General features: G+C 33.3%; 50 protein-coding genes and 1 pseudogene. 6 read left to right on the forward strand and 45 right to left on the reverse strand.

Going from position 1 to position 57,671, the window contains the following annotated elements:
* Positions 1–381 precede the first annotated feature (381 nt).
* Positions 382–2,088 (forward strand): fibronectin-binding protein EfbA, encoded by a 1,707-nt coding sequence (efbA, locus tag RK02_RS02720; protein ID WP_016182709.1) that lies wholly within the window; start codon positions 382–384, stop codon positions 2,086–2,088.
* 69 nt (positions 2,089–2,157) lie between these two features.
* Here the strand turns inward: efbA and RK02_RS02725 are convergent, their stop codons facing one another.
* From RK02_RS02725 to RK02_RS02795, 15 genes are all read right to left on the reverse strand, one after another.
* Positions 2,158–2,868 carry a carbonic anhydrase family protein gene (locus RK02_RS02725; protein ID WP_016182710.1) on the reverse strand — a complete coding sequence of 237 codons (711 nt, stop codon included), beginning with the start codon at positions 2,866–2,868 and terminating at the stop codon, positions 2,158–2,160.
* 514 nt (positions 2,869–3,382) lie between these two features.
* The gene (gene pyrE, locus RK02_RS02730; RefSeq protein WP_016182711.1) at positions 3,383–4,015 is read right to left on the reverse strand and encodes an orotate phosphoribosyltransferase; all 633 of its coding nucleotides are present in this window, start codon (positions 4,013–4,015) and stop codon (positions 3,383–3,385) included.
* Complete coding sequence (gene pyrF / locus RK02_RS02735) at positions 4,012–4,734, reverse strand: orotidine-5'-phosphate decarboxylase (protein WP_016182712.1); 723 nt, start codon at positions 4,732–4,734, stop codon at positions 4,012–4,014. Before pyrF ends, pyrE begins: the two co-directional genes overlap by 4 nt.
* The gene (locus tag RK02_RS02740) at positions 4,721–5,659 is read right to left on the reverse strand and encodes a dihydroorotate dehydrogenase (RefSeq protein WP_016182713.1); all 939 of its coding nucleotides are present in this window, start codon (positions 5,657–5,659) and stop codon (positions 4,721–4,723) included. The genes pyrF and RK02_RS02740 overlap by 14 nt, the downstream gene beginning before the upstream one ends.
* Positions 5,659–6,450: a dihydroorotate dehydrogenase electron transfer subunit gene (locus RK02_RS02745; RefSeq protein WP_016182714.1), complete on the reverse strand. Its 792-nt coding sequence runs from the start codon at positions 6,448–6,450 to the stop codon at positions 5,659–5,661. Before RK02_RS02745 ends, RK02_RS02740 begins: the two co-directional genes overlap by 1 nt.
* A 34-nt stretch (positions 6,451–6,484) precedes the next feature.
* Entirely contained in the window at positions 6,485–9,667 is a 3,183-nt protein-coding gene (gene carB / locus RK02_RS02750; protein ID WP_016182715.1) for a carbamoyl-phosphate synthase large subunit, read from the reverse strand.
* On the reverse strand, positions 9,660–10,745 hold the full coding sequence (locus tag RK02_RS02755) for a carbamoyl phosphate synthase small subunit (RefSeq protein ID WP_016182716.1): 1,086 nt from the start codon (positions 10,743–10,745) through the stop codon (positions 9,660–9,662). The genes carB and RK02_RS02755 overlap by 8 nt, the downstream gene beginning before the upstream one ends.
* 1 nt (position 10,746) lies before the next feature.
* Entirely contained in the window at positions 10,747–12,030 is a 1,284-nt protein-coding gene (locus RK02_RS02760; RefSeq protein WP_016182717.1) for a dihydroorotase, read from the reverse strand.
* Positions 12,031–12,049: 19 nt separating this feature from the next.
* Entirely contained in the window at positions 12,050–12,976 is a 927-nt protein-coding gene (locus RK02_RS02765; RefSeq protein ID WP_016182718.1) for an aspartate carbamoyltransferase catalytic subunit, read from the reverse strand.
* 16 nt (positions 12,977–12,992) lie between these two features.
* Complete coding sequence (gene pyrR, locus RK02_RS02770) at positions 12,993–13,532, reverse strand: bifunctional pyr operon transcriptional regulator/uracil phosphoribosyltransferase PyrR (RefSeq protein ID WP_016182719.1); 540 nt, start codon at positions 13,530–13,532, stop codon at positions 12,993–12,995.
* A gap of 331 nt (positions 13,533–13,863) precedes the next feature.
* Positions 13,864–14,775 carry an RluA family pseudouridine synthase gene (locus RK02_RS02775; RefSeq protein WP_016182720.1) on the reverse strand — a complete coding sequence of 304 codons (912 nt, stop codon included), beginning with the start codon at positions 14,773–14,775 and terminating at the stop codon, positions 13,864–13,866.
* Positions 14,772–15,230: a signal peptidase II gene (gene lspA, locus RK02_RS02780; RefSeq protein WP_016182721.1), complete on the reverse strand. Its 459-nt coding sequence runs from the start codon at positions 15,228–15,230 to the stop codon at positions 14,772–14,774. Before lspA ends, RK02_RS02775 begins: the two co-directional genes overlap by 4 nt.
* Positions 15,227–15,931 carry a CBS domain-containing protein gene (locus RK02_RS02785; RefSeq protein ID WP_016182722.1) on the reverse strand — a complete coding sequence of 235 codons (705 nt, stop codon included), beginning with the start codon at positions 15,929–15,931 and terminating at the stop codon, positions 15,227–15,229. Before RK02_RS02785 ends, lspA begins: the two co-directional genes overlap by 4 nt.
* Positions 15,932–16,105: 174 nt before the next feature.
* Positions 16,106–17,776 (reverse strand): formate--tetrahydrofolate ligase, encoded by a 1,671-nt coding sequence (locus tag RK02_RS02790; RefSeq protein WP_016182723.1) that lies wholly within the window; start codon positions 17,774–17,776, stop codon positions 16,106–16,108.
* A gap of 164 nt (positions 17,777–17,940) precedes the next feature.
* Positions 17,941–18,342, reverse strand: a complete 402-nt coding sequence (locus tag RK02_RS02795; protein WP_016182724.1) for an EbsA family protein — start codon at positions 18,340–18,342, stop codon at positions 17,941–17,943.
* A 78-nt stretch (positions 18,343–18,420) separates the two neighbouring features.
* Between RK02_RS02795 and RK02_RS02800 the strand changes: the two genes are divergently transcribed.
* Positions 18,421–18,831: a ribonuclease HI family protein gene (locus RK02_RS02800; protein ID WP_016182725.1), complete on the forward strand. Its 411-nt coding sequence runs from the start codon at positions 18,421–18,423 to the stop codon at positions 18,829–18,831.
* Here the strand turns inward: RK02_RS02800 and cls are convergent.
* From cls to RK02_RS02830, 6 genes are all read right to left on the reverse strand, one after another.
* Positions 18,814–20,277 (reverse strand): cardiolipin synthase, encoded by a 1,464-nt coding sequence (cls, locus tag RK02_RS02805; protein ID WP_016182726.1) that lies wholly within the window; start codon positions 20,275–20,277, stop codon positions 18,814–18,816. The genes RK02_RS02800 and cls overlap by 18 nt on opposite strands.
* Positions 20,278–20,297: 20 nt before the next feature.
* Positions 20,298–21,422: a cation diffusion facilitator family transporter gene (locus tag RK02_RS02810; RefSeq protein ID WP_016182727.1), complete on the reverse strand. Its 1,125-nt coding sequence runs from the start codon at positions 21,420–21,422 to the stop codon at positions 20,298–20,300.
* Between the two features lie 68 nt (positions 21,423–21,490).
* The gene (locus tag RK02_RS02815) at positions 21,491–22,660 is read right to left on the reverse strand and encodes an MFS transporter (protein WP_016182728.1); all 1,170 of its coding nucleotides are present in this window, start codon (positions 22,658–22,660) and stop codon (positions 21,491–21,493) included.
* Between the two features lie 146 nt (positions 22,661–22,806).
* Positions 22,807–23,538, reverse strand: a complete 732-nt coding sequence (locus RK02_RS02820; RefSeq protein ID WP_018451812.1) for a GntR family transcriptional regulator — start codon at positions 23,536–23,538, stop codon at positions 22,807–22,809.
* 133 nt (positions 23,539–23,671) lie between these two features.
* Positions 23,672–24,076, reverse strand: a complete 405-nt coding sequence (locus tag RK02_RS02825) for a MarR family winged helix-turn-helix transcriptional regulator (protein ID WP_016182730.1) — start codon at positions 24,074–24,076, stop codon at positions 23,672–23,674.
* Between the two features lie 318 nt (positions 24,077–24,394).
* Positions 24,395–24,892, reverse strand: coding sequence for a MerR family transcriptional regulator (locus RK02_RS02830; RefSeq protein WP_016182731.1), 498 nt, complete (start codon positions 24,890–24,892; stop codon positions 24,395–24,397).
* A 140-nt stretch (positions 24,893–25,032) separates the two neighbouring features.
* Here RK02_RS02830 and RK02_RS02835 point away from each other — a divergent pair, with 140 nt between their 5' ends.
* Complete coding sequence (locus RK02_RS02835) at positions 25,033–26,499, forward strand: MDR family MFS transporter (RefSeq protein WP_016182732.1); 1,467 nt, start codon at positions 25,033–25,035, stop codon at positions 26,497–26,499.
* The gene (locus RK02_RS02840; protein WP_016182733.1) at positions 26,499–27,215 is read left to right on the forward strand and encodes a DUF4811 domain-containing protein; all 717 of its coding nucleotides are present in this window, start codon (positions 26,499–26,501) and stop codon (positions 27,213–27,215) included. The genes RK02_RS02835 and RK02_RS02840 overlap by 1 nt, the downstream gene beginning before the upstream one ends.
* Before the next feature lie 80 nt (positions 27,216–27,295).
* Here RK02_RS02840 and RK02_RS02845 read toward each other — a convergent pair whose 3' ends face one another.
* Positions 27,296–27,565, reverse strand: a complete 270-nt coding sequence (locus tag RK02_RS02845) for a hypothetical protein (protein WP_016182734.1) — start codon at positions 27,563–27,565, stop codon at positions 27,296–27,298.
* Positions 27,566–27,668: 103 nt separating this feature from the next.
* Positions 27,669–28,547, reverse strand: coding sequence for a fumarylacetoacetate hydrolase family protein (locus RK02_RS02850; protein WP_016182735.1), 879 nt, complete (start codon positions 28,545–28,547; stop codon positions 27,669–27,671).
* A gap of 139 nt (positions 28,548–28,686) precedes the next feature.
* Here RK02_RS02850 and RK02_RS02855 point away from each other — a divergent pair, with 139 nt between their 5' ends.
* Positions 28,687–29,463 carry a putative ABC transporter permease gene (locus RK02_RS02855; protein ID WP_016182736.1) on the forward strand — a complete coding sequence of 259 codons (777 nt, stop codon included), beginning with the start codon at positions 28,687–28,689 and terminating at the stop codon, positions 29,461–29,463.
* Here RK02_RS02855 and RK02_RS02860 read toward each other — a convergent pair.
* The 18 genes from RK02_RS02860 to RK02_RS12550 all read right to left on the reverse strand — a co-directional run bounded on the left by RK02_RS02860 (position 29,460) and on the right by RK02_RS12550 (position 51,895).
* Positions 29,460–30,074: a GNAT family N-acetyltransferase gene (locus RK02_RS02860; protein WP_016182737.1), complete on the reverse strand. Its 615-nt coding sequence runs from the start codon at positions 30,072–30,074 to the stop codon at positions 29,460–29,462. The two genes, RK02_RS02855 and RK02_RS02860, sit on opposite strands and share 4 nt — an antisense overlap.
* A 23-nt stretch (positions 30,075–30,097) precedes the next feature.
* The gene (locus tag RK02_RS02865) at positions 30,098–30,718 is read right to left on the reverse strand and encodes an NUDIX hydrolase N-terminal domain-containing protein (protein ID WP_016182738.1); all 621 of its coding nucleotides are present in this window, start codon (positions 30,716–30,718) and stop codon (positions 30,098–30,100) included.
* Positions 30,719–30,948: 230 nt separating this feature from the next.
* Positions 30,949–34,089, reverse strand: a complete 3,141-nt coding sequence (locus RK02_RS02870; protein WP_016182739.1) for a non-ribosomal peptide synthetase — start codon at positions 34,087–34,089, stop codon at positions 30,949–30,951.
* 253 nt (positions 34,090–34,342) lie between these two features.
* Positions 34,343–35,638: an ISL3 family transposase gene (locus RK02_RS02875; RefSeq protein WP_016182740.1), complete on the reverse strand. Its 1,296-nt coding sequence runs from the start codon at positions 35,636–35,638 to the stop codon at positions 34,343–34,345.
* 302 nt (positions 35,639–35,940) lie between these two features.
* Positions 35,941–37,083 (reverse strand): site-specific integrase, encoded by a 1,143-nt coding sequence (locus RK02_RS02880; protein WP_016182741.1) that lies wholly within the window; start codon positions 37,081–37,083, stop codon positions 35,941–35,943.
* A gap of 4 nt (positions 37,084–37,087) precedes the next feature.
* Positions 37,088–37,273 (reverse strand): DUF3173 domain-containing protein, encoded by a 186-nt coding sequence (locus RK02_RS02885; protein ID WP_016182742.1) that lies wholly within the window; start codon positions 37,271–37,273, stop codon positions 37,088–37,090.
* A 951-nt stretch (positions 37,274–38,224) separates the two neighbouring features.
* Entirely contained in the window at positions 38,225–38,911 is a 687-nt protein-coding gene (locus tag RK02_RS02890) for an RloB family protein (protein ID WP_016182743.1), read from the reverse strand.
* The gene (locus RK02_RS02895) at positions 38,912–40,168 is read right to left on the reverse strand and encodes an AAA family ATPase (RefSeq protein WP_016182744.1); all 1,257 of its coding nucleotides are present in this window, start codon (positions 40,166–40,168) and stop codon (positions 38,912–38,914) included.
* Between the two features lie 810 nt (positions 40,169–40,978).
* Complete coding sequence (locus RK02_RS02900; RefSeq protein WP_016182745.1) at positions 40,979–43,063, reverse strand: hypothetical protein; 2,085 nt, start codon at positions 43,061–43,063, stop codon at positions 40,979–40,981.
* A 27-nt stretch (positions 43,064–43,090) separates the two neighbouring features.
* Positions 43,091–44,338 (reverse strand): M20 family metallopeptidase, encoded by a 1,248-nt coding sequence (locus tag RK02_RS02905; RefSeq protein WP_016182746.1) that lies wholly within the window; start codon positions 44,336–44,338, stop codon positions 43,091–43,093.
* Complete coding sequence (locus RK02_RS02910; protein ID WP_016182747.1) at positions 44,331–45,575, reverse strand: ATP-grasp domain-containing protein; 1,245 nt, start codon at positions 45,573–45,575, stop codon at positions 44,331–44,333. The genes RK02_RS02905 and RK02_RS02910 overlap by 8 nt, the downstream gene beginning before the upstream one ends.
* 51 nt (positions 45,576–45,626) lie before the next feature.
* The gene (locus tag RK02_RS02915; protein WP_016182748.1) at positions 45,627–47,186 is read right to left on the reverse strand and encodes a phenylalanine aminomutase (D-beta-phenylalanine forming); all 1,560 of its coding nucleotides are present in this window, start codon (positions 47,184–47,186) and stop codon (positions 45,627–45,629) included.
* Positions 47,167–48,078 carry an NAD(P)-binding domain-containing protein gene (locus RK02_RS02920; RefSeq protein ID WP_016182749.1) on the reverse strand — a complete coding sequence of 304 codons (912 nt, stop codon included), beginning with the start codon at positions 48,076–48,078 and terminating at the stop codon, positions 47,167–47,169. Before RK02_RS02920 ends, RK02_RS02915 begins: the two co-directional genes overlap by 20 nt.
* A 229-nt stretch (positions 48,079–48,307) precedes the next feature.
* A complete protein-coding gene (locus tag RK02_RS02925; RefSeq protein WP_016182750.1) occupies positions 48,308–49,093 on the reverse strand; it encodes a Gfo/Idh/MocA family protein in 786 nt (261 codons plus the stop codon).
* Entirely contained in the window at positions 49,086–50,114 is a 1,029-nt protein-coding gene (locus tag RK02_RS02930; protein WP_016182751.1) for an SDR family oxidoreductase, read from the reverse strand. Before RK02_RS02930 ends, RK02_RS02925 begins: the two co-directional genes overlap by 8 nt.
* A complete protein-coding gene (locus RK02_RS12545) occupies positions 50,071–50,451 on the reverse strand; it encodes a UDP binding domain-containing protein (RefSeq protein ID WP_081617811.1) in 381 nt (126 codons plus the stop codon). Before RK02_RS12545 ends, RK02_RS02930 begins: the two co-directional genes overlap by 44 nt.
* Complete coding sequence (locus tag RK02_RS02935) at positions 50,421–51,368, reverse strand: nucleotide sugar dehydrogenase (protein ID WP_016182752.1); 948 nt, start codon at positions 51,366–51,368, stop codon at positions 50,421–50,423. Before RK02_RS02935 ends, RK02_RS12545 begins: the two co-directional genes overlap by 31 nt.
* Before the next feature lie 455 nt (positions 51,369–51,823).
* Positions 51,824–51,895 carry an SHP2/SHP3 family peptide pheromone gene (locus RK02_RS12550; protein ID WP_143139391.1) on the reverse strand — a complete coding sequence of 24 codons (72 nt, stop codon included), beginning with the start codon at positions 51,893–51,895 and terminating at the stop codon, positions 51,824–51,826.
* Between the two features lie 79 nt (positions 51,896–51,974).
* Here RK02_RS12550 and rgg3 point away from each other — a divergent pair, with 79 nt between their 5' ends.
* Positions 51,975–52,826 (forward strand): quorum-sensing system transcriptional regulator Rgg3, encoded by an 852-nt coding sequence (rgg3, locus tag RK02_RS02940; protein ID WP_016182753.1) that lies wholly within the window; start codon positions 51,975–51,977, stop codon positions 52,824–52,826.
* A 1,931-nt stretch (positions 52,827–54,757) separates the two neighbouring features.
* Here the strand turns inward: rgg3 and tnpA are convergent.
* The 4 genes and pseudogenes from tnpA to RK02_RS02965 all read right to left on the reverse strand — a co-directional run bounded on the left by tnpA (position 54,758) and on the right by RK02_RS02965 (position 57,484).
* Positions 54,758–55,252 (reverse strand): annotated as a pseudogene (gene tnpA, locus RK02_RS12040) (IS200/IS605 family transposase).
* A 224-nt stretch (positions 55,253–55,476) separates the two neighbouring features.
* Positions 55,477–56,574: an Abi family protein gene (locus tag RK02_RS02955; protein WP_016182757.1), complete on the reverse strand. Its 1,098-nt coding sequence runs from the start codon at positions 56,572–56,574 to the stop codon at positions 55,477–55,479.
* Between the two features lie 326 nt (positions 56,575–56,900).
* On the reverse strand, positions 56,901–57,125 hold the full coding sequence (locus RK02_RS02960) for a helix-turn-helix domain-containing protein (protein WP_016182758.1): 225 nt from the start codon (positions 57,123–57,125) through the stop codon (positions 56,901–56,903).
* Positions 57,122–57,484 carry a sigma factor-like helix-turn-helix DNA-binding protein gene (locus RK02_RS02965; protein WP_016182759.1) on the reverse strand — a complete coding sequence of 121 codons (363 nt, stop codon included), beginning with the start codon at positions 57,482–57,484 and terminating at the stop codon, positions 57,122–57,124. The genes RK02_RS02960 and RK02_RS02965 overlap by 4 nt, the downstream gene beginning before the upstream one ends.
* Between the last annotated feature and the right edge of the window lie 187 nt (positions 57,485–57,671).

Here is a 57,671-nt window from a genome sequence, read left to right on the forward strand (position 1 = left end):
GGAAATATTGTCTATACCAGCATAGATACAGCTTTTGGTTGCTCTCCAAAAAGTTGTATCCATGGGAAAACCATCAATACAACTCATCTACGCCAGTTACGCCATGAACTATTTACAGTTAAGCTAAACGATACTCGATGATTCATTTTGTGGTCCTCCTTGTTCTTGTTGTCAATTATAATACAAAACTATTTAGAATTCGTCAATAAAAAAATGAAAAAAATTTAATTTTTAAGTTTACATAATATAATTATGACATGTGAGAACTCGGTATTTTTGCTACATTGTGCAAGAAATCCGTAGTTTTCAAAATAAATTGTTGGTTGAATAAATTATTTTTCGTTATAATAGTTAGGAGTTAAAAAGAAAAGAGGAATGAACATGTCATTTGATGGCGTCTTTACACATTTAATTATTGAAGAATTAAATCAACATTTAATCGGTGGTAGAATTAATAAAATTCATCAGCCTTATGAAAATGAAATTATCCTTTCAATTCGTTCACAAGGCAAAAATCATAAATTATTATTATCTGCTCATCCAAGTTATGCCAGGATCCAATTAACAGCTGTTCAGTACGCTAATCCAGCCACTCCTCCAAACTTTATCATGATGCTACGTAAATATTTAGATGGTGCCATTTTAGAGTCAATGAATCAAATAGCTAATGATCGCATCGTTCACTTACATTTTACCAAGCGTGATGAATTAGGGGATTTACAGGATATTGTATTAATTTTAGAAATGATGGGCCGTCATAGTACGATTGTTTTAGTCAATAAAGCAACAAATAAAATTTTAGATGTTATCAAACACGTAGGCAGTAGCCAAAATTCTTATCGGACTTTATTGCCAGGGGTTGACTATATTGAACCACCTAAGCAAGATCGCCCCTCTCCTTTTGCTATTAGTGATCAGGAGTTATTTGCACTCCTTTCTCAAACAAAGCAAATTGATGCTAAATATTTACAACAACATTTCCAAGGATTTGGGCAAGACACAGCCACTGAACTCGCCTTTCGTTTAAATCAAAAGCCAAATGAGAAATTGAAGACTTGGCATCAGTTTTTTGCAGAATTAAACCAACAGCTTCAGCCGACCCTACTGCAAAAAGGAGGAAAAGAGTATTTTACCCCTATCGCATATACTTATTACTTGCAACAAGCAGAAAAAGAACAAGTATTTCCCAATTTAAATGCTTTACTAGAGGCGTATTATTTAGATAAAGCTGAGCGTGATCGCGCCAAGCAGCAAGGAAATGAGCTAATTAAAAAGGTAGAAAACGAACGTAAGCGTAATGTATTAAAGCTAGAAAAAAGGCAGCGAACCTTACAGGAATCTGAAAATGCAGAAAGCTATCGTCAAAAAGGTGAGCTTTTAACGACTTATCTTTCAATAGTGCCTAGGGGTGAAAATGAAGTAACCCTAGATAATTACTATGATGAGAATCGACCACTTACAATTCGTTTAAATCCGGCTTTGTCGCCTAGTCAAAATGCGCAAAAATACTTCCAGCGTTATCAAAAATTAAAAAATGCAGTAAAGCTTATTGATGAGCAAATTGACGAAGCTAAAGCTGAGATTGATTATCTCGATTCTGTTTTAGCACAATTAGAAATTGCTTCGGCTATGGATATGGAAGTCATCCGTGAAGAATTAGTGGCACAAGGTTATTTAAAAAATCGTCAAACAAAACAACAACGTAAAATCAACAAGCCTTCAAAGCCTGAAGTATATTTTAGTAGTCAGGGGACAGAAATCTTAGTAGGAAAAAATAACTTACAAAACGATCAACTAACCTTAAAAACGGCTAAAAAGACCGACTATTGGTTCCACACCAAAGATATTCCAGGTTCACATGTCATTTTGAAAACGGCTAATCCAACTGAAGAAGAGTTATTAGAGGCAGCGGAATTGGCCGCCTATTTTTCAAAATATCGTTTTTCTGCACAAGTCCCTGTTGATTATGTTCAAGTGAAATACATTAAAAAGCCGAATGGTGCAAAGCCAGGTTTTGTCATCTATACTAATCAAAAAACGCTTTTTGTTACACCAGATGTAACAATTCTTGAAAAATTATCAAAATAGCCATTTACTACAAAAAAACAGAGAATCCACTTCTCTGTTTTTTTTAATATCTAGTTAAAATACTATGCTTTATTCTGCTTGATGGTAATAAATCTTACGCCCATTCAGCGCTTGAATAGGGCGATTATTTTTTAACAAGAGTTCATTTTTAAAAAGATCGATAAAATTTTGATTCATCTGTCCAATTTCATCAAAAACAAACCATTGAATCGGCCCAATTGTTGGTGGCGTAGTTAAAGAACCAACATAATGAAAATAGCTTTGCTGAACAGGTAAAAAGATGTCTGGATTAAACCATTGTATATGGTGGTCGAAATCCCAAATTTCATCTCCGTGATCGTGACATATTTGGTTGGTTAATCGAGCAGTTTGAAACAAAACACCTAAGACTAAATTTACTTGTTTTTTACTTGTATGGACTAAGTGAAATTCTAACGGTGCTTGATAATCATCCAGAATATGTTCACTAGGCATATGAAAATGGATATCGGTGAGAAAATATTTTTCTCCTTGATAGACACAATGGGATAACTGGTCGAAAGGAACAAAATGAATCGTATTTTTAAATTCTTTTTCTGTAAATTTTTGCTTTTGATAATGAATGGTGAGCTGCTCTTTTTCTGGGAGAATCAGTGAAGCATTTTTTTGTAAATGAATCGGTGATTGCAAAGGATACTCTCCTCCTGGCTTAAATCGATCACATAATAAATGCCATCTTTCAGGACCAATCTCACTATCTTCTTCATAATTCCAGACAACATCTAAATTACGTTTAATCATCAGTTCCTCCTTATTTTAGAGGCTATGAGTTGAGCGCTTTGATACGAGTAAATAAGTTCCAAGTGGATGGAAAAATCCTCTATATTTTAAGATTTTTTCAGCAACTTGGCTTATTTACCGAGTATCAGCTCAAACTCATGCCCGTTTATTTTAGAGGCTATCAAGCGAGCGGGTTGCTATGAGTAAATAAGCCTAACTAGACACAAAAAGTGCGTAACTTTTAACGCTTTTTGGGGATAGTTACTTATTTACCAAATAGCAGCTCGATTGATGCCGTTTACTCCAGAGGCTATGAGTTGAGCGCTTTGATACGAGTAAATAAGTTCCAAGTGGATGGAAAAATCCTCGATATTTTAAGATTTTTTCAGCAACTTGGCTTATTTACCAAGTATCAGCTCAACAACATGCCGTTTTTGCCAAACCGCCTCAAGCTTGATAAAAGAATAGATTAGCTAGGCTGGTAAATTTATAACTACACAGACCAACTAATCTATTTCATCTTAACAGATAAAGGTTATTTTAGCCAATTTTCTGGATCTTGTTTCCAGCTATTTAATAAAGCTAAGTCTTCTTGTTGAACGTAAGCTTTTTCAACAGCTGTTTTAAGTAAAGTAGAATAATTGGTTAAGGTGACTAAGGGGATGTGTGCCGCTTGAAAATTTGCTTGACCTTTTGGCAGTTCATAAGTAAAGATTGCGGCTACTCCCAATATATCCGCCCCTTCTCTTTTAGCAGCTTGACAAGCCTCTAAAACACTGCCACCGGTTGAAATTAAATCCTCAATAACCACCATTTTTTGACCTTGTGTGATTGTTCCTTCGATTTGATTGCCTTTACCATGATCCTTGGCTTTACTACGAATATACACCATTGGTAAATCTAAAATCTCAGCTACCCAAGCAGCATGAGGAATACCGGCAGTAGCCGTACCAGCAATAACTTCTACTTCTGGATAATTTGCCTTAATTTTCTCAGCTAAACCTTGTGCAATTGCTTTACGAACCTTTGGATAACTCATCGTTAAGCGATTGTCACAATAAATAGGACTTTTAATTCCACTGGCCCAAGTAAAGGGTTCTTTAGGATTTAAAAATACCGCCTTGATTTTTAGCAATTCTTCAGCAATTAAGTGTTCAATTGTTTTCATAAGCTATGATCATTCCATTCTTCTTTTATTTTTAGATATGCCTGATAAGGATCAGCCGCTTGGGTAATAGGTCTGCCAACAACAATCATATTTGCGGATAATTCCCGAGCTTTAGCTGGTGTAACGACCCGTTTTTGATCACCCACTTGACTTTGGTTTGGACGTATTCCAGGGGTTAAGCAGATAAAGGCTTCATTGGTTGCTTGATGAATTAGTTTAGCCTCTAAAGCAGAACAAACAACTCCATCTAAGCCAGCAGCTAAGGCATTTTGTGCATAACTAACCACACTATCGATTAATTTTCCTGGAATCCGTTGTTCCTGTTGCATCTGTGCTTCACTAGTTGAAGTTAGCTGGGTTACAGCAATTAATTGTGGTACATGCGAGCAATCCTTTGCCCCGTTGATTAAGCCTTTTTTGGCAGCTCTCATCATTTCAATTCCACCAGCCGCATGGACATTGGTAATTTTAACACCAAGCTTGGCTAAACCAGTCATTGCTTTTTCGACCGTATTGGGAATATCATGCAATTTTAAATCTAAAAATATATCATGCCCTTGACTTTTTAACCAATGAACAATTTCTGGTCCCTCTTGGTAAAAAAGCTCCATTCCTACTTTGACAAAGAGTGCTTCATTCGCTGGAAAATGTGACAAAAATTGGGCAATACTGGCTTTATCAGCAAAATCAAGTGCGATGATTGGTCTAGCTTCGTGCATGACGACGGGCCTCCTTCACTTCTTTTCGTAGTTGTTCTAATGATTCAATACCGAGCTCATCCATTTTAGCTGGTAAAGCTGCAATTAATTTAGGACAGATGTAAGGATCAGTAAAATTAGCTGTCCCCACTGCGACTGCACTTGCTCCGGCTAAATACATTTCAATGACATCATCGACATGCATCACGCCCCCCATCCCGATAATCGGTAAATCAGAAATACTGGCCACTTGATGAATTAAACGAATGGCGACTGGTTTAATTGCTGGACCTGATAAACCTCCTGTTTGATTAGCCAAAATTGGCTGACGAGTCTTTAAATCAATGCGCATCCCTAAAAGCGTATTGATCATTGAAAAACCATCCGCACCGGCTTGTTCAACGGCTTTAGCAATCGGTACAATATCGGTTACGTTAGGCGATAGTTTGACGTAAACAGGCACACTGGCAACTTTTTTGACGGCTTCAACTAATTCAAAAACGACTTCCGGATTGGTTCCAAAGGCGATGCCCCCGTGTTTGACATTCGGACAAGAAATATTTAACTCAATAGCATGTACATTGCTAGCATCGCCAATTTTACGACATACAGTGACGTATTCTTCTTTGGTTGCTCCGGCTACGTTAGCGATAATTGGCAATGTAGGAAATTCTTTTTCTAGAGAAGGTAGGATATGTTCATATACTTCTTCAAGACCAGGATTTTGTAAACCAATGGCATTCAGCATCCCACTTGGCGTTTCTGCTACGCGTGGTGTTGGATTACCAAATCGAGCAAGTGGAGTGGTAGCTTTTATCATCACTGCTCCTAGTTGTTCAATATCGTAATATTTCGCATATTCTTTCCCAAAACCAAAGCAACCAGAAGCTGGCATAATCGGATTTTTTAAATCTAATCCTGGTAATTTTACCCGTAAACGCTCCATTAGAAAATCACCGTCCCTGCTTTAAAAATTGGCCCATCATCACAAACCTTGACACTCTTTTCTTGAGTCAAATCATCTTTAACATGACAGACACAAGCGTAGCAAGCGCCCATTCCACAAGCCATTCTTGATTCTAAGGATAGCTGTACGTTGTCAATTTTATCTACGAATAAGCTTTCCACTTTTTTTAACATGCCATTATTTCCGCAAGCGAACACGGCTTGAGGTAACTGGCTTACAGACATCAGGTGTTCATCTAATAAAGTGCCAACATTCCCTTTTATCCCTAATGAACCATCATCAGTTGATAGATAAGTAGGTGCTAATTCAGTAAATTCCTTAACATAATAACTAACCTCTTTAGTTGCAAACCCTAAAAAATGAATCGGCTTTGCGCCTTTTTGGATTAGTTGTTTAGATAGTTCATATAAAGGTGGGATGCCAATTCCCCCACCGATAATATAAACTGTATCATTTTCTTTTACTTCGCTTAGATCAAAGCCATTGCCTAAAGGTCCCATGACATCTAAAGTATCCCCTGCTTTTAGTTTTGCAAAATGCAAGGTACCTTGTCCTTCTGTCCGATAAATAATCGTACAGGTTTTTTCGGTATGATTAATTTGATTGATACTAATTGGTCGACGCAAAAGTAAATCTGCTTGAGGCACCCGGATGTGTAAAAATTGACCTGGTTTATCCATCCAATCCACTAGCTCACCTTTTAAGGTTAATTCAAAAATTCTAGGCGCAAGTTGTCGATTGGCTGTAATCGTCATGATTTCTTGTTTCATCGCTTTTTCCTTTCTGCTTATAAGCTGTAAATACTTAGATTGCTTGGGTAGTAAAGGCTTGAGATTCCATTACTTTTAAAATAGCATCAGCGGTATCTAATGAGGTAAATAAAGGGACCCCATGTTCCACAGCTTCACGACGAATATAAAAACCATCTTCAGCATTGTTTTGACGATTTTTATCAATCGTGTTAATGACTAATTGCAGACTACCTTCACGAATGTAATCAATCACATGTTTGTGTGCTTCTTCGGAAATTTTAGCAACTTTTTTGGTCTTTATGCCAGCTTGTTCAAAATATTCGGCGGTGCCACTTGTAGCTAAGATTGAAAAACCGATATCCACAAAACGTTTAGCCAAAGTGAGGGCTTCTTCTTTGCTATCATCAGCAATTGTAAACAGTACTGTACCAAATGATGGAATGTGCAAGCCACTTGCTTCAAAGGCTTTATATAATGCCTTGGCTAAGCTCTTATCAGATCCCATCACCTCGCCAGTTGATTTCATCTCAGGACCTAAGTAAGTATCGACTTTTAACAGCTTGGTAAATGAAAAGACCGGCGCTTTAATGTGCACATTATCAGATTGAGGATATAAACCATTTTGATAACCTAAATCACTTAGTTTTTCACCTAAAATAGCACGGGTAGCAACTTGAGCCATTGGCACGCCGGTAACCTTGCTTAAAAATGGTACAGTCCGGCTTGCACGTGGATTGACCTCTATCACATACACTTGATTCTCATGAATGACAAATTGGATATTCATCATTCCAATACAATTTAACCCTAGTGCAAGTCGTTTGGTGTAATCAACAATCGTTTCAATTTGCTGCTCAGTCAGTGTTTGTGGTGGATAAACGGCCATTGAGTCACCAGAATGGACACCAGCACGTTCAATATGCTCCATAATACCGGGAATTAACACCGTTTGACCATCACATATGGCATCTACTTCGCATTCTTTACCCACTAAATAACGATCGACTAGTACAGGATGTTCAGGTGAGGCTTTGACTGCATTTTCCATATAATCTTCTAAATCACGTTGATTTTGAACAATTTCCATTGCACGTCCACCTAATACATAACTTGGTCGAACCAAAACTGGAAAACCAATTCGTTTAGCAATTGCCACTGCTTCTGCTTTATTGGTTGCTGTATCACCTGGTGGCTGTGGAATCGCTAAATCCTTCAAGGCTTGTTCAAATAAGTCACGATTTTCAGCCCGATCCAAGTCCTCAATTTGCGTACCTAAAATCTTAACCCCGTGTTTTACAAGCTTGTCTGCTAAATTAATGGCTGTTTGACCACCAAACTGGACAATCACTCCAATTGGCTGTTCTAGGTCAATGACATTTAAGACATCTTCAATCGTTAATGGTTCAAAGTATAATTTATCAGAAATTGAAAAGTCAGTTGAAACTGTTTCCGGATTACTATTCATAATGACTGCTTCATAGCCGGCCTTTTGAATTGCTTTGACTGAATGGACGGTAGCATAGTCAAATTCTACCCCTTGACCAATTCTAATCGGACCTGAACCAAGTACTAATACACTTGGTCGTTGACTTTTAATCGATTCATTTTCAAATTCGTATGTGCTATAAAAATAAGGGGTACTTGAATCAAACTCAGCAGCACAAGTATCGACCATTTTATAGACCGGCTTGATGTTTTGTTTTAGCCGTTCTTTTCTTAATTCATCGGGATCCATTTGCCACAATTCAGCGATTTTTCGATCAGCAAAACCATTTTGCTTGGCCATCTTCAATAAATCATAATCATTTGGATGAGCTTTTAACGCTTGTTCAATTTCAATAATATGAAGTAATTTATCTAAGAAGAGTAAATCGATTTTAGTCATTTCGGCAATTTCTTCAATTGTAAAGCCACGGCGAAGTGCTTCGGCTAGATAAAACAGACGATCATCTTGTGCTTTCACCATTTTATTCATTAAAATATGGTCAGAAACTTCAGTAAATTCTGGAATTTCCACATGATACGTCCCAATTTCTAATGAACGCACTGCCTTTAATAAAGCTTCTTCAATATTTCGACCAATTGCCATTACTTCTCCGGTTGCCTTCATTTGCGTGCCAAGTAAACGTTCGCCACTTTCAAACTTATCAAAAGGCCAACGTGGAATTTTAGCTACCACATAGTCTAAGGCTGGCTCAAATTCAGCAAAGGTTGTCCCAGTTACTGGATTTTTCATTTCGTCTAAGGTTAAACCAACCGCAATTTTAGCAGCAAGTTTGGCAATTGGATAACCAGTAGCTTTACTTGCTAGGGCTGACGAACGAGAGACACGTGGGTTTACTTCGATGACATAGTAATTAAAGCTATGTGGGTCTAATGCTAGCTGTACGTTACAGCCACCTTCAATTTTTAAGGCCCGAATAATTGATAATGAAGCATCGCGTAGCATTTGATATTCATAATCAGATAACGTTTGACTTGGCGCAAAGACGATAGAATCACCTGTATGAATCCCCACTGGATCAAAGTTTTCCATGTTACAAACAACAATCGCATTATCCGCACTATCACGCATCACTTCATATTCAATTTCTTTAAAGCCAGCAATACTGCGTTCGATTAAACACTGAGTCACTGGCGATAAAGCCAAGCCGTTTTCAGCAATAATCCGTAATTCTTCTTCGTTGTGACACATTCCGCCCCCTGTTCCGCCTAGGGTAAAGGCAGGACGAACAATCACAGGGTAGCCAATGGTTTTCGCAAAATCTATTGCTCCTTGTACATTGTTGATAATGGTTGATTCAGGAATCGGTTGATTTAGAGTCTCCATTAATTGCTTAAATTGATCGCGATCTTCTGCTTGATCAATCGCAGATAGCTTGGTTCCTAATAATTCGATACCTAGCTCATCTAAGATACCTGATTGGGCTAACTCCATTGCCATATTTAAGCCAGTCTGTCCACCTAAAGTCGGTAAAATTGCGTCAGGCTGTTCTTTGCGTAAAATTCTAGAAATAAACTCAAAAGTGATTGGTTCGATATAAACTTTATCAGCAATTTCTTTATCAGTCATAATGGTAGCCGGATTAGAATTCACCAAAACTACTTCATAACCCTCTTCTTTTAATGCTAGACAGGCTTGTGTTCCTGCGTAGTCAAATTCGGCAGCCTGACCAATAATAATTGGCCCAGAACCGATGACTAAAATTTTATGAATATCTGTACGTTTAGGCATTTTTATGCTCCTTCCATGCTTCCATCATTTCAATAAATTCATCAAACAAATGCAAGGCATCGTGTGGTCCTGGTGCTGCATCAGGGTGAAACTGTACGCTAAAGGCCGGGAACTTACGATGTCTCACCCCTTCAATCGTACCATCATTAATTTCAACATGCGTAATCAATAACTTTTCAGGATCAATTGATTTTTCATCCACCGCATAGCCATGATTTTGTGAAGTAAAATCAATTCGCCCGGTCGCAATTTCTCTAACTGGATGATTTAGCCCACGATGACCAAATTTCATTTTAAAGGTGTCTGCACCATTGGCTAATGAAAACAATTGGTGGCCTAAGCAGATACCGAAAATCGGCACTTTTCCTTGAATTCCTTGAATCATTTCAATTGCTTCAGGTACATTTTTAGGATCACCTGGTCCATTGGTTAACATCACCCCATCTGGAGATAGTTCTAAAATTTCTTGAGCAGAAACATTGTAAGGTAATACAGTCAAATTACATTGTCTTTTAGACAGTTCACGCATAATACTGTGTTTTAGTCCAAAATCAATCACGACTACGTTTAGTCCAGTACCAGGACTTGGATAAGGTTTTGCTGTAGAAACTTGTGCAACTTGATTAGTTGGTAATACAGCGGCTTTTAATTGATCAAAGGCATGATGGAATTCATCACTAATATCTACAATACTTGCTTTCATTGTGCCATGCTGACGAATCTTACGGGTTAAAGCACGGGTATCAATCCCTGCAATCCCTGGAATCCCTTTGCGCTTTAAAAATTCATCTAGCGTCATTTTATTTCGCCAATTGCTCCCTAAGCGTGCATGCTCTTTTACAACAACGCCTTTACAGGTTGGAGCAATTGATTCATAGTCGTCTCTATTTACCCCGTAATTTCCCACCATTGGATAGGTGAAAGTAATAATTTGTCCATTAAAACTTTGATCGGTAATTGTTTCTTGGTATCCAGTCATGCTGGTGGTAAAAACCAATTCACCAACGACACTATTGGTGGCACCGAATCCTTCTCCTTCAAAATACGTGCCATCTTCTAAAATTAACCAACGTTTCATTTTATTTCCCATCCTTTTTCCAAACTAGTTTGCCATCAACAAAGGTATAGCTTGTGTCACCGTATAATTTCCAACCAACAAATGGGGTGTTCTTGCCTTGAGATAGGAATGCTTGATCATTTACTTGATAAGCTTGTTCAAGATTGAATACGGCTAAATCGGCTTTGGCACCGATTTGTAATTTTCCAGCAGGTAGATTAAAAATTTCAGCAGGCTTTGTTGCCATCCAGTTAATGACTTGCTCTAATGTAAAAATATTTGTTTTTACAAAATGGGTGTAGATTAATTGAAAGGCATATTCAGAACCAACTATACCAAAGGGTGCCTTTAAAAACGATTGACATTTTTCTTCATGACCATGAGGCGCGTGATCCGTTGAGATACAATCGATTGTTCCATCTAGTAAGCCTTCAATTAATGCTTTTTGGTCTTCACTTGCTCTCAGCGGCGGATTCATCTTCCAAAAGCCATGATCTTCAGGTATATCCATATCGGTTAATAATAAATGATGAGGACATACCTCACAGGTTACGTGCACACCAGCTTTTTTGGCCTCGCGAATAATGCGGACACTTTCTTTGGTTGAGACATGGCAAACATGATAATGCACGCCAGTTTCTTCAGCTAAAATTAAATCACGAGCAATTTGTGAGCTTTCTGTTGCACTTAAAATACCTGGTAAGCCTAATTCTGCTGCACGTTTACCAGCATGCATCACTCCACCAAATAATAAAGACTCATCTTCAGTATGCGCTACGATTGCCATCTTATTTTTGGCTGCTTCTTTCATTGCTAGATACATTGTTCCGGCAGTTTGTACACCAACCCCATCATTGGTAAAAGCAAAAGCACCTGCTTGCTTTAATGCCACTTGATCGGTTAGTTCCTCACTTTTTAATTTTTTGGTAATAGAAGCATATTGATGAACTTTGACTACGGCATCTTTTTTAATAATGTCTTGTACTAGTTCAAAATTTTCCACACTATCAGGTACAGGATTCAGATTGGGCATGGCACAAACACTCGTAAATCCACCTCTAGCTGCAGCCATACTACCAGTCTTAATGGTTTCCTTATAGGTAAAGCCTGGTTCTCTAAAGTGTACATGGACATCAACTAAACCAGGAGTGACTAATTGTCCTTGTAAATCAATTACTTGATCGAAGTTTTTTTCTTCAAAAGCTAAACCAATTGCATGAATGGTATCCTCTTCAATCCAAATATCTGCAGTTTGTAGTTGATTTTTAGCCACATTAATCTTGCCGTTTTTGAGTAAAGTTCTCATCTTATTGTCTCTCCTTTTTTTATGCTTTGCCATTTAATACTGCTTCTAAAATCGCCATTCGCATGTATACCCCATTAGTCATTTGTTGAACAATCCTAGAGGGTAAGCTCTCGACTAATTGATCGGCCAATTCAACATCACGATTGACTGGCGCAGGATGCATGATAATCGCTGATTTTTTCATTCTTTTGGCACGTTCGATGGTTAATCCATAGGCTTGATGATAAGCTTCTTTAGAGAAATGATTTTCTCCAACATGCCGTTCATGTTGCACTCTAAGCATCATCATGACATCCACCTCTTCAACTAATTCATCCAATGGTAGATAGTGTCCGTAAACTTCAAAGGCTTCATCATACCATTCTTTTGGTCCAGAAAAATAAACCTGGGCACCTAATCTTTTTAAGAGCTGCATATTCGATTTGGCCACTCTTGAATGTGTAATATCACCAACAATTGCTACCTTTAAGCCTTCAAAATAACCAAATTCCTCATAAATGGTCATTAAATCTAATAAACATTGACTAGGATGTTGTCCACTACCATCGCCTCCGTTGATAATACTGCACTGTATACTTTTACTCTCCACCAATTCATGATAATAATTTTCATCAGAATGGCGAATGACAACCGCATCCACTCCTAAAGCCGACATGGTAAGAATCGTATCATATAAGGTTTCACCCTTTTGAACGGAACTAGTCGAGGCATCAAATTCAATCACTTCTAATCCTAATTTTTTCTCTGCAACCTCAAAGCTTTTGTGGGTGCGAGTACTATTCTCAAAAAATAAATTTGCAACAAAATACTGAGGTTTATTTAAAATACATCTCGCGCCTTTTTTAAATTGACTGGCACGCTTGATTAAACCCATCACTTCTTCATCGGTTAAGGCTTCTACTGTTAATAAATGTTTTAAACTGATTTCTTGAGATTGGATAATCATGATTGTCGCGCTCCTTTTAGGCTTCTTGTTTATTAATTAGGATTCGATCTTGTTGATCTATCTCTTCCATTTCCACAATAATCTCTTCTTCAGAAGCCGTCGGAATATTTTTACCAACAAAATCTGCACGAATCGGTAATTCACGGTGTCCTCGATCAACTAATACAGCTAATGCAATCCTTCTAGGTCTGCCAAAATCCATTACCGCATCCAAAGCTGCGCGAATGGTTCGACCAGTATATAGCACATCATCTACTAAAATGACTTCTTTGCCTTCTAATGAAACCGGAATATTTGAATCATGAATTTCTGCTTGTTCAGCACGTTCTTTTTTATCGTCCCGATACAAGGTGATGTCTAATTCGCCCACAGGTACATCAATTTCTTCAATTTGTTTTAAGCGTTGAGCAATTCTTTGGGCGATGTAAATGCCGCGTGTTTTAATGCCAACTAACACCAAATCTTCAATCCCACGATTTCGCTCGATAATTTCATAAGTGATCCGAGTGATGGCTCTTTTCATTGTTACTGAATCGATTACTTCTTTTGCTGTCATTATTTATCCCTCCGATTGTAATAAAAAAACTCCTACCTGCGTAAGGTAGGAGTGAAGTTCACAAAAATATACAAAATACCCTTAAAGCCTAGACGAATCCTACTAATTATATCGTAAAAGTGTACAAAAACGCCTAAGATTTCTTTTTGGTCGCTTCCTTCTTAGCCTCACGGGACTAAACTTAAAGGAGAATTATTTATATGTTACACATACTATACTCTTTATAAGATTAAAATGCAACGAATTTTATTAAAAAGTTTTATTTTTATCTTTTATTAAGCGTATAAAAGATAAAATTACATGAATCATTCATTTAAAAAAATAAAAAAAGCTAAACTGTTTTACGTAAATCCGCCAAGGTCTGAGTAAAGATTGTTGGTAATGGTGTGGTAAATTCCATCCACTCGCCAGTGGTCGGATGCGTAAAGCCAAGCGTTTGGGCGTGTAAAAATTGGCCATTTCCCTTTAAGGTTTTACGTGGACCGTAGACTGGATCACCAGCTAAAGGATAGCCAATATATTGCATGTGTACTCTAATTTGATGGGTCCGACCAGTTTCTAATTTTAATTCAATTAAAGTAAAATCGTTAAAGCGCTCCAGTACCGTAAAATGAGTGACTGCATGCTTGCCCTCTTCAACAACCGCTTGTTTCTTACGATCTTGCTTACTTCTGCCAATTGGCGCTGTAATCGTGCCCTTATCATGGGGAATCACACCATGAACCAAAGCAACATATTTTCTTAATGACGTTTTTTCTTTGAGCTGTTCGGCTAATTTTTCATGAGCGAAATCATTTTTCGCAATCATCAGTAAGCCAGAGGTATCCTTATCAATTCGATGGACAATGCCTGGGCGAATCACATCATTGATTGTTGACAAGTCTTTTAAATGATACAATAATGCATTCACTAATGTTCCTTGAGGATGACCGGCTGATGGATGAACGACCATGCCTTGTGGTTTATTTACTACTGCTACATCGGCATCTTCATATAAAATTTCTAATGGGATATTTTCTGGAATTAATGTCAATTCCTTGGGTTCAGGTAATTGAATGGTAATTGACATGGGTTCCTTTACTTTGTAATTGGCTTTTAAGGCTTGCTTGGTTTGGTCATCAAACACCAAACCTTCTTTTAACCACTGCTGGATTTGCGAGCGGCTATAAGCTGGCAAACATTCATTCATCACCTTATCTAATCGTCCTGTCTGTTCTTGTATATTGAGTTGAATACTTGTCATTTTTTAAAACGCTCCTCAAATAAAATATAAATAAAAATAAAGATAACGCCAATAGTTAGCTCTACATCGGCTAAATTAAAAATAGGAAATTGTATAAAATCGGTTTTAAACATATCCACGACATAGCCTAATCGAATGCGATCGATAAAATTTCCCAAAGTCCCACCTAAAATTAAGGCTACCCCTAATGAAAAGATTCGACCGTTCCGATAGTATTTGACTAATAGATAGCTTAGTACAGCGATGGCGACAACTGAGATAATTGTAAAAAACCACATTTTCCCTTCAAAAATACTCCAGGCTGCTCCAGTATTACGGATATGGTATAAGGATAAAATATTTGGCAGTAAGGCCGTTTGCTGACCTAATTCAAGGTTAGCCACCACCCAATATTTAACCAATTGATCAGCAATTGCCAAAATAATGGCTAAAATAAAATAAAAAAACACACTCATTCACTCTTTTCTTCGATATTGATAAAATCCCGTGGGCGAATAATGCCAACAATAGATAGATTATTCGATACAACCTCAGTGATAAAAATAACTTCTAAGGTCGGCTGCTGATGGAATAGACTTTCAGCTTCATCACAAGAAACTGCTTGATCCAATAAAAGATAATTCGATTTTTTGCCATCAGCCATTAATAAGTCATTAGCGGTCAAATTTTGTAAATTCAGTAGTTGATTTTGGGTAGCATAGCGCGCAAACCAATAGCCTAGCATTCTTAAAGTGATCACACCAATTAATTGACCCTGATGCTGCAAGGGAAACTGAGAATATTTCTTCTTTTCGGCTATTTTCAGCAATTCTAATAAAGGAGTATTTTTTTCAAACATTACCACTTTTTTACTAAATAATTGGCCGATTGTTTTGGGTTTGATTAACGCTTGTTCAATTTCTTGAATTCGTATCACTGCCCAATCATTCGGCTCAGCAATCACAAATTCAGGTAGAACCTTATCGTGAACAATAGCATTTCTCAGCTGAGCAAATTGATAAAGATCTTCTTCGTATTTTTTTACACTTACATGCCCTTTTTTGCTTACCAAACGGACCATTTGGCTAAATCCCATACTAGATGGTGAATCCAGTTTGGCTCGAAGCCATTTTTCAATTCGATTAAAACTTGCTAAAAAAGTATCCGCATTAGTCATCTATTCACCACCTACAATCAATTTTAATAGGCCACTTTTGATAATCTTCAAATTCAGTTGGCTAAGTATAACTTCATTTATCTATGAATGTCTATACCTAACAAGTATAGCATATGCAATAAAAAATAGACAATCTATCCTTATAGCAAGAATGATTGTCTATTATGATAGATTTTAGAACAGACCAACCGCTTGACCATCACTGGTTACATCCATGTTTAAGCCAGCTGGCGTCTTAGGTAGACCAGGCATAGTCATAACATCGCCAGTTAACGCAACGATAAAACCAGCGCCTAATTTAGGAACAAATTCTCGAATGGTTACTTCGAAATCTTTTGGTGCACCTAGCTTGGTGGCGTCATCAGAAAATGAATACTGTGTTTTAGCCATACAAACTGGTAAATGTTGCCAGCCGTACTGTTCAAAGGTTTTAAGCTGTGCTTTAGCCTTAGCGCTAAAGTTAACCTTCTTACCGTGGTATATTTTTTCAACGATAGCCTGTGTCTTTTCTTCGATGGATTGACTATCTTGATATAAGCGTTGATAGTTACTTGGTTGTTGCTTGATTGCTTCAACTACTGCTTTAGCAAGGTCAAGACCACCTTTACCACCTTCACCCCAAACATTTGCACGTCTAACCGTCACGTTCAATTCCTGGCATAATTGCGTAAGCACATCAAATTCAGCTTCGGTATCACTCACAAATTGATTGATTGCAACAATAACTGGGATATTGTATTGTTGCATATTTTCGATATGTTGTTTTAAATTACTAAAGCCTCTTTTTAATGCTTCGGTATCTTCGTTAGCCAAGGCATCCTTAGCGAGTCCACCATGCATCTTCAAGGCGCGAATAGTAGCTACAATGACAATAGCATCGGGTGCCTTAGATAGATGAGGAACCTTTATATCCAAGAATTTTTCAGCGCCTAAATCTGCCCCGAATCCAGCTTCGGTTACCACATAATCTGCTAGTTTCAACGCACTCTGAGTAGCTAATACACTATTACAACCATGAGCAATATTAGCAAAAGGGCCACCATGTACGAAGGCAGGCGTGCCTTCGATGGTTTGTACAAGATTTGGCTTTAAGGCATCCTTTAACAGTAACGCCATCGCGCCTTGGACACCAAGTTGGCTAACAGTTACCGGCTTACGATCATAGGTATAACCAATCACGATATTGCCTAAACGTGCTTTAAGATTATCAATATCTGTTGCCAGACATAAAATAGCCATAATTTCACTGGCTACTGTAATATCAAAGCCATCTTCACGTGGTACACCTTGAACTGGTCCGCCTAACCCAACAATTACCTGTCTCAATGCACGATCATTTAAATCAACAACCCGTTTCCAGATTACACGTCGGCTATCGATATTTAAAGTATTTCCTTGATGAATGTGATTATCTATAAAGGCAGATAATGCATTATTGGCAGTCGTAATGGCATGCATATCCCCAGTGAAATGTAGGTTAATATCTTCCATCGGTAAAACCTGAGCATAACCGCCACCAGTTGCGCCTCCTTTCACGCCCATCACGGGACCTAGTGATGGTTCACGTAAGGCAATCATCGTTTGACAATCCAATTGATTTAACGCATCAGCCAAACCGATCGTCACGGTCGATTTGCCCTCGCCAGCTGGTGTCGGATTAATCGCCGTCACCAAGATTAATTTACCATCGTTTCGACTATTAAGCTTTTGAATGGTTTCGTACCCCACCTTCGCTTTGTATTTGCCATATAATTCTAAGTCATCTGCCGCTAGCCCTATTTTTTCAGCAATTTGAACAATCGGTTTTAATTCAACTGCTTGAGAGATTTCGATATCAGTTTTCAATTTATTGCTCCTTTTTACGAATGTTTTGTTTCTGTTTTCCATTTTTCGTTAAGTTATAATCGAATTATACTCTATTTTTCATCAAAATGCATCCTTTTTATTAAACAAAACTCCTCAGCATCAATAGATCAATACAAAATCTATCCATACTGAGGAGTCAGCTCTTAAATTTGGCTAATTAAATGCTTTTGGCCAGCCTTTTCCAATTCATTCAAAAAAATTGCTAATGCCTTTTTAGACATTCTAAATTGCATTGTCGCAAAAGTTGTCTTTAGGGTGATTTCTTGCTTTTTAATTTCAATTTTTTGAATCGAATGAAATTGAATAATACTCACCTTCCAAAATCTAGCATAGTGAATCACCAATTGCTGATTACTAATAATTAAGACTCTTTTAAAGCCAATAATAATAAAAATTAGTCCTAATGCCATCACTAAATTGCTTGTTAAATAAGGACGAGTGTTTTCTAAAGCAAGAATTAACCCATAAAAAACAATGCAAAAAGCAATGGACCAATAGATAATGAAAGAGGATAGCTCAGGCTGCCAATGGAGTTTTTTATTCATTTTTCCTTCCTTACAAATGTTTATTTTTTTGTTATACTATATTAACGATATTTAATTTGAAATAAAGGAGTGTCCGTCATGATTAAAGCCTATATTGATGCTGCAGTAAAAGGAAATACAGGCCCCGCTGGAATAGGTGTTGTTCTAATTGAAAATGGCAAGCAAGAACAAATCAAAACAAGCCTACCTTTAGATTTAAATAACCATCAAGCAGAATTTGAAGCTTTGATTTTTTTGCTTGACGAATTATTGAAAAGAAAACAAACAAACTCGATTATTCAAATTTATTCAGATAGTAAAATTGTAGTGCAAACAATCGAAAAAAACCATACAACAAATGGGTTGTTTACTAAATATTTAAATATCATTAATCATAAACTATCTTTTTTCACCTCTTGCTATCTTCAGTGGATACCTGAAGCAAAAAATAAAGGAGCCGATAATTTAGCAAAACAAGCGTTAAAGTCAACCTTAAAGAATCGGCGATAGCAATCTTGAAAAATTTTGTTTAAATCGCAACCAATAGGATTGTTTAGCAATCATTGCTTCAGTTAGTAAAGTAGCTGCTTGCATGTCAATTTCAAATTGTTCAGCTAAAAGTGTGGCTACTTCTTTATCATATACAAAAGCACTCACTTCAAAATTTAATGCATAAGAACGAATATCTTGATTCGTCGTACCAAAGCTAGCGATGGTATCATCCATAATCACGGTTTTTGCATGAATAAATCCTTTTTGATACAAATAAACTTTTACCCCACGTTTGGTTAAATAATTTGCATAGTATTGTGTTGCCCGATAGATAAAAGGATGATCAGGCATACAAGGAATCATAATACGAACATCAATGCCAGAACGTACGGCAATGAGCAACGCTTTGATCATTGTGTCATCAGGAATGAGGTAAGGACTTTGCAGCCAAATCCTTTTTTCAGCAGCTAAAATCATTTTTATAAAGCCGCCGTGTAAAATTTCTTCTGAGTTTTCTGGGCCATCAGCTACTATCTGCATCGTAACATTCCGTGCTGGATTGTATTCAGGTAAAACAAAATATTGTTCCTTATAATCCATTTTCTCCGCCTTTTTGATCGCTGAGGCATTCCAATCACGAATAAATATTTCTTGTAAGGTAAAACAAGCTGGCCCAAAAATCCGGCCATGCGTATCACGCCAGGGGCCAAATTTTTTGCTTAATCCAAGATACTGATCCCCGACATTAAAGCCCCCAGTCCAGCCAATGACACTATCAATAATCACAATTTTACGATGTAGGTGATAATTTAAGCGTGTTTTTTTGATTAGGTTGCGTGACGTAATAAAGGGAACGACTTGTCCCCCAGCTTGAAGTAACGGTTTAAAAAAGCGCATGGTCACATTGCCACCCCAAGGATCAAAAATCAGTCTGACTTCTACCCCTTCTTTAGCCTTTTGGGTTAAGACGTGTAAAAAACGCTGACCAATCTTATCATTAAAAATGGCGTAATATTCCACATGTATATGATGCTTGGCTTTGGCGATATCTGCAAATAAATGCTCAAATTTATCATAGCCATCAGTGAAAAATTGGATTGTGTTCCCTTTTGATACTGGCGATTCTTCAGTATTTCTAAAATAATTTTTCAACAACTTAGATTCAGGCGTTTTCACACTTTGATGATATTGTAGATTATATTCCTGAATCGAGCGGTTAATCTCGGTAATTCGATCTTGGTATTTTTCGGTATATTTATAGACAATTTCGCCATCAATGCCTCTACCACAGAACAAATAAAGTAAGAAGCCAATTCCTGGAATAAAGATTAAGGTCATCATCCAGGCAAAAATGCTAGCGATTGAGCGCGGACGTCTAAAAATGGTGATAAAAGCGACAATGGTATTGATTGTCAGCAAAAACACCAATATTTGGATGAGAATATCAAACTCTTTAGCTAACAAACACTTCAGCTCCTTTTCTTTTATAATAAATAATTATGATCAAAAATAATTTCTATTTCATCAATTGAATATTTTTCCATAATTTTTTGTTGTAAAACCTGCGCTAAGAATTCATCTGTATATGGAAAATTTTTAGGAATAACTACATCAAAAGCAATCTTTTCGGCTTCAAAGCGTAAATCATGCATTTTTAAACGATCATCAATAGTTTTCAACTCATTTTTGATGAAGCTTCTTAGCTGTTCGTGGGTTTGATCATATAAGGGCACAGGATCTAAATGACAAACCATTTCAAGGCCCATTTCTTCTTTAAAAGTCCGTTCTATTTCATCAATCACATCATGCGCTTGGTTAAGTGTCCAGGTCTCATCAATCTCAATATGCACTGAGGCAAAGCGATTTTTCGGTCCATAGGAATGCACCAATAAATCATGGTACCCGACGATATCCTTAAAACGACCGAAGATTTGTGCGATTTTCTTTAACTCTTCTTGTTTAGGGCGCATTCCAAGCAAAATATCCATAAATTCTTTTAACAATTGATAGCCACTAAATAGGATATATATGGCTAAGCCAAAACCGAAGTAGCCATCGACCCGCCAACCGGTTACTTGTTCAATTCCTGCCGATAACAATACAATAAAAGTTGTTAAGACATCATTTAAGCTATCTTGACCAGTAGCAATTAGCGTATTTGATTGAATTTTTTTACCAAAATATCGATACATTTTCGCTTGAAAAATTTTAATTAAAATAGATAATACCAAGATAATAAAAATAATTGGTGAGATTTGAATCGATTCTGGATGCAATATTCTTTGAAATGAGCTCTCCAAAAACTTGAAACCCACAAAGATAATCATTAATGAAACAATTAGTCCACTAACATATTCAAATCGTTCATGCCCATATGGATGCTCCTGATCAGCAGGCTTACTAGCTATTTTAAATCCTAATAAAGTTAGAATTGATGAAGCAGTATCGGCTAAGCTATTCATTGCATCAGCCATAATTGAGACAGAATGCGAAAGAAGACCGATAAATAATTTAGCGACAAAAAGGATTAAATTGCTGACTAAGCCTAAAAGGCCTGCTAAGCTACCAATTTGACTGCGTTCATCATGAAATTGATCATTTGAAAACATAAATCCACCTTCAATAATAAAAATTGTTCTGCGAATACCTATTTATTGACTTCAGTTAATCTCAAGGATTAGTCGGTAGGGTTATTCCGAATAAACAGTGAGAGTAATCCGGTGACTAATAAGATGCTTGCGGAAATAAAGTAGGGTAAGTGCTGACTCAAATCAAAAAAATAGCCCGCACAGACAGGACCGACAATATTACCAAAACTTGTAAAAGTTGAATTTAATCCATTTACCGCCCCTTGATTGCCACCAGCCTTTTTAGATAAATACGTTGTTACAGCCGGTCTAAACAAATCAAAGGCTAGAAAAACAACAAAGGTAGATAGGATAAACACAAGATTATTTTTAGTAAAAGCAATTACAAAGATAAATATTGCACTTGCAAAAAAGCTTGCTTGTATTAAGCCAATTTCGCCAATTTTTCTAACGATGAAATCAAAAAGAAAGACTTGAAAAATCAAGGCTAAGGTACCACTGATGGTGATAATGAAGGCAATTTCAGCTGAGCTAAAACCAAAATTAATCGCGGTCATAATGGTATAAATTGACTCGAATGCTTGTAGTCCAAATGAAGAAATAAAAATGATTAAAAAGATAAATGGCATGCCAGGTAGACGGAAAAAATTTCGTAGCGTTAAATCAGCAGCTTGCTCCACCTTTGTCGCTAATTCTTGATTGAAATGATTGGATTCCTTTAGTATCAAGATGGTAAAGAGGCTCCCAATCAAAGCTAAGCAGCCAGCTGTAAAAAATGGAATACGATGACCAAAAGTTGCTAAAAAACCACCTAGACCCGGCCCAATAATAAAGCCCCCACTAATTGCACCAGAAACATAGCCCATCGCTTTTGGCCGTTCTTGGACACTGGTTAAATCAGCTACATAAGCTGTAACGGCTGGCATAATCAAGGCGGCTGAAATCCCACCTAAAGCACGTGAGAGATAAAAAATATACTTATCATTCGCCCAGCCAAATATAAACTCAGATAGTGCAAACAAAAGCATGCCTATCCAAATCATATTCTTTCGCCCAAATTTATCCGAACAAAGCCCAGTAACTGGCGAGGCAACAAATTGAGCAATCGAAAAAACTGAAAGCATCATCCCCATAATTGTTCCGGAAAAATGCATCTCCTCCATCAACAGTGGCATGACGGGAATAACTAATCCAACACCAGTGAAAATCAAGAAAAGATTAGCGATAGCAATAGATAACATCAAATTCTTATTTTTCAACAAAACAACTCCTTTAAATTTATCTTAATCCTATCTTACTAAATTTTGTCTAAATTGAACAGTTTTTAGCCATAACAAAAAAACAATCATAGATATCATTGAAATATTCCATCCATAATGTCAATTCCATCTATAATTGTCACTTTTTATAAAATATGATTAGAAATAATATAGCCCTTATCGTATCGATAGCGAATCTGGGTAAATTCAAAAGGACGTCCATCCTTCAAGCTCACTACCTGCTCTACTTCCAAAATAGGATCTGCTTCAACACAATCTAAGTAGGCGCAATCATAATGATCAGCCTTATCTGCACGGATCTGTCTGAACGCTGAGCCAATTTTCAGCTTTAACTCATCTGTAATATAGGAATACAATGACTGCTCCATCAACTCTTGCGTCAAATTTTTTATGACTGTAGCAGGAATAATTGTATATTCTAAACGAAAAGGCTGATTATCTAGATAACGAATACGTATAATATCGTAAATTGTACTCCCAATTTTTAAATCTAATTTTTCACATTCCTTCTCATCTGCAGCTCGAGTATCAAAAGAAATTATTTTGCTTTGAATAGTAAACAAAGATGAAAATTTCTCAGTAAAACCGGTTGAGTCATTGATATCATATTGATAAAGTACATTATTCTTGATTTTTTCGCCCTTTACAAAGGTACCGTATCCTTTTTTGGCATAAACATATCCTTTAGAAATTAAAATTTGGATTGCCTTTTGAATCGTTAAACGACTAGTATCATAATATTTTGCGAGGTCTATCTGTTTGGGTAGTTGCTCACCTGTACGAAATTCTCCATTTTTTATCCGGTCAATTAAATCATCAGCAATTTTTTGATAAATTCCCGTTTTTTTCATTGCCATGCGACCTTTCTTTACAAATTTTTTCAGTTAGCAATTTGCTTAAATAATTTGAATAAAAACATGTATGCACGAACATTTAATTTGTTAAATAACCGAAATAAATTCGATTATTTAGTCTCAAAGCTGATTGCTCTTATGCTTGCAAATCATCTTTTGAAAAATTTAGTTCTCCAACTCGATTTACTAAAAAATAATTGACTTCTTCAATCGCTTGCTGTGTCACCTTTAAACCATGATTGGTTAACTGAATCAACATACTTCTTTTATCATGGTTATTATTTTTTCGCATAATAATAGTTGGGTTCTTTGCCTCGAGGCGACCAATCAATCGAGACATTGCACTTTGACTTAATGAAATCTGTTGAATCAAGTCGGACAGTCGCATTTGTCGTTCTGGGCTCTGACTTAAAACGAATAATACGTAAAATTCATTAATGCCAATATCATATTGTCTTTGCAAAATTTTACTTAATTCATCCATCATCATTTTTTGATGGTTTATCATCGAGACCCATTTAAATAAGTAATTGGTTTCCATAATAATCCCTCTTTATTAGTTTCTTTGAACACCAGCCAATCAAAATAATTCTGAGTGTTTATAAAACACCTAAGATACACATCATAAAATTATTTTTTGTAAAATACTGTATTCCGTTTAACGTGACCCAAAAAATTTAAAAATAAATCCCTAAAAATTCGTCACCTAACTTCTAAACTAATTATACTTAGTTTTATTTAAAATTTCTAGTAATAATGAAGAATATTTATATTTTATGATAAAAAAAGCTTGTACTAATAAGATAGAATTACTTTGGAATTAAGGATTTATCTGAGATTAATAAGTATTCAAATATGACTAAACATTATTTTTACAAGTATTTAATCGTTCAATTATCGTTTGAGTTAATGCTTGTTGATTTTTAAAATTACCAGTAAAATAAAGTAGGTCATCGCTTTTTTCATCAAACACTACATACAGCGTCTCCTCCGTATGCTGAGCTTTTCTGAAAATCATCACAATAAATTGCTCTTCAATAACCTGAATTTCAATTTTTCCTTGTTTAAATAATTGTCTAAATGACTTAGCCATTTGAATTTTAGCATCGGCTTTTTGAAGCGCTTGATTTAAGGTGCAGTCATTATCCAAATATTTCTTGATTAGTTGAACTTTAAACACGGTAAACAATCGGTACTTTCTGGCTGTTTGGCTATGCTTTTCATCTACACTTTCAATATATCCCTTACTTTCCCAGTAGCGTAATTGTCTAGGGGAAACATTGGTCATCTTACTTAGCTCACTAATCCCAATTAGTAAATTATCATTGGTAAATATGTTTCTTAAATAATCACTCAAGAATACCTCTCCTATCATTGGTAAAATCACTTTTATTGTAAATCATCTCAAATTTTTGTCAACTTAGTTGACAAAAATTCGGAAATAGATTAAATTAATCAATGTCTTTCAGAAAACTTTTAGAAAAGAGTGTGAATAAAATGAAGAAAAATCAAGCCGTAGATATCTATGGTAAACCCTATAACCGTACATTAATGGTTATTGTGTTGTTAATTGGTACTTTTTGTACTGTCTTAAATCAAACGTTGTTAGCTACAGCATTCCCAACTTTAATGAAGGATTTTGATATTAGTGCTTCAACTGTTCAATGGTTAACAACAGGTTTTCTTTTAGTTAATGGGATCATGATCCCGATTAGCGCGTGGTTAATCAATACTTTTAGTTCTAGACACTTATATCTAACCTCAATGTTTATTTTTCTAATTGGGACAATTACATGCTTTATCGCACCTAATTTTCCCACATTATTAGCTGGCCGATTAATCCAAGCAACAGGTGTAGGAATTTCAATGCCTTTATTACAAAATATTATGCTTTCTATTTTTCCACCTGAAAAAAGAGGTTCAGCCATGGGGATGGCTGGAATTGTTATTGGTTTAGCGCCAGCTTTAGGCCCAACACTTTCTGGTTGGATTATCGATCATTATAGCTGGCGTGATTTATTTGGGATGGTTATTCCCATTGTCGTACTCGTTTTAGTTTTAGCCCTATTCTTAATGAAAAGTGTGATTCAGTTAACCCATCCTAAAATCGATGCTTTATCTGCACTTTTATCAACGATTGGTTTTGGTAGCTTGTTATATGGCTTTTCAAGTGTCGGTGATAAAGGCTGGACAAGCAAAGAAGTAATTATTTTCCTATTAGTTGGTGTAATCTTTATCGCTATTTTCTCATGGCGACAATTACATGTGGAAAATCCATTTCTTGAATTACGTGTATTTAAATCAAAAATTTTTACAATTGCAGCGATTTTAGCTGGCGTAACGAATATGGCGATGATTGGTGCAGAAATGGTATTACCACTTTACATCCAAAATATTCGTGGAGAAAGTGCTTTTCATTCTGGATTGATGCTGTTACCTGGTGCTTTGATTATGGGGCTAATGATGCCAATTACGGGTTCTATCTTTGATAAATTTGGAGCAAGAAAATTGGCGATTTCAGGTATGCTTATTTTAACTTCAGCAACCTTACCATTTGCCTTTTTAACAAGCAAAACTTCTGTTTTAGTGATCATTGTACTTTATGCAATTCGTATGTTTGGGATCTCAATGGTAATGATGCCGGTAACGACATCTGGTATGAACGCACTGGATAATCGTCTAATTAGCCACGGAACTGCTGTCAACAATACATTTAGACAAGTAGCCAGTTCAATTGGTACGGCTATTTTAATCAGTGTACTAACCAATGTGACTAAAGGAAATCTACCAGAAAAAGCATTATTAAAATCACAGCCATTGCTATACAGAGATCGTGCAATTGATGCGACCTTATCTGGTTACCACGCAGCCTTTTTTGTAGCGGTTATCTTTGGTTTTATCGGTTGGTTAATCACTTTCTCACTAGCTAAAAAAGAAGTCTTTCATCACGGAGGTGAAAAATAATGATTCTTTTCATTTTGATTATTAGTGTTGTTGGTTTTGCCATTTGTAACGTTTTTGCTAAAAATATTTTTCAAAAAATATTCGCCATCATACTTGGCCTAATCTTTCTTGCCTCTTTGGCTTTAATCACATTAAATGTAACCAATCATTTTGGTATGAAAAAAGAAGCTACTGTTACAACTGAAGCATTGGTTTCAAGCGCTACAAGTAAAGACTTTGATGTTTTACTATATCAACCATTAGGTAACGGAAAGGAAAAAGTCTATTTATATCGTACAAACGAAGAACAGAAAAAACCAATCGCTACTAAAACTGAACAAACTTCCTATACAGTTAAACAAACACAAACTACTCATGCAAAAGTAACAATTAAAAAATACGTCTGGGTATACAAAAATAAATTTTATGAATTATTATTTGGTATTACAGACAACAATCATGAATATATTAAACAGCATTATACCTTTGAAATTCCTAAGAGCTGGCCGGTGCTTAGTGTGAATCAAGCCAAGGCATTTGCCAAATTAATGAAAGAAAATGCGGAAAAAATGAAAAATGATGCGCAAGTATATGTCAAAGAGCAAGTAATGAACGCAATGAAAGAAAATCCGATGCTAGATGACATGCAAAAACAAACCATCATTCAAAATGCACAAAAGCAATATCAAGCTAAAATCATGCAACAATATCTTCAAGAAGTAAAACAAAACAGTTAATCAGTGTTCACTAATAAATTAATCTTGATAAAAAAAACCAGTACTCCCTTAAATAGAAGTGCTGGTTTTTTTAGAGCAGCTTATCTACTCTGTTTTTTATCCATCTGTGCTCTAATAATGGATAAAAAGAGACTATCATGAGAGATCGTTAGCGGATATTCTTGATGATCAATTAATTCAAAGCTATCAATTAATTCCACATTACGCCAAAGTGGAGCATGTTTATCTTGTAACTTTGTTTGATCAAATGAAAAATCTGCCATCTCATAATAGCTAAGATTATCTGAGAAAGAATGTTCATTTAAAGGATATACTGCATATTCTGTCAATTTTGATGTAGTATAAATCATTGAAATCACTCCCTTTCAGAAATCTTTTTCCACTCTCATAATACCATATTTTAATAAGGGTTATTAGCCCCCTAAAAATAGTATGTAAAGTATATGTATACTTTTATTGATGCTTCACTTTTACTTGATTGGTTAAACTGCCGATTCCTTCAATCGTTACAGTCAGTATTTCATTATCAGTTAACCAATCAGGAGAATCTTGACCTAAGATGACTCCTTCTGGTGTACCCGTAAAAATGATATCTCCTGGTTTTAACGTCAGATATTGTGAAAGATGGCTAATCAAGTAATCCGGTTTAAAAATCAACTGGTTGACATTAGCCTTTTGAACAACAAGGTCATTTCTTTTTAAGCAAATTTCAGCATTTTGGAGATTAAAATCTTCTTTTCTAACTGCGTAAGGTCCAATGGGTGCAAATCCATCCAAGCCTTTGCCTAAATACCACTGTGTTCGGCGCTTTTGAAGATCTCTAGCAGAAAAATCATTGCCGATGGTATAGCCCCAGATATATTCATTCGCTTCAGCCTGACTCACTTCATAAGCCGTTTTACCAACAATGATTACTAATTCAGCCTCATAATCCAATTTTTGCACACTTTTTGGGAAGTAAACCGTTTGATTATGTGCATTTAAGCTATTTGTTGTTTTGGCAAAAAATTCTGGAAATTCTTCCTCCTTACGCTTCGTTTCTATAATGTGCGAACGATAATTTAAGCCTACGCAAATAATCTTTTCGGGATTATGAATGACTGGCGCATAGGTGACCTCATCACTAGCTAAATATTTTCCTCGATAATTGGTAACGGCCTCTTTTAAAATCAGCGTCATTTCAGGTTGTTTATCCTGTAAAATAATCCAATCTTTTAATGTTTTTACCTGATCAAATGCCTTTATCGCCAATTGATCGATAGGTATAATTCTCTCTTTTTCTTGACATGCTACAATAACCTTATCTTCTTGCATTATTTGGACAAACTTCATTTTACACCCTCCAATTTATGGATAATATTTGTTTTTATTTTATGTAAAGAATATAATACTTACATACCCCTCTATCAAGCTTTTTCTGCCATCTAATTTTTTCATCCTAGAACAAATCTTCATACAAGGAGGTCATTTTATGATCGAAGCATTCTCAATTACCGTCTCTCTCTTTTTTGCTTACTCTTTTATTGGCTGGTTATGGGAAACCGTTTTTTGTTCTATTAGCGAGCATCATTTTGTTTATCGTGGTTTTTTACTTGGACCAATTACCCCAATCTACGGTTTTGGTATTTTAGGAGTTCTTTATCTAGTTACACCATATAAAAACAATCTTTTATTGTTATTTTTTATTTCCGCGATTCTAGTTAGTATTTTAGAATATTTGACTAGCTACCTATTAGAAAAATTTTTTCATCTAACCTTATGGGACTATCATCATATCCCTCTTAATATCAATGGGCGTATTGCCATCCCAGTCTCCATTTTTTGGGGAATCTGCTGTGTAATTGTAGTAAAATTCATTCAACCCCTACTTTTCAATCATGCGTTCGCTTTGTATCAACGTTTTAGTATCTTTTTGCCAGTCCTTGCTATTGCGCTAACCTCTTGTGATTTGGGCTATACTTTAGCCAATTTAGCTAGTTTTACCAAAACCATTCATTTAATTAACGAAAAACTTACCGCTAAAAAGGTGCAGCTTGGACAAGAGCTAGCCGGCTTCAAATCTTCATCTGAAAATTGGTTACAGACTTTTTTCCATGAAAATCAACAAGAATTGCCTAAACTAACTATTCAGGATAAACGATTACTACAGGCATTTCCGAATATGAAATTTAAAAATCTTCATCCAAACAATACCACTCAAGAAATCAGTAATATTTTAAAGAAGATTGGCGATTACATAAAAAACTAAGAATCCTCTTTTTCTAGCAGGCGAAATCTTTGCTCCCATATAGGTAGTTTTTGTTTAAACATTTGTTTGGATAGACTATATAATATTTTGTCTTCTGTATATTGTTCTGTGAATTCTTGTTCAGATACTAGCCCTTCATTAGTAAAACCTAAGCTTTCAGGAATCTTTCGACTACTCGTATTCGTCACATGAACAATAATATAAAAGCATTGCATAGAAAATTGTTCAATAAACAAAGACATTAAGCCAATCAAACTGCGGGTAATGATTCCTTGCCCACGTTTTTCTTGATCTAACCAATATCCAATTTCACAGCTATGATTGGTATAGTTAAAATGATGAAAATCAATGCACCCAACCATGCTTTCTTCCAAATAGATTGCAAAATAAAAAGCTTCTTTGTTTTTTGCTTGCTGTAGGCAGTATTTTAAAAATAGCTGCAAATCTTCAATATTCCTTAGTGAATCCACCCAGGTAATTTTGCCAATTAAAGTGTTTCTATTCTTCTTAATCAAATCGTATAATTCTGTTAGCACAGTATCATCAAATAATTTTAGCTGTAGCCTTTGCTGACCAATAGTTAAATCTAGCTGCCAATTTCTATCATTCATTTTAAGAGAGTCCTTCAATTGACTTAATCAAAATATACTTCCCAATTGTTAGCAAAATGTGCATCAAAACACATCTTGATTTGCTCAGCATTGACCTTTTGTTCAGCTAACGGAGGTAATTGATCGATTGAAAAATAATCACTCGCAATCGTCTCACTATTTTTTTCAAAATGACCGTCAATTAGCTCACAATCAACAAAGACTTTACATACCCCATAAATATATTCAGGAGAATTGTGTTTACTACGATCTTGAATAGCGATGATTTTCGTCGCTTTAACATTTAGCCCGGCTTCTTCTTTGACTTCTTTTATCACATTTTCCTTAACAGAGAGATTATACTCTACCCAACCGCCTGGCAAAGCCCAAGTCCCATCATTTTCTTGAACGAGCAAGATTTTATCCTCTTTGAAAATAGCAGCACGCGTATCAAGCTTTGGCGTTTGATAACCCACATTCTGACAAAATAATTGCCAAATTTCTTCAACTGGTTGTTCCGTCATTTCAGCTACCATTAAGCTGGCGATTTCTCTTATTCTTTCATATCTTTCATGATCAAAAACATCTTTACCATAATACAAACCGGCTTGGGCAATACTTTGCAATTCAGCTGCCCAATGCAACCAAGGATTATTCTTTACCATTACGCCACCTCATTTATCAACTAATTTACCTTACATTTTATCACAAAACGCTGTCAAAAAAAGGCCAAATGAAGCATTTACACGTATGCCTATTCATTGGGGAGAATCTAGTATTATTTTTATAAAAATCAATCATCCGAATAGTCAAGTTGCGTTTTACTCATCTTTGACTATTCGGATGATTTTAATTATTTATACCAGCGGATTTACAAAATATTCCCATATTTTCGTTATTCAATTTCAGCTTTAAGTGACATTCCCCCTAGTGCAATTAAATATCCCTTATCACCACTTGTAAAACAGGTAAAGCGCACTTTATTTGTATGAAGCTTGGCTAGCTGTTTAGCAGCGCTCCTTAATTGCTCAATTAAACTAGGGACCTCCTCTTTGTGGATTTCTCCTAAATAATTAATATTCAGAAAAGTTTCTTCAAAGGTAGGAATGAATGGATTGTCAACAAATTTATCAGAAGAAGTCAGATAGTCGATATGAATCCCTGCTTTTTCGTAAATTGCTTTAAAATTCTGCTCACTCTTAGAAAATAACCTTTCGTCCTCTGGTTTATCAATATGATAAGTGGTATAGATACTGCAATGAATATCCGCAAAAAGCTCTTTATAATCAACATTAGCAAACCTTCTTAGATTTTTCAGTATTTGAAAGGCAAAGACTGGAGCACCTGTTTTTTGATGGACTAGTTTTGCCAGTTGAGCAAATAACTGATTAGCCCGATCCTCGCGATTTTTAGTTGTTAAGGTAAAGCGATATTCATCAAACAGACAAGTTGTATCATAGTTAAAAAACATTCGGAAACTGTCATTTGCTAATTGAATCTCACGATAGTAATTAGATTCAGCTAATTCTATTAATCGTTGTTCATTATTGGCGGCAATCACTGAATTGACAAAGCTTGCATAAGAAGGAACGTGAGGATTTTCCTCATTTTTTTGATAATAGGCAAGCAATTGATTTTTAAAAACATGGATAGAGGCTGCATCGGCAATATGATGACTCACCAATAAATATAACTGGGCGCTTTTAAATGACTCTCGAACAAGTAAAAATTGTAGCATTTGTTTATCCGGAGATTGCTGTAATAATTGAGCATGGATTGCTTGTAGCTTTTCGTTTAATCGACATTCAGCTTCTCTAGGCTGCAAAAACGCAAGATCAATAAACGCAAGATCCTTAAGTTTAATTGGGCTATAGGCAAGCTCGACAAAACGACGATCCATGATTAGACAACGAGTCAATTGTTGATGCTTAACAAATTTATTTAAAGCAACCATTAGTTTCACATAATTAGGCTGATCAAAATTAATCACTGTTTGCAAAATACTATTAAAATTTTTTCGCAAATAAAACTCCTGACGACTGAATAATGGGAAGACTTGCACAACTTTTGGCTGCACTATCTGCTCATTTTTCCTAATAAAAATTTTATCCGCTTGTTTGGCAAGAGGTAAACTAGCGTTGATCAATTCATATAATTTTTCCTCACCTTCACCAACTAAAATTTTCTTTCCGGCATCATTAATGATTTTCCCACCTAAATCTGTCCAATCAATTGTCCAATGCTCCGCTAGTTGATCATCTTCTGGTACGATCCCCATTTTAACATTAATTAGTGTCAACAATTGTTTAAAGCTTGAATGACCGATAAATTCTTCTTCTGATAATGTTAAACCAAATTTCTCTTCTATTTCTGTCAGCAGGACAACTCCATCAACGGAATCCCCACCTGAGAGGAAAAAATCGGCAGTTTCATCGGTTAAAGGAAATTGAAGTACCGATTCCCAGATTGTTTTCAACTGATTAAAATGACTTTCTTTTTTAGCGAACTGTTGATTGGTTAAATTTTTAGTTACTTGTTCATGAAATCGCTGTTGTAAGGCTGCTCGGTCAACTTTTCCGTTTTTGTTTAGTGGAAGCTCAGCCATACTGACAATCAATTTTGGTAGAAAATACTTTTCTAAGCTGTTCTCTACGTTTTGAATAATTTGGCTATCGGCAATTTTCTTTTCCTTATCTTTCCAACTAATATAGGCAACCAGAATCTGCTTATCATGATAGGGCTCATAGCTGACTACGGCTTCTCTAATTAAAGGATTATGCTGTAAAAGTTTTTTCTCAATTTCCTCCGCCTCTACACGCACACCGTTTATCTTAAATTGATGATCTTTACGACCAATCAGGTAATATTGATTCTCCGCGTAATAACCCAAATCACCGGTCTTGTAGGCTAGCTGACCATCGATTTGCAGGATTTTTTCCTTATTTTCCTTGGGATTGTTAAGATAACCATTAAACATGCCTTTACCTGCTAGCACAAGCTCGCCTTCAGTATTCGGTTTTTCAATAATGCAGCCTTTTTCATCGAGCAAGTAGACTTTTACGCCTTGAAGTGGTGCGCCTATCGCTACAGTCTTTTCCTTTTTGTAATTTGTAACAGCAAATTTAGTCGCATAAATCGAAAACTCTGTTGGTCCATACAGATTGAATAACTCAAAATGAGGTTTTTCCTTGACATATTTTTCAGCAATTTCAACCGGGAATTTTTCACCGGCGACAAAAACAAACTTTAAAGAATGCTGCTTTGCCTTTAGCTCTTCATAAATATGACGCAAGATAGCCGGAGAAATCGCTATATGAGTAATCCTAAATTGCTCAATATAACGTGGAATTTTATTAAATTTATCACGTTCATCTTGAATGACGATTGTCCCTTCTCCAAAAAGCCAACAAAACATCTGCGTAAAAGTCACATCAAATGAATAATTGCCAGAAAATAGAAACTTATCCCCTGCGGTCATTGGAAAAGCTTCGGCCAAATCAAAAATTCGACCTAAAAAAGCTTGATCCGACAATTGACAGCCCTTAGGCATCCCCGTGGTACCAGATGTCATTAAAATACAAAAAATATTTTCTGGTAGATAAGTCACTGGCTTATCCCTATCTTTTTCAAGTTGATAAGTAAATTGTTGTAATGTTTTAAAAGGAATAAAAAGTGAGTCACCGATATCATGATGCTGTAGCTCTTTTTCTGTAATCAAAGCTTGTGGCCCAATTGTTTTGATAATATGAATAACTTTATCCTCAGGTATCTCATAGGGTAATGGTAGTAGCGCTTTTCCCGCTTTTATCAGCGCTAGCATGGTTATTAAAACCTCTTTTTTGTCTTTTAAGCGTATGGCAACAGGTAAATTGTTTGTACCCAGCATTTTTCTTAAAAAGTATGCTCTACTTTTCACAAGATTAGCTAATTCAAGATAGGTTAACGTTTCATCAATTCCTTCAATGGCTGGTTGAGCTGGCATTGTTGTTGCATATTTTTCCAAGCGCTCAATAAGCAATTGCCGTAAATTATTCATAGTGTCACTTCCTTTCAAAATTTGCCATAATTTGTTATCTGCATTTTATTATCCAATTATTTCGTTCACTTTTTTTCACAATGAATATTGGTTACATAATAACAAAAGCGTTAACTAAATACAACTATTGCTAGAAAAAATAAAAAACGGATAATCACCTAATGAATAATGGCTCTTTGTCAAATTGGACTGATGAGTTTTACAAAAGGAATAGGCAGAGATAGACAGCTATTTGCTATCTCTGCTCTTTTTGTTATTTCGATTCAATTAAACTATTCATCAGAAATAGTCTTAATTTCATGTTCACAAATGATCGAAAACCATAACTAACCCGTTTTAAAGTTTTAATATGTGTATTCTTGGCTTCTATTTTGCCGTTAGAATAAGGATAAATCAGTGCATTTCTTATTCCTTCTTCATAGTTTATTAAGTTTTGTAACTTCTCTTTCAGTACTTCATCTAGTGTATCTGGTAACGTTTTTAATATCTCAAAAAATGTATCTGGATCTTTATTATCAAAAGCTTCTAATAAATCATGGACATACTGATAGCCTAATTTGAGTTTAGGAGAAAAAGCCAATAACCGGTCAACCATCATTTCTTCTGTTAAAAGTGGAAATTTAGGTTGGCGAAAACTGCGCCAGGATTTATATTCTGTAACATCTAAGTTTGCTCTTTTCTTTAGGATATAGCGCCAATTACTTTTTAATTTTGCAGCTTGGCTTCTTTTTTTCTCTTTGATTAATCCTTTCATTTCGCGTACGCGACAGTCATTGAGTGCTTGATTGATATGTTTGACAATATGAAAGCGATCAATGATTAATTGGGCATTAGGAAAGTGACTCGCAATCAATTGCATATAACTCGCGTTCATATCTGAAACTAAAAATTGTACGTCTTCCTTATTTTTGGCGTTTTGAAAATAGTTTTTCAAATAAGGTAATTTACGAGTGGGTAAAACATCCAACAATTTCCCTGTTTCACCATCTACACAAATAAAACTCATTTTATCTTCTAAAGAAGTATGTGAGCGGAATTCATCTACTAGTAAAACTTTCGGTAAGTACAACTGTTTTGCTTTAGGCAACTGAGGTTTAAATGAGCGCAAGACACGAATAACCGTAGAAATAGAAACCTGACATTGTTTAGCGATAAAAGTAAGCGACACTTTTTCTTTTAATAAATCCATCATTTTAAATCGCACCTGCTCAGAGATAGCATGATGGGGGCGAATAAAATAGCTTTGGGCAGTCCAATAGTGTCTACACTTTTTACATACATAGCGTTGCTTATTTAAATGCATGACCATTGGTAAGTGGTTGAAAGCTTCTAAGCGTACAGTGACTGTTTTCTTGCCGTTTTTGACTACAGCGAACTTTCCATCATCATCTATCACATTGGCACCACAACATTTACAAGGTGAAGGTTGAGGGGAAAGATTCGCTTTAATGACAAGAGTCATCTGATGGTTGATTTTCTCCTGAGTAATTTCAAGAATTGTTAAATTTGGGTCTATTAATCGTAACATTTTTTTGATAGAATGATTCATATAGCATACCGTCCTCTCTTGGGTTATTTGTGGTAATTTAATCATATCAGAGAACGGTATGTTTTTTTATACCTAAAATGAAAAATTGGACTGAAGAATCGATTTTGATTCATCAGTCCAATTTATTATAGAGCCATGAATAATCATTGGTTAGTTATCCGCTTTGTTTTTCTTATTATTTTTTAGTATCTTCATCGTCCATCTTCGATTCCGACAATCCGCAAAGAAGCTTGATATATCAATACTCAATAATTAAAAACTATCTCGTGACAACGGTATGACAGCTGAAAATTAGAAAAAAATTAAATATCAAACCTCGTAAATTCATCTGCGAGTGCTTGATTGGTTTCGGGATATAGGTGTCCATATTTATCTAAGGTAGTTTTAATTGATGCATGACCTAGACGTTTCGATATCGCATAAATATTTTTATTGTGTTCAATTAAAAAGGCAACATGCGAGTGTCTAAGTCCATGTAAGTGAATTGGTTTTACTCCTGCAAATTCTGCTAATTGCTTTATTCTCCTTAAAATAGTTCTTGGAGATGGGGGTAATCCATCATAAGAAAAAACCAATTCTATATTTTCACCAATAGTTTGTTGTTCATTTTTCCATGTTTTTAAGTCTATAACAGTTTGCTTATCTAATGAAATAGTTCGTATACTTGAAGTATTTTTTGTTTCAGCAAATTCATAATCTTGTCTTGTTCGGATATAGATTGATTTGTTTATACTACATGTACCTTTAGATAAGTCAAAATCATTCCATTGTAATGCTAATAGTTCTTCACTTCTTACACCTGTAACAAAGATAAAACGCATTAATCGTTTATAAAATTCTTCATAAAAATCAGCACTATAGACACTATTATACACTTTCTTAAATTCATCTACTGTCCAAAATTCTATTTGGGGACGTCGAGATTTTATCTTCCCTATAGTGTCTACGGGATTCTCTTCAATGATTTCAAGTGCAATAGCTCGTTTAAAAACTACCCTCAGTTTATTAAATATTTGTTTGATGTAATTTTGAGATAAGGGTTGTTCAATCCCTTTATTTACGATACGGATTTGTACTAAAAACTGTTGAAATTCTTGAATATGGATCGGTCGAATCTTCTCAAGCTGCATTTTTCCAAAAAAATCTAATGCTCGTTGCAAAGTATGATTCGTTTTTACATAAGTTTTTTCTACAGTTCCTAGCTTATACCATGGAAAAAAATATTTTTGATAAAAATCATAAAAGGTTATTCCTTGTAAATAAATTCCTTGAGAATCAGAAAAATTTTGTTTTAATTCTTCCAATACTTTTTTTGCTTCACCTTGTGTTTTGAATCCTCTTCTAGTAACCTGAATTCTTTTGCCAAATTTATCGTGGCCAATAGTTGCAGAAAAAAACCATGTCCCTCTTTTCTTATCTTTATAAATATTTGCAACTCTTCTCAATTTATTATTCCTCCCAAGAAATATTGAGAACTTCTTCTAAAACGGAAACAGGAATTCTTTTTATTTTTGAATTACGATAAAACGAATATCCTCTCGCCACTAAAAGTTCTTTACATTCCTTGAATATTTTTTGAGCGTAATATCGAGAGAAACCTAGATTAACTAAATCTTGACGAGTAGCTGTTTTCATTCTATCACCTTCTATTCTTTTTTTCATTATTCAATTTCATTTGAATAGGTCAGGTAAGTTTTTTTAGTTTACAGTTAACAGTTAGAAAAATGTGCTCATATATAAATAGTTTGTTTGTAATTGAGAATCAACAAAAATACCAATTGCATCGTATTGCTCTCTCTTTTCATCGAAGGAATTAAATTTTCTAATATCATATAGTTTCCTATCTAACTCGAACAAAATATTTGTATAAATTTTACATATCGGTGTTTTCAATCCGCCACCTCCACAAAATATCTAATCTACGCTAATTGCAAATGATTCCTTGTAGTATTAATGCTACAACTATCGATTTTTGAAAAATGTTGATATACAATTAAAATAATCATTATTAATAGACTTGAGTGCATTTGGTCATGCACATTAGTCCAATTTGAACTACCGCCTCTATTCAAGACAAGCCGGCATTTACTATGAAGTATCATTATCCCTATCTATATCTTCGCAGACAAGAACACCACTCTTCCCTATTATTTAATTATTTATCGCTCATTTTCTTTTATCCTTATTCATAAATTGAATAGTATTCATTTAAACCAAATTCAGTGATTCAGCAGAAATTTCTTGGCGTAATTAAATAAAACGCTCAATAGATAGTTAACGTCTCAAGTCTATCTATTCACTTTTCAAAGAACTATATACATCTTTGAAAGAATAATCTTACATCTCACTCTATAGAGTTTTTCTTCTTTCACTCAATAGATGAATTTAGAATAAGAATAGAATAGCTATATTTATATTTTTTAAAAAAATCTTAAGAATTAATTTTTGTAATGTAAAAAAAATTCTCGTTAACATTCAAGAGTAGAACGTTAACGAGAACTTTAACATACAATTCACTACCTAATTTAACTAAATTTTTTTGGTCCATTCAAAGTTTTTAGCAAACAAATTACAGTTGAATTTTTACTACATATTTTTATTTCTCTTTTTAATTTTATCAATTTCATCTTCTAAATTTATCAATTCTTTTACCAACTTATGAACAGTTGTTCCTGGATTTTTTTTAGAACAAGGAATATTCGGATTATATTTTTTTTCTAATTTTTCAGCATTTTTTATTGCTGTTTTGGTTTTAGGATATAAAAGATCAAATACTCTAGGATCATTTTTTTCATACTTATCTATGCCATTTATTTTCAAATAACGTCTTAATTTTTCAGTGTACTGTTTCCTATCAATTGCTGACTGTAAAAATTCCATATGAAGTAAATACCACAACTCAAAAGAATCATTTGACCATCCCACACGATATCCTTTTGCCTCAGCTGAACTTATAGAGTTATCAAAATAATCTATAGGAATATCGTCCATATCAAAGATTATCCAGACATTTTCATAAATTCTGGGTTCTTTTCTAATAATATCTTCAATATCTGAAATTAATCTAAAATTACTTGAGCCTATTCCTTTTATTTCAAATTTTGGAATAGTTATCAATTCCTCATGACCTGCGTATTTTTCATTAATCATATTTGCGAATTTGCGAAAATAAATGACTTCGGTTTTTGTTCCTTCGCTTGCAATAAAATACGTTTTTGGCTCAGGTAAACGTTGACGTTCAGCTCTAGCTCTTTTTCCAATTTTTTTAGGCATCTAATTCAATACCTCCGTTCTTTTTAAACGAGGAATTGATTTATATCTACCAAGAATATAATCTTTACCATAACTTGCATCATTTCTAATTTTTTTGTTTTCTTCATCAACATAGTCTACTAGTGAATACAAAGCAGATTCACCACAGTCATTTTTATCGACAAACCAAATTTCATCACGTCGTAAATTTTCTTTGCTTAGCGTGAAAACTTCTTGTGTAGAAAATACAAGTTGGGCATTATGAGGATTTAATTTTGAATCATGAAACATGATTAAAATATATCTAATCAATAATGGATGGAGTTTTGCATCCATTTCATCAATAAATATAACTCCTCCCACAGTCATAATTCTTTTTAATTCTACATAAAGCATTAGCATTTTTCTTGTACCGCTAGATTCACTACTTAAAGAAGCCGTAACTAATTTTCCAGTTTTCGGATTTTTATGATAGGTCACTATTTTCTTACCCTCTGATTCATCAGGAAAACTAGTAGTCATCACATCAATTCCAGCAATTCCTACATCAATAGCTTGCAAAAAGTTCTCTAATAATTTTTTCTCCTTTTTATCCTCGATTAATTTAATTAATGGACTATCAGGTCGACCGTGCCCATTTTCGACTCTTCTATATTGGAAGTGCTCTCTCGCCGGATTACCATAGTCGGATACACTACTTTCCATAAACCATTGTACTACATCATTGATAGATTTTATCTTAAACTTTGACAAAACAGAAATAAATAATGTATGCTCATCTACTAATTTTAAAATATTATCTTTGCCAATTTCTTCTAACAACATTCCAGAAAAACCTTTGTCATCTCTTAAAATCAATTCATGATACTTTTCCTTTTTTTGTTTTGAATCACGTAAATATAAATATTCTTCTACAATCTTATCACGAAGAATTGAAAATCCATATTGGTAGATATTTTGATTTACTGAGAATAGTACACTGAATTCACTAGGGATACCTTCATCTTCAAACCAATTAGAAACAGAAGTGTATTGCGCTAGTCCATCTATGCTAGTAAAAGAATTTAACACCAAAAACCTCATATAGCGAAAGGCCTCAATCGCATTACTCTTTCCTGAAGCGTTAGCACCATAAATAGCAGCGATTTTTAATACCCTTTCATCCATCACATCCCTAACTACATCTGTTTCATGTTCTTTTATAGAAGCAGCAAGTAAATCTAGTGTTTGCTCCTCTTTAAAAGACTTAAAGTTTTTAAATATAAATTGATGCAACATTATCATCACCTCATGTACAGCATATCTTAATTCTATATCCAAATCAATAATTTGAGAAATTTTCTCAAATTTTAAATTGAAACTTAATATTCATTACTGACTCCTAAAAAAAAGGCCACCTAGTTATATCCCAATAAAGAGATACCTTTGGTGACGTCTACTCTATTAATATAATACGCCAATTAACATCATATTGCCATGTTTTTTGCATTTTTATCTAAAATCACACATAAATCACAATATAATTATATTCCGGATTCCGGTCAAATTATACGATTCAGCCGGAACCATAATAACTGTAGAGAGCTTTAAATAGATTGATTTTTCCACTACAAAAAAGTAAGACAGATTTTGAAAAGGAATCAAATTGCGACTGAAAGAGATAAGACAACTAATCAAGCACTTTTCGTAAATCAGTTTTACCACAAACAATGTAGACGAGACCAAGAACACTTAAGTTTAGTACCATAAGCGAACTAAAATTTTAATTCTTTGAGAGGAATCAAGTAAGGAGAAAAAGCTGTGGTCAATCAGTTCCCAGCTTACAACAACGAAATAGCTCATTATGGTTCATTTTTGATTTGTTATTTGAAGTGTTGAACGCTAGTCTCAGGAGACTCTAAAGGGACAATTGGTTGTTTCAGTTTCATAAAAAAACTCCTCTCTAATCTTATGTTTGAATACAGTATAAATAGGAGGATTAGAAAGATTCTATACACCTTACTATTGAACGCTTACCTTAGGAAACGCAGTACCTTGGAGATTTTTTCATCAAACATATTTTTTTCAATTAGCAAAAAAATGGTCTCCCTACATTATTTTAATATCTTTTTTTGCAATATAAAGCCTGTTATCAATCAGTAGTAACACTTTTATAAAATACAAATATTTATTCGTTTCTTTTGATACTGTGATATCAAAAGGAATTGTTATTTCACCGGATTTTTTTTTACTTATTTCTCCTGACTTAAGCAGAATATTGTTCTCTTCACCTCTCAATATATATATATAGTGTTTGATTGAATTATTAGTCACTCCTGTCCCTATAATTTCAACTTCTCCCGATACTTTTTCCCCATTTTTCAAGCATTCCTTAGAATTAATTGTAATAAAAATATTATTCGAAGCACACTCAGGTGCATCCTGAATAATTGCACATTTAGGACAGAACAATTGTCTTCGAACCAGTTTTTTACTATATGAATCCGTAATTTTTCTATTGATTAACTGTCGCGTACAGTAGGGACAGTTTAAGACTTCTCCAACTTCATTCTCTATCTTAAAATCAAGATTTTCAAAAATTTCTTCCTCAAAGTTTATCTTTTGTCGCAAAGCCTTCTTTTTAATTTCCTCAAAGTATTCTGCTTCCAAATAAGAAATCTCATCTAATTTTTTCCCCATTTTTTTATATATGTTTATATTTTTAGATATTTTGTTAATATTCCTCTTATTTTTTATTCTTGCTTGTTTGATTTCAAAAAGTAAAGTTTGGGCTCTATCAAATATTCTTTTAGAAAAAAATATTCCTGTAGACATTTCTAATAGAATATTATTTAATCTGTTAAAGCTGTTTTCCATTGGTATTTCTGTTACTTTCAAAAATACACTACATCTATTAAAATAACCATTGGTAAATATATCTAAATATAATTTTTCATATTCTTTTCTTAAAACTCCAAAAAGAGGTTGTTTTGTTGTGGTATATCCTGAAATCAGCATAGAAAGTTCATTTTGGACTCTATCACTGATATCAGAATCTAGTAAAATACTATAGAGACTATGCCCCTCTTGAAGTGAAATTGATATTTGTGATTCTTGTTTTGGATCCCAATGTTTTATTAAATTAAGCTTATCGTCCTTTTCAATCTTAAAATTGGGATCACCAATTAAAAACATTTCTGCTAAATCATCAATCCCTTTAATTTTACTAACTTCATCAATTTTTTTAATTATCTCATGCTGTGAGTATCCCTCTAGGTATAAACTATCATAATACATAAGTAACGTTTCATCAGCGTAACAGTAACTGCTGTAACCAGAATAAGTCAAGGCTTTTCCGTTTATAGCAGAGATTGATAAACTTTGAGGATTTGATATTGCTAAATCTGCTAACTTATTACTAAAACACCCAAATATAAAAATATCTCTCGAGTTTATTTCAGAGATTTTTATTATATCTAAATTGTGATCATGATATTGTGCATTATTAGAATTGCCCCCGATAATACCACCATTTATCCATGCCAATTCTGATCGAGTATGTCCAATATAGCAAAAGTTAGCATTCTCATCTTGTAAGGTTTTTATTAGTTCACCAATCTTCATTGTTTCAATGTAGTTTCTATCTACTGTGATACTTTCATCTACTAATCGATTAATTATGATACTTTTTAAATTTTTCATCTTGTAATAAGAAATTCTTTTTAAAGTATAGTCAAAATAATCAATATCCGACTCTAAAGGTAGTATTGACCAAAAAATTTTCCAATCTTCTCGCGAAATGTTATGTATAAATTTTGAAATCCGATTAATAATAGCAGTTGTAAAATTATTAGCTGATCCTACAAATAATATATTTCTAACTTTTTCAAAATTCAATTCCTGAAGTTTATTGAAATCATCTATAAAAATATATTCTTTTCCAGTATTGTGTGCATAAATTCTTTTAGACTCATCCAAAATATTTTCTAAATTAACAACAATTGAATTGGGTATATTCTGAAGATTTCCAATATTTACATAGTAATTTCTTTCTATAGATGAATAATTTAAATCATATTTTGTACATCTTGCTATAATATCATTGTTTCCTATAGTATTATTAATAAATAACTCTTGACCATCGTCTAGTCGAAGCATTGTCACCACCATTTTTTTTACTCTAAGCTCTTCCATAATAAACCTCCCCTCAGTCAAATATTATCATTTTGATAAGAAATCTGCTAGAATTAATATCTCCTGCTTCAATTCTTCCTTTGTAACAAATTCCTTACTAGAATGTGCATTATCAAGTTCACCGCATCCAAAAATCACTGTTGGAATACCACATTTAGTAAAATAATAAAATGCATCACAGCTAACCCTCCAACCATAAATATCACTTTGAGCTACCCCACACGTATTTATCGAAATGAGTAATTCTTTTAACAAAGAGTTGGATTCTTCAATAACATATGATTGATTTTTCAATTCAGGAAAATCAACTTTAATATTATTGTATTTCGAAAAATGATCAATAACTTTTTTTTCCAGACTTTCTAAAGTCAGTTCCTCTGTAAAACCAATATTAAATAGTATATCACATTTTTCTGGTGTACTTCCTGCCCACTCTCCTCCTGAAACCTTACCTATATTTATTTTAACAACATTATCTGTTTTTCGAAAGTTAGTATTATTTGAACAAAGCTGTTTTATTTGAGCCTCTAATTGCTCAATATCAGCGATAACATACTTAAGTTGATTATGGATATTTTTTATTTGTAAATTATTCCCCATATGTGAAGCTGTACCTTGCATCTGTAAATTAACGGTCAATACTCCCCTGTGACCTTTATATACATTTAATCTTGTTGGTTCAAATACAACAACAAAATCTGCCTGAAAATCGCTCAGTGTTTGCATCAATGTGCCGTTCCCTGTTGTCTCCTCCTCAATAACTAAATCTATAGAAATATTTTTCCTAATTGGAATGTTGGACTGTTGTAAAAATCTTATAGCTTCAACTAAGCAAATAATATTCGCTTTTGTATCACACGCCCCTCTCCCATATATATTATACTTATCACTGTAGGCCTTAAACTGATTTTGATCATAACTATTATCCGGAACTACATCAATATGACAATTAAATAATACTGTTGGTGCATTAATGTCTTTCTCTGTTTCCGCATGGATATTATAATTTTCAGTATTATTTTCTGCCAAGGAATGTCTAGTATATTTAGAGTCACTTCTCATCAAGTCAAAATTCAAATAATTTCTATTGATACTCAAACCAACTGTTGAAAGATAATCTTCTAGGAACTCGCTTGCCCTACCTTCATTCGGAGTGACTGTATCTATTGACAAGTATTTAATCAATTGTTCTTCTATTACTGAATAATTTCTCAAATACCAATTATCAAAATTCTTAATTAGGTTATAAAAATTACGATCTATACTACTATTCATCTTCTGCTCCTAAAAATTTGAATTTGATAGTATTTTCTATTCTATCAGTATTGGCAATCGCCTCTTCTCGCGTTTTCCCATAAGAAATAATATATCCAATATTACCACATCCATACTTTGGACGGACAACTTTACTTCCAGCTTCAATTGGAGTAATTCCCCACCATTTAAAATCATAAAAACCAACCTGATCAAATGTATTGTCAAAAGTCACTTCTGAAATAACTCCCTCTTCTAGGAATATTGATCTATTAATCACATAATTTTTATATTGTGGTGTCAATAATTTCATATCAATTTTCTCATTCAATAATTGTTGAATGTAAGCCTTTAAAATATTCGTCCCATTGCTCAGTGGAATCATTTCAGTTCCAAATCTTGGTCCACCTAATCTTGGCGTTATTTCTAACACATATAATTTTCCTAATTTAGATTGAATGATGTCAGCCTTCACTACACCCTCTGTTATTCCTAGTGCGATTGCCGCATCATTTACCAATTTTTGGATTTGTATTTCCGTACTTTTATCAATATCCGCTGGAATAATATCACCTACTTCAACAAAATACGGAGAATATTTGTGATATTCAAAAATTCTCTCAGAAATGCCAGTTAGATACAATATTGAATTAATCATCAATCCTTCAACACTAAATTCTTGACCATCAATAAATTCATTTACAAGAATACTTTTCTTCGATGATGTTATGGCATAAGACTTTGCATATTCAAAACTCTCAATTAATTTTTCTTCACTTTCAACTTTAATCACACCTTTTGATGAAGATAAATTCAAAGGTTTTAATACTATTGGATAATTTATATTTTCTTTTAATAACATTAATTCATCAAGTGTATCAATCTTAAAAAATTTTGGAGATAAAATATTATTTTGTAAAAACTTTTGAGAACGTAAATATTTATCGCTTGAAATTTCAGAAACTTCTATAGGGAGTCCTTTCAGATTAAAAAAATTTGCAATTACTGAGACAGACTCGGGGCAATCCCAACATAAACTTAATACCGCCTCAAATTTAAATCCTCCTTTCCAAATTTTTTTTGCTGCTTCTAGTGCATCTGCTGAATCTTTGGAATTTGCTTCAAAAACCACATTTGCTTGTGATAATCCAAAATCATGTGGAAATTCCGTAATAACGGCTATTTCATACTCGTTTGATAGTAATGGTATCACCTCTCCACTCATTCCATTACCACAAAATAATATTTTTCTTCTCATATTAATCCCTTTCCAATTGCTCTATTATGTCTAACTGATTGCTTTGTTACTCTATTTTTCCAAAAGATTATCATTAAAAAGAAGTTCTTTCAATTTTTCACAATAATCTGTAATAATAAAATCTTCATCACTAAAAGGTACAACTTCCCTAACTTTTTCGTATAATATTTTAGTACCATATGAAAGTTTTTCTTTTCCGCGTAAATCTACAGCATGACAAGCACATAATAACTCAAAAGAAACAATATAACTTAAATTATCAATAATTTCCTTAGCTCTTCTTGCAGCAACTAATCCAAATGATACTATATCTTGAAAATCTCCAGTAGAAGTTAATGTTTGTGTAGATAAAGGTACACACAATGAACGATTTTCAGCAGTAATTGATGTAGACATAAACTGACCTCCCATTAACCCCATCCTAATGCCAGGAGTTGTATGACATAAGAATGCTGGCAATCCATTGCTATTTGAAGCATCCATGAATCTATCTATTCTTCTATCTGATAAATTGGATATAGTTGTCATACATATTGAGAGATAATCCATTATTTGAGAGATATATTGTCCATGAAAATGTCCATTATGAAAAACTTCTTCATATTCGGGTATTATTAACGGATTATCACTACTTGAGTTCATCTCATTAGTTATTATACGTTTAATAAAATCTAATGACTCTTTAACTGGTCCTAAAATTTGTGGAGTACATCTTATCGAGTAGGCATCTTCAATTTGTCTATCCATCCCCTGAGAATCATTAGTAAATTTTTCTCGCAGCATATTTTCTGTTTCTTTTTCATCAACAATTAGTTTGCTTGAGTTTAATACATCAACTATTCTTTGGGCAACATATTGTTGACCAGTGTGTTTTTTATAACGATGTACTTCAGGAGCAAAAGGTTTTATTTTCGTTGCTAAACCTTCAAAACTTAAACCGCTTACAACAATATAATTATCAAACAAAGCTTTCGCCCTCATATAATTTTCAGCAGCTAAACCCACCATTGCTGATGTACCATTTATTAAAGCAAGTCCCTCTTTGTAACTCAATTCCATAATATCAATGCCAGCAGCTACCATTGCCTCCTTCCCACTAATAATTTTTCCTTGATAAATTGCTTTCCACCGTCCTGTAGCTACCAAAGCAATAAAGGCCAGTGGTCCTAAATCTCCACTTGCTCCCAACGATCCTTTCTCTGGGATACATGGATAGACTTGTTTATTGAGCATCTCTTGAAGTATTTCATAATTCTTTAATGTTATCGCTGATACTCCTTTAGACAAAGAAAGTAAACGAGCCAACATAATTGCGCGAACAACTTGGGTATCGAAGTACTCTCCAACATTCGATGCAACAGAGTGAAGTAAGTTTTGCTGTAGTCTAGAAGCATATTCAATCGGAACTAGATAGTTGACAAAACCTCCCATGCTCGTATTTACACCGTAAATTATTCTACCGTTAGTGACAAAATCTTCAAGGAGCTTTCTTGACCCATTAATTTTTGCCAACACTTCATTTGCTGTTTCAATAATACAATTTTCCTTTCTCACTACTGCAGCAAAATTCTCAATAGATATTTCTTCATCTTTAATTATAAATTTTTTCATTTTTTAACACCTCGTATAACATTGGTAATGTAACTTCATTTGAAACATTTGCTTTTGAAAATATTTGACAAATTGTATCAATTATATAAATATTAGAAGACGGTACTTTATCTTGAACCATATCATAAAAATAATTTAAGTCCTTAAGTGCATCTCTAATTTTGAAGTTCAGCACTTTATTATCTTTGTTGTCTATATATTGATTTATAAGTGATAGTGCTACGATATAATTTGTTCCTGTCAACATAATCTTTTCAAAAAGATGCCTATCTAAATTTAGCTCCTCACTATAGAAAACTCCAGTTTGAATAATTGCATTAAAAGCCATGCAAATATAGTTGTTCAAAAGTTTGTATTGAGTTGCTTTTCCTAGTGGCAAACAAAATATTTTCTCACTAAATATTTCAATAATATTATATAAACAATCACCTTTGAAAATTCCTCCAGCAAGAGTAACCAATTTCCCTTCCATAGAATCTTTGGGAGATCTAATAAGTGGGCAATCATGATAATTTATACCCAATTTTTGAAATATTTCTATTGCTTGGGCAGTAAAATCTATGCTTTGTGTTGTCAAATCAACAATTGCCGCTCCTTCCTTTATATTTGATGTAAAATAATCATTAAAAAGTATTTGCTTAGAGATTGATGAATTCGGCAAGCATATAAAGATAATATCTGCATCATATGCAATATCCTTCAAATCGCGTACAATTTGAATGTTGTTTTTAAAACATTTAAGTAACTCAATATCAATTTTATGTCTGTGCTCAAACAATTTAAATTGAGAAAACTCTAATTTTTCACATAAGTTTTTCGCTACTCCAATTCCCATACTTCCAACACCTATAAAGGAAATATTTTTATCAATTATAAAATTTTGTTGTGCCATTAGTGCCTCCCTTATTCTCTGCGTAATGCAATACTTTTTGAACTAACATACCATCGGAAAGTGTTGCATAAATACGATTATTCTTATTTTTCTCTGTTAAGATTTCTGAAATAAATCTATTAATTTTTTCATTGCCACATATACAAGAATCTTGGGGCTTGATAGATTTTTCCGTAACCTTCCTCCATTCCCCATTCTTGAAAATTTTTATCTCATAATAATCATAATCCTATCTAGGATTATCTAGATCTACACTAATCATATAGCAATGATTATCTGGCGATTTTAAAAATAAAATGATTTCTCGTTTTCTCTTGTGCCACATAAAGGAGCTTTGAAAAGTGCATATTATACTACTTTTGTCCAGTTCCATATTCATATTCAGTAATAATGTATCATCCTTAAGAGTTCCAATACCATTAAAATCACTAGATAATTTAATGGTATTCATTTGGTTGCTATTAAAATTCTTGACTTCACATAAATATATAACCAAATCTATTGAATGTGATATTTCTGAATAAACTCCCATGGTATCTCTATCATCACCTAAACGATTTTTTCCCCAAAATGTAATAGCTCTTATAGGTGTTAAATGTTTACTCACTATAAAATTTTTTATTTCTTGAATAGCACAACTGAATCGTTCAACGAAATTTATCGCTAAATGTTCATCTCCTAACACTGAAAGTAGTTCTGTAGCTTCCCATATTTTTTTTGTCAATGGCTTTTCTACAATAAAAAAACTAAATTTAAAATAATCTTTTATAGCCATAATATTAGAATAATGATCCTTATCAATGGTTGAAATAATAAAGTAATCAACCCTTGTCATACCAGATTCAATAAATTTTTGTATGGAGGTAAACGTTCTTATATTTCCATTTAATTTTAAAGTTTTTGTAGCATTTGAATCAACTACTGCAATTACTTCAATATCTTCTCGTTCTTTTATTACGTCATAGAATCTTTGTCCTGACTTTCCAAACCCTATAATTACTGCTGTTTTAATCATCAGATACTCCATATTCTATTTTTTTTTGCATTTGATTCCAATAGTCTAAAGTTTCTTTTATTCCTTCATTAAATTTGACAATTGGCGTATATCCAAGAATTGCACGTGATTTTTCAATAGAGGCCAAAGAATGTTTTATATCTCCCTCCCTAAAATCAACAACCTGATAACTACTGCATGTTCCTTGTTGACGTTTTATCTCACTAAATAGTTCTCCTAGTGTAATAGACTCTCCACAACCTACATTAAATACCTCAGCTTTCAGACTATCTCCTTTTTGCAAAGCTAATATATTTGCGTATACAACATTATCAACAAAAGTAAAATCTCTTGATATTCTTTCCGATCCATTAATTATAACATCCTCACTTTTTGTTATAAGTTTAATAAATTTTGGAATAACCGCAACATAAGCCCCCTCTGATAATTGTCTCGGACCAAAAACATTAAAATATCGTAAACCTACTGACTTTAGTCCATAACAAACGTTATACATTTTTGCATATTGTTCCACAAATGATTTACTCTCAGCATAAGGAGATTGTGGTAATCCTATTTTATCCTCAACTTTAGGAAGTGTTTTATGATTACCATATACTGATGAAGACGAAGCATAAACGATTAACTTTACACCGTTCTGTCTAGCAGCTTCAAATATATTTAACGAACCTGTTACATTTACATCATGATATAATAGAGGAGATAGGAGGCTTCTAGGAACATTACCAATTGCTGCTAAGTGTACTATCATATCTATTTCCTTACATATTTTTATGCAAGTTTGAAAGTCTCGAATATCTCCTTTAATAAACTCGAAATTTTCCTTATGTAGATGTTTTTCAATATTAGAAAGTTTCCCAGTTATTAAATTATCTAGGCAAGTTACCCTACAGCCTAAATACATTAAACTATCAATTATATGTGAACCAATAAATCCCGCACCTCCTGTCACCAAAATATGAGTATCCTTATTTATACTACAGTCTCCAATAGATAATATTTTGTTTCTCAAAATCATCATTATCAAAAACTCCCTTTAAATCAAAAAGTATTTTTGGCGTCTTGTTTTCCCTAAACATTCTAATCAATGTGACTTTGTTATGGAATTCCTTATGTGGTACCGCAACTATCATAACATCCAAATTTTTTAATGCATTTTTCGTTAGTTTTAAATTATATTTATCTAATAATTCTTTCGAAGGACCCAATGGATCATATATTTTGGGGAATATTCCAAAACTTCTAAAATTTTGTACCAAATCAATAATTTTAGAATTTCTTATATCAGAACAATTTTCTTTAAAGGTAATACCTAGTATGCCTACATTTATTTTTTTATGTCTAACCCTAGTTCCAATATTTTTTTCACTATTTTATTACCAATGTAATTAGGATAATTATTATTTGTTTTTCTACTCACAAGCATTACCTCAGGTGAAATACCAATCTGTTGGGACTTGTGTATCATATAATACGGATCAACGCCGATACAGTGTCCACCAACAAATCCAGGTTGAAAATCTAAAAAATTCCATTTAGTTTTTGCTGCACTTAAAACTTCCTTGATATCTATCTGAAGTTCATGACATATAATTGAAAATTCATTTACAAGAGCGATATTTACATCTCTCTGCGTATTTTCGAGTATTTTTGCCGCCTCTGCGATTTTAATCGTTGGAGCACAATAAATTTTACTATCTAGAAAACTTGAATATACACATCGAATAATATCTAAATATTTTTTGCTTGAAGATGAAATTATTTTATCAATTTTATCTATTGGATGTTCTGCGTCGCCAGGGTTTACTCTTTCAGGAGAATAACCCACACCGAAATCATCATTGAGTTTCATTTTTGATGTTTTCTCTAAAATTGGAATACAAATTTCTTCAGTAACACCAGGATAGACCGTAGATTCATAAATCACAACATCTCCTGGTAATAACACTTTCCCAACTGTTTCTGATGCACTCTCTAAAGGAGATAAGTCAGGTCTGTTAAAATTATCTATTGGTGTTGGAACAGCAATTATATAGATATTACATTCCTTTATATCACATAACTCTCTTGTAAATAAGATTTTTGAATTACAGATTTCAGTATCTTTAATATCATCAATTGGTGATTTTCCAAGTAATAACTGATTGATTTTTTCATCATTAATATCATAGCCAACAGTACAAAAAAATCTATCTAGATGAAGTGCCAACGGAAGCCCTACGTAACCTAAACCAATTACTCCTACCTTCAACTCATTATTGTTCAATTTGCTCATTATTTGTTTCTCCTTGAATTGAGTATATAGATTAACTCTTAACTCCAATTAAAATATATGACGTTAATAAAATTGAAATTATCTTTAAAATAAATATTACATGAATATATATCAAATAATCCTTTGACACTGAAAAAATATATTTGAAATAAATACTTCCATAGTAAAATAGTTAGAAATGCCACTTAAAAATTGACACTCTGTGTATCCTGATATTTAAGTACATATAACACATTTCAAAAATTGGATAATAAATCTGTGACAAATAATATCGAGTATATTTATTTTTTAATATTGATTTTATTGTTGTTCCTATTGAACCAAGAGTTAAATTGATTTGCGAGATTATCAATTACGAATTCAGAAAATTTTCAAACGAATATTAATAAAATTGACTATTATTCGAACAATAAGTTTTTAAATATTTTAAAGACTTAAGCATACACCAAAGCATTCTAACCACCAACAATGATAATAATATCCATAACCAACAATAAAACTGGTAAAATTTTTGACATTTTCCTCATAATATCGGACTTCCTTTCGTTTTTTATTTATTGTATAATAAATAGAAACTAATTAATTATTTGTTGGGAAAACGGGAAAATGAAATCAAAACTTGGAATTACACTTAGAAAAGTTCGTAAAGGAAAGCAAGTTAGTCTATGCTCTGTAGCAGATGAACATCTTTCCAAATCACAAATATCTCGTTTTGAACGTGGGGAATCAAAGATATCTTGTATCCGACTTATCAATATTTTAGATAAATTACACATTACTTTGGATGAATTTCTTACTTTACACGATAATGACCACACCAATACTGGATCGTTTGTTAATTTGGTTCAATATATTCGTAAACAATACTCATTGCAAAATATAGAAAATATAGTATCTCTACTGTCTGATTCTTCAAAATACAACCTGAGCCCATTTGAACAAACAATGGTAAAGTCTATTCTATGCACAATGGATTCAACTATTGTTCCATCAGATGAAGAATTACTTCAACTGACAGACTATCTTTTTAAAGTAGAAAAATGGGGTTACTATGAAATTATTCTATTAGGGAACTGTGTACGGACAATTAACTACAACACCTACTTTTTATTAACTAAAGAAATGTTAAGCAATTACATTTACTCATCACTAAATAAAATCAATAAGCAGATTGTCACTCAACTCGCTATCAATTGTTTCATTCTTAGCATAGATAAGGAAGAGTTTGCTAATTGCTCATATCTAATTGATGAGATAAAAGGATTGTTAGATAATGAATTAAACTTTTATGAAAAAACAGTCTTTCTCTATGCAATCGGTTACTATGAATTTAATCATCAATTAAATAGTGGAATTGAGAAAATGAAACAAGCCATACAAGTACTTGATATTTTAGGAGAAGACAAGCTAAAATCGCACTATACCAATCATTTTGATAAACTAGTTAACAAAAAATAAATGAAATGCCCATCTAACCTTTAACATTTTACCAATCAGGGGAGTCACGATAAAAAATCAACCACTCTGACAACTTTTCGACATATCATGGTATAGCATACTTTATTTTTATGTCCAATTTCAAAAGCAAATGAGAGTAGTTTTCAACAAAATTGAACGAAAAAGATACGTTCTTTCAATTGACTGACTTTTTGGACAGTTTCCTTCTTTCATTTATAAACAACGATAATATTTAAAATTTTCTATTTTGTTATCTTAAAATTCGCCCTTTTCTCTATTTCAATTTACCTAAATATTTTTTTACATGATAATACGTATACTGAGTAACAAAAATTTCTACTTTACTTATACATAAATATACATTTCAACTTTGGATATTATTTTCTTACGAAAACTACTGCTTCAATAAATTCGCATTAATCACTCGCTACTATTTTCTTTTATTAAGGGAATCTATATAGTAAATTATTATAAAAAGGCTCACCCAAATATATCGTTGATATTAACATCATCAGTACAACAAAAACACCTGAAATAATTGATAAACTAATAGAGTATATATAGAATCAATAACATTTTTCATAATTAATTAAGGTACATCAAGAATTAACTTGATGCACCAAGGCTTCTACCAATTAAATATCACTTTTCACTTGTTTAATATAATGTCCAACTGAAATACAGACTGCTTTTTTAGCCTTCTTCTTTGTTGAAAATTTCAACATAAGAAATTCCTCCTCAACTTATTTCAAGTAAACTGTCGATAGTTAAACTATACTTATCTATTTTGTTGTAAAACAAAACAATGCACTATTTGGCATAATTCTATATATTAATTGGTTAAACAAGACAAAATAATAGATATCCTACATTCAGATAACATATATATTATTAATAGAAAAGGAAATATACAATCACAAAAATATTGTGGACTTTAGATGGTAGAAATAAAAACATATAGAATTGCCTGTAATTCAGATTATTCTATATGTTTTTTTACTATTCTAATTTTATATTGGATTTTTTAATAAATTTCGAAGTTTCAATTGATTTATGCCCATACAGAAAATTTTCGCTTTTTAAGGTATAACCACTTTGGTTAATAATTCCATTCTCAGAAAGTATTCCCTGATGTGATAATAAAATATTCAAGTCATGTCAGAGATAAGAATATTTGAAAAATTTATCCATTTCCAATCCTGAATATGTGAGATAATTCTTACCTTTTTTATATTTATCAATATCTACGCATATTCCCCCTAAGTTCCTGAGATGCAATATCGGAATTATATTTATCTCTAATTTTATCATACAAATTCTATAATAAGATTCAATTATTTCTTCAGTAGAACAAATTAAACAAACAGCTTCTCCTAAAGTAATCGATTTAGCATTCATATCCATAATTCTAATAATTTCTAAACCATGTAGTTATTAATTGATGGAGCGATACTAATATGGACATTAAATTATCAAAATTATCTGTACTCAGCTTTGTTTTATAATTGTATTTAAATCATTTTTATAATTAATATAAAAATTCTTGTCACCAATGCTATAAATAATAAGATTAATCCTAGAAATTTTCTGTTGACTTAATATAGTTAGTCTTTCTAATTCTCGTTATAATGATTTTCTTTAATAAATTAGCTTGGATTTAAAAATTTTATAAATTGATAAACGTTTCTGGTACTATCATCTCCCACTTTTATAAAATAAACGTTATTATATATCTTTATTTACTTTTGTCAATTATATATTTTTATCTAAATATATAAAAAATTACGTTAACCTATTCATAATTTGTACTACATGAATAATCAAAACCTCCAGTGTGAACTGGAGGTTTGTTCTTCGGCTGAAAGCCTCTTTTACCGGCCTAAGCCTAAAAGGCTCACTGAATCGGTTTCCCTCGCGCACCACATTTACTCTCAAATCCTAAAAGGATTTATACGTTCTTTTGATTTTTTTTTACCTGCAAATGGATCATATTCTTCAAATAATGTTAGTTGATCTGCTACGTAATCATCTTGTAATTGATTACGAATATATTCTTCTATCTTCACCTTATTTCTCCCTACGGTATCCACGTAATAGCCTCGACACCAAAATTTTCTATTACCATAACGATATTTTAAATTTGCATGTCAATCGAATATCATCAAACTACTCTTTCACTTTAAATAGCCTATAAAACTTGATATACTAATTTTGGGCGGTATACTCACTAACATGTGAATATAATCTCTACATACATTGGCTTATATAATTTCTACACCTTTTCTTTCACATAACTCTCTTAAAATTTCTCCTATACTTCTTTTATATTTACCATAAATAATTTGTCGTCTGTACTTCGGTGCAAACACAATATGATACTTACATTTCCATGTTGTATGTGATAAACTTTGATTATCCTTTTTCATAAGGAACCCCTATTTGATTGATAGTTTGTGGTCGGGAAACCAAATCTATTCTATCATTTTAGGAGGATTTTTTTACCACGCTAGAAGCTCTCTGGAACCACCCGCATAGCTGGTGGTTTTCAATGCATGCAAAAAAATAAGCTATATAATTTTCAATATATATCAATTCTATAGCTTATTTTCTATATATATTTATAAAATATCACAATTTATATATCAATTTGTCAATTATCTATACGTAAAATCTTTTGCCAATCATTTGGAAAACCAATTCTATAAAGATCTGCGGAATATTCATCTATTCTACTTTCTAATTTATCCAAAAATACATTCCAATGAGCCTGCTCAAATTCAGGGAGTGTCAAATAAAAATACTTAATTATTATCAATCCAGCGAAAAAAGTATGTCTCAATTTATCAAGCTGCTTAAAATCCAACCTCATTGTCTTAAGAAAATAATTTGTATGCTCTTTAAGAAAAGTTGGCGTAAAATTAAGTCTACAACCATAAAATCGAGAACAATGTGCTCCATAATTTCTCAAAATCTGAATTGTTTTAAGCCATTCTATAATCCATTTGTCATCTACTCCATTAACACTTATCTCATTTATAAATTCTCTAACCCATTTTTTTCTAATTGATCTATCAAGGTATGTTACAAAAGTAGTAATATTTCCCATGGTAAGTTGCTCAACTAATACCCAGATAGGAATATTTCCGCCATATTTCTTTACATGATGTTTTATTACGGAATCTTTGGTCTTTTTTGATTCTATAAACTCTGCAAATTGAGATAACATTTCAGGAACATCCTTCTTACATTCTTCTTTATAAATCTTCTTATCTAGATATACTAATCCTCTCTTGAGTTCTGTTTGATGGTCAATTAAATCATAGTAATTAATAGATAAAAAATGGGCTAAAGAAGTTTTTACAGCTATCTCAATAGGGGGAATCAATCGATTTACAGATTCTCTCAAAAAAGCATCGAATCGATATAACTTAAATAATTGACTAAAGCTACTATTTTCTTTCACATATCTACAAAAAACAGATAACCTATAATAATTAATAGTTTTTAAAATCTTAGTAGCATCAATATATTCTTGTTCTGAAAAAGTAATTCCATGTTCCTTTAATCTAAAAATCATTTCCTCTATAGATAAGGGTTCTTTTAATTCATTTACTTTTTCTTGTGTATTTTCGTCACATATAGGGAAACTGCTTCCCTCCACATATAATTTATCGTATTCTGTAACATCATACGTTTGAAATGCTTTTTTTATTGTCTTGGAATGTACTCTTAATATTTTTTCATTCATATAAATTCACCTAAAAAATAAAAAAATAGGCCTTACCTGGTACGCTTCTTTGCTAGGCGTGGTAAGACTCGCTTGATTGTATTTTATCACTGTCTTCTACACCTGTCAATACTTACAGACTTTCAATTTAGATAGTATCGCAAAATTATGAGATTCCTGTTAATACTATTTTTATCCGGAATATACTATGCAGGTATACTACCTTCTTGTTTTTAAATCTTAAAATGGCTGCAACTAATTGATTCTATCTCTAAAATTCATAGCACGGATAACAATAATATTCCGGCTAAATTAACCAATTCAGCCGGAACCATACTTTTCTTATACTATCTTCTTATCTCAAACTTTAAAATAGCCGCAATTAATTCCACTTCTATAGAACTTTTCATATATGAATCCAGTCTATACTCATTCGTTCCAGCTACTTTGCGGGTGCTGTAAGTATTTATTAACATGCTATACTGTTCAATAATTGTATCAATGGACTCTCTATCGCCTGTTATCGCTTCTTCAATAACTGATAACGGTAAATTCATTACATTATTTTTCATATTTCCTTCTCCTTTAAATTAATTCTCAATCTACCTATAGCTTTATTCTTTAGATAGGATATTCTTTGAGGAGTTGTTTTCATTAACTCTGCTATTTCAGCACATGTCATTCCATGTACATAATATGCAATCAATATTGCAATTGAACATTTATCCAGTTTTAATAACTCTTCCAACAGATCTTCTCCGTCATAATTAAAAGAATGGGAATTATAATTGATATTTATTAATGAATCAATTGATTGTTCATGATCCAAACGATTTTTGTTTATTTTCAATAATCGACATGCTGTTCGTTTAATTACTTTTTTGCAATAAGAATCAAATTGATATTTTAATATCCTTTCATGTTCTTTCATGTACTTTTTCTCCTCTTGATTAATACATATTTTCAGTTGAAAGAATTTGAACAATTCACTCCTCCTTTACAGGTCCTTCATCCTTTCAACAATTAAATGCAGTAACAAGAAGATTTTGAGAGTGTTTTTTTAGGTTTTACGAAAAAAAGAGCACTTATCTCCTAAATCACGGAAAGATAACTGCTTT

Origin of the sequence: Enterococcus columbae DSM 7374 = ATCC 51263, from assembly GCF_000406925.1 — a bacterium.
In the GTDB taxonomy this organism is placed as follows: domain Bacteria; phylum Bacillota; class Bacilli; order Lactobacillales; family Enterococcaceae; genus Enterococcus_E; species Enterococcus_E columbae.

Excerpts from the sequence above, each read along its gene's own strand:
- efbA (WP_016182709.1), top strand. The coding sequence starts at position 382 with ATGTCATTTGATGGCGTCTTTACACATTTAATTATTGAAGAATTAAAT.
- RK02_RS02725 (WP_016182710.1), bottom strand. The coding sequence starts at position 2,868 with ATGATTAAACGTAATTTAGATGTTGTCTGGAATTATGAAGAAGATAGT.
- pyrE (WP_016182711.1), bottom strand. The coding sequence starts at position 4,015 with ATGAAAACAATTGAACACTTAATTGCTGAAGAATTGCTAAAAATCAAG.
- pyrF (WP_016182712.1), bottom strand. The coding sequence starts at position 4,734 with ATGCACGAAGCTAGACCAATCATCGCACTTGATTTTGCTGATAAAGCC.
- RK02_RS02740 (WP_016182713.1), bottom strand. The coding sequence starts at position 5,659 with ATGGAGCGTTTACGGGTAAAATTACCAGGATTAGATTTAAAAAATCCG.
- RK02_RS02745 (WP_016182714.1), bottom strand. The coding sequence starts at position 6,450 with ATGAAACAAGAAATCATGACGATTACAGCCAATCGACAACTTGCGCCT.
- carB (WP_016182715.1), bottom strand. The coding sequence starts at position 9,667 with ATGCCTAAACGTACAGATATTCATAAAATTTTAGTCATCGGTTCTGGG.
- RK02_RS02755 (WP_016182716.1), bottom strand. The coding sequence starts at position 10,745 with ATGAAACGTTGGTTAATTTTAGAAGATGGCACGTATTTTGAAGGAGAA.
- RK02_RS02760 (WP_016182717.1), bottom strand. The coding sequence starts at position 12,030 with ATGAGAACTTTACTCAAAAACGGCAAGATTAATGTGGCTAAAAATCAA.
- RK02_RS02765 (WP_016182718.1), bottom strand. The coding sequence starts at position 12,976 with ATGATTATCCAATCTCAAGAAATCAGTTTAAAACATTTATTAACAGTA.
- pyrR (WP_016182719.1), bottom strand. The coding sequence starts at position 13,532 with ATGACAGCAAAAGAAGTAATCGATTCAGTAACAATGAAAAGAGCCATC.
- RK02_RS02775 (WP_016182720.1), bottom strand. The coding sequence starts at position 14,775 with ATGACAAGTATTCAACTCAATATACAAGAACAGACAGGACGATTAGAT.
- lspA (WP_016182721.1), bottom strand. The coding sequence starts at position 15,230 with ATGAGTGTGTTTTTTTATTTTATTTTAGCCATTATTTTGGCAATTGCT.
- RK02_RS02785 (WP_016182722.1), bottom strand. The coding sequence starts at position 15,931 with ATGACTAATGCGGATACTTTTTTAGCAAGTTTTAATCGAATTGAAAAA.
- RK02_RS02795 (WP_016182724.1), bottom strand. The coding sequence starts at position 18,342 with ATGAATAAAAAACTCCATTGGCAGCCTGAGCTATCCTCTTTCATTATC.
- RK02_RS02800 (WP_016182725.1), top strand. The coding sequence starts at position 18,421 with ATGATTAAAGCCTATATTGATGCTGCAGTAAAAGGAAATACAGGCCCC.
- RK02_RS02810 (WP_016182727.1), bottom strand. The coding sequence starts at position 21,422 with ATGTTTTCAAATGATCAATTTCATGATGAACGCAGTCAAATTGGTAGC.
- RK02_RS02820 (WP_018451812.1), bottom strand. The coding sequence starts at position 23,538 with ATGGCAATGAAAAAAACGGGAATTTATCAAAAAATTGCTGATGATTTA.
- RK02_RS02825 (WP_016182730.1), bottom strand. The coding sequence starts at position 24,076 with ATGGAAACCAATTACTTATTTAAATGGGTCTCGATGATAAACCATCAA.
- RK02_RS02835 (WP_016182732.1), top strand. The coding sequence starts at position 25,033 with ATGAAGAAAAATCAAGCCGTAGATATCTATGGTAAACCCTATAACCGT.
- RK02_RS02840 (WP_016182733.1), top strand. The coding sequence starts at position 26,499 with ATGATTCTTTTCATTTTGATTATTAGTGTTGTTGGTTTTGCCATTTGT.
- RK02_RS02845 (WP_016182734.1), bottom strand. The coding sequence starts at position 27,565 with ATGATTTATACTACATCAAAATTGACAGAATATGCAGTATATCCTTTA.
- RK02_RS02850 (WP_016182735.1), bottom strand. The coding sequence starts at position 28,547 with ATGAAGTTTGTCCAAATAATGCAAGAAGATAAGGTTATTGTAGCATGT.
- RK02_RS02855 (WP_016182736.1), top strand. The coding sequence starts at position 28,687 with ATGATCGAAGCATTCTCAATTACCGTCTCTCTCTTTTTTGCTTACTCT.
- RK02_RS02860 (WP_016182737.1), bottom strand. The coding sequence starts at position 30,074 with ATGAATGATAGAAATTGGCAGCTAGATTTAACTATTGGTCAGCAAAGG.
- RK02_RS02865 (WP_016182738.1), bottom strand. The coding sequence starts at position 30,718 with ATGGTAAAGAATAATCCTTGGTTGCATTGGGCAGCTGAATTGCAAAGT.
- RK02_RS02870 (WP_016182739.1), bottom strand. The coding sequence starts at position 34,089 with ATGAATAATTTACGGCAATTGCTTATTGAGCGCTTGGAAAAATATGCA.
- RK02_RS02875 (WP_016182740.1), bottom strand. The coding sequence starts at position 35,638 with ATGAATCATTCTATCAAAAAAATGTTACGATTAATAGACCCAAATTTA.
- RK02_RS02885 (WP_016182742.1), bottom strand. The coding sequence starts at position 37,273 with ATGAAAACAGCTACTCGTCAAGATTTAGTTAATCTAGGTTTCTCTCGA.
- RK02_RS02890 (WP_016182743.1), bottom strand. The coding sequence starts at position 38,911 with ATGCCTAAAAAAATTGGAAAAAGAGCTAGAGCTGAACGTCAACGTTTA.
- RK02_RS02895 (WP_016182744.1), bottom strand. The coding sequence starts at position 40,168 with ATGTTGCATCAATTTATATTTAAAAACTTTAAGTCTTTTAAAGAGGAG.
- RK02_RS02900 (WP_016182745.1), bottom strand. The coding sequence starts at position 43,063 with ATGGAAGAGCTTAGAGTAAAAAAAATGGTGGTGACAATGCTTCGACTA.
- RK02_RS02905 (WP_016182746.1), bottom strand. The coding sequence starts at position 44,338 with ATGAATAGTAGTATAGATCGTAATTTTTATAACCTAATTAAGAATTTT.
- RK02_RS02910 (WP_016182747.1), bottom strand. The coding sequence starts at position 45,575 with ATGAGAAGAAAAATATTATTTTGTGGTAATGGAATGAGTGGAGAGGTG.
- RK02_RS02915 (WP_016182748.1), bottom strand. The coding sequence starts at position 47,186 with ATGAAAAAATTTATAATTAAAGATGAAGAAATATCTATTGAGAATTTT.
- RK02_RS02920 (WP_016182749.1), bottom strand. The coding sequence starts at position 48,078 with ATGGCACAACAAAATTTTATAATTGATAAAAATATTTCCTTTATAGGT.
- RK02_RS02925 (WP_016182750.1), bottom strand. The coding sequence starts at position 49,093 with ATGATTAAAACAGCAGTAATTATAGGGTTTGGAAAGTCAGGACAAAGA.
- RK02_RS02930 (WP_016182751.1), bottom strand. The coding sequence starts at position 50,114 with ATGATGATTTTGAGAAACAAAATATTATCTATTGGAGACTGTAGTATA.
- RK02_RS02935 (WP_016182752.1), bottom strand. The coding sequence starts at position 51,368 with ATGAGCAAATTGAACAATAATGAGTTGAAGGTAGGAGTAATTGGTTTA.
- rgg3 (WP_016182753.1), top strand. The coding sequence starts at position 51,975 with ATGAAATCAAAACTTGGAATTACACTTAGAAAAGTTCGTAAAGGAAAG.
- RK02_RS02955 (WP_016182757.1), bottom strand. The coding sequence starts at position 56,574 with ATGAATGAAAAAATATTAAGAGTACATTCCAAGACAATAAAAAAAGCA.
- RK02_RS02960 (WP_016182758.1), bottom strand. The coding sequence starts at position 57,125 with ATGAAAAATAATGTAATGAATTTACCGTTATCAGTTATTGAAGAAGCG.
- RK02_RS02965 (WP_016182759.1), bottom strand. The coding sequence starts at position 57,484 with ATGAAAGAACATGAAAGGATATTAAAATATCAATTTGATTCTTATTGC.